The organism is Bacteroidota bacterium (genome assembly GCA_030017895.1).
Taxonomy (GTDB): Bacteria; Bacteroidota; Ignavibacteria; order UBA10030; family BY39; genus JASEGV01.
Map to the genome: position 1 here is coordinate 1 of JASEGV010000007.1, position 57,671 is coordinate 57,671.

At 36.5% G+C, this 57,671-nt stretch carries 56 protein-coding genes (1 of these 56 running past the window's edge); 44 read left to right on the forward strand and 12 right to left on the reverse strand.

What is annotated here, in order from left to right; all coding sequences use genetic code 11:
* Positions 1-91: 91 nt before the first annotated feature.
* The 16 genes from QME58_02370 to QME58_02445 all read left to right on the forward strand — a co-directional run bounded on the left by QME58_02370 (position 92) and on the right by QME58_02445 (position 14,190).
* Positions 92-2,353 carry a hypothetical protein gene (locus QME58_02370; GenBank protein MDI6802676.1) on the forward strand — a complete coding sequence of 754 codons (2,262 nt, stop codon included), beginning with the start codon at positions 92-94 and terminating at the stop codon, positions 2,351-2,353.
* A 54-nt stretch (positions 2,354-2,407) separates the two neighbouring features.
* A complete protein-coding gene (locus tag QME58_02375; GenBank protein ID MDI6802677.1) occupies positions 2,408-2,629 on the forward strand; it encodes a hypothetical protein in 222 nt (73 codons plus the stop codon).
* A 34-nt stretch (positions 2,630-2,663) separates the two neighbouring features.
* Entirely contained in the window at positions 2,664-3,026 is a 363-nt protein-coding gene (locus QME58_02380) for a thermonuclease family protein (GenBank protein MDI6802678.1), read from the forward strand.
* Positions 3,027-3,099: 73 nt separating this feature from the next.
* Positions 3,100-3,819 carry a (Fe-S)-binding protein gene (locus QME58_02385; protein MDI6802679.1) on the forward strand — a complete coding sequence of 240 codons (720 nt, stop codon included), beginning with the start codon at positions 3,100-3,102 and terminating at the stop codon, positions 3,817-3,819.
* Between the two features lie 18 nt (positions 3,820-3,837).
* Positions 3,838-5,232: a LutB/LldF family L-lactate oxidation iron-sulfur protein gene (locus QME58_02390; protein MDI6802680.1), complete on the forward strand. Its 1,395-nt coding sequence runs from the start codon at positions 3,838-3,840 to the stop codon at positions 5,230-5,232.
* Between the two features lie 6 nt (positions 5,233-5,238).
* The gene (locus tag QME58_02395; protein MDI6802681.1) at positions 5,239-5,811 is read left to right on the forward strand and encodes an LUD domain-containing protein; all 573 of its coding nucleotides are present in this window, start codon (positions 5,239-5,241) and stop codon (positions 5,809-5,811) included.
* A 68-nt stretch (positions 5,812-5,879) separates the two neighbouring features.
* Entirely contained in the window at positions 5,880-7,196 is a 1,317-nt protein-coding gene (locus tag QME58_02400; GenBank protein MDI6802682.1) for a UDP-glucose/GDP-mannose dehydrogenase family protein, read from the forward strand.
* Positions 7,186-8,145: an SDR family oxidoreductase gene (locus QME58_02405; GenBank protein ID MDI6802683.1), complete on the forward strand. Its 960-nt coding sequence runs from the start codon at positions 7,186-7,188 to the stop codon at positions 8,143-8,145. Before QME58_02400 ends, QME58_02405 begins: the two co-directional genes overlap by 11 nt.
* A 139-nt stretch (positions 8,146-8,284) precedes the next feature.
* Positions 8,285-9,043 (forward strand): hypothetical protein, encoded by a 759-nt coding sequence (locus QME58_02410; GenBank protein ID MDI6802684.1) that lies wholly within the window; start codon positions 8,285-8,287, stop codon positions 9,041-9,043.
* A gap of 5 nt (positions 9,044-9,048) precedes the next feature.
* Entirely contained in the window at positions 9,049-10,746 is a 1,698-nt protein-coding gene (locus QME58_02415; protein ID MDI6802685.1) for a capsule assembly Wzi family protein, read from the forward strand.
* Positions 10,747-10,796: 50 nt separating this feature from the next.
* Positions 10,797-11,264, forward strand: a complete 468-nt coding sequence (locus QME58_02420; protein ID MDI6802686.1) for a peroxiredoxin — start codon at positions 10,797-10,799, stop codon at positions 11,262-11,264.
* Between the two features lie 12 nt (positions 11,265-11,276).
* Positions 11,277-11,750 carry a thioredoxin-dependent thiol peroxidase gene (bcp, locus tag QME58_02425; GenBank protein MDI6802687.1) on the forward strand — a complete coding sequence of 158 codons (474 nt, stop codon included), beginning with the start codon at positions 11,277-11,279 and terminating at the stop codon, positions 11,748-11,750.
* 10 nt (positions 11,751-11,760) lie between these two features.
* Positions 11,761-12,168, forward strand: coding sequence for a 6-carboxytetrahydropterin synthase (locus QME58_02430; GenBank protein MDI6802688.1), 408 nt, complete (start codon positions 11,761-11,763; stop codon positions 12,166-12,168).
* A 1-nt stretch (position 12,169) separates the two neighbouring features.
* Positions 12,170-12,751, forward strand: a complete 582-nt coding sequence (gene folE / locus QME58_02435; protein ID MDI6802689.1) for a GTP cyclohydrolase I FolE — start codon at positions 12,170-12,172, stop codon at positions 12,749-12,751.
* 6 nt (positions 12,752-12,757) lie between these two features.
* A complete protein-coding gene (locus QME58_02440; protein MDI6802690.1) occupies positions 12,758-13,483 on the forward strand; it encodes an SDR family oxidoreductase in 726 nt (241 codons plus the stop codon).
* Entirely contained in the window at positions 13,480-14,190 is a 711-nt protein-coding gene (locus QME58_02445; protein ID MDI6802691.1) for an SDR family NAD(P)-dependent oxidoreductase, read from the forward strand. The genes QME58_02440 and QME58_02445 overlap by 4 nt, the downstream gene beginning before the upstream one ends.
* A 47-nt stretch (positions 14,191-14,237) precedes the next feature.
* On the opposite strand, the gene QME58_02450 is transcribed toward QME58_02445, so the two are convergent.
* On the reverse strand, positions 14,238-14,807 hold the full coding sequence (locus QME58_02450) for a periplasmic heavy metal sensor (protein ID MDI6802692.1): 570 nt from the start codon (positions 14,805-14,807) through the stop codon (positions 14,238-14,240).
* 94 nt (positions 14,808-14,901) lie between these two features.
* Between QME58_02450 and QME58_02455 the strand changes: the two genes are divergently transcribed.
* The 28 genes from QME58_02455 (at position 14,902) to QME58_02590 (ending at position 49,396) form a co-directional block, all read left to right on the forward strand.
* On the forward strand, positions 14,902-15,279 hold the full coding sequence (locus QME58_02455; GenBank protein MDI6802693.1) for a hypothetical protein: 378 nt from the start codon (positions 14,902-14,904) through the stop codon (positions 15,277-15,279).
* Between the two features lie 50 nt (positions 15,280-15,329).
* A complete protein-coding gene (locus QME58_02460; protein ID MDI6802694.1) occupies positions 15,330-17,576 on the forward strand; it encodes a tetratricopeptide repeat protein in 2,247 nt (748 codons plus the stop codon).
* Between the two features lie 16 nt (positions 17,577-17,592).
* The gene (locus QME58_02465; GenBank protein MDI6802695.1) at positions 17,593-18,357 is read left to right on the forward strand and encodes a dihydroorotate dehydrogenase electron transfer subunit; all 765 of its coding nucleotides are present in this window, start codon (positions 17,593-17,595) and stop codon (positions 18,355-18,357) included.
* Positions 18,358-19,302, forward strand: a complete 945-nt coding sequence (locus QME58_02470) for a dihydroorotate dehydrogenase (protein ID MDI6802696.1) — start codon at positions 18,358-18,360, stop codon at positions 19,300-19,302.
* An 84-nt stretch (positions 19,303-19,386) separates the two neighbouring features.
* Complete coding sequence (locus tag QME58_02475; GenBank protein MDI6802697.1) at positions 19,387-20,607, forward strand: folylpolyglutamate synthase/dihydrofolate synthase family protein; 1,221 nt, start codon at positions 19,387-19,389, stop codon at positions 20,605-20,607.
* A gap of 144 nt (positions 20,608-20,751) precedes the next feature.
* Positions 20,752-21,999, forward strand: coding sequence for a transcription termination factor Rho (gene rho, locus QME58_02480; GenBank protein ID MDI6802698.1), 1,248 nt, complete (start codon positions 20,752-20,754; stop codon positions 21,997-21,999).
* A gap of 126 nt (positions 22,000-22,125) precedes the next feature.
* Positions 22,126-23,649 carry an OmpA family protein gene (locus tag QME58_02485; GenBank protein MDI6802699.1) on the forward strand — a complete coding sequence of 508 codons (1,524 nt, stop codon included), beginning with the start codon at positions 22,126-22,128 and terminating at the stop codon, positions 23,647-23,649.
* Between the two features lie 27 nt (positions 23,650-23,676).
* The gene (locus tag QME58_02490; GenBank protein ID MDI6802700.1) at positions 23,677-24,852 is read left to right on the forward strand and encodes a thiolase family protein; all 1,176 of its coding nucleotides are present in this window, start codon (positions 23,677-23,679) and stop codon (positions 24,850-24,852) included.
* Between the two features lie 15 nt (positions 24,853-24,867).
* Positions 24,868-25,725: a 3-hydroxybutyryl-CoA dehydrogenase gene (locus tag QME58_02495; protein MDI6802701.1), complete on the forward strand. Its 858-nt coding sequence runs from the start codon at positions 24,868-24,870 to the stop codon at positions 25,723-25,725.
* On the forward strand, positions 25,722-26,603 hold the full coding sequence (locus tag QME58_02500) for a site-specific DNA-methyltransferase (GenBank protein MDI6802702.1): 882 nt from the start codon (positions 25,722-25,724) through the stop codon (positions 26,601-26,603). Before QME58_02495 ends, QME58_02500 begins: the two co-directional genes overlap by 4 nt.
* A 2-nt stretch (positions 26,604-26,605) precedes the next feature.
* Positions 26,606-27,439 carry a hypothetical protein gene (locus QME58_02505; protein ID MDI6802703.1) on the forward strand — a complete coding sequence of 278 codons (834 nt, stop codon included), beginning with the start codon at positions 26,606-26,608 and terminating at the stop codon, positions 27,437-27,439.
* A gap of 40 nt (positions 27,440-27,479) precedes the next feature.
* Positions 27,480-28,622 carry an acyl-CoA dehydrogenase gene (locus QME58_02510; protein ID MDI6802704.1) on the forward strand — a complete coding sequence of 381 codons (1,143 nt, stop codon included), beginning with the start codon at positions 27,480-27,482 and terminating at the stop codon, positions 28,620-28,622.
* Positions 28,623-28,626: 4 nt separating this feature from the next.
* Positions 28,627-29,256, forward strand: a complete 630-nt coding sequence (locus tag QME58_02515; protein MDI6802705.1) for a hypothetical protein — start codon at positions 28,627-28,629, stop codon at positions 29,254-29,256.
* A gap of 18 nt (positions 29,257-29,274) precedes the next feature.
* Positions 29,275-29,565, forward strand: coding sequence for a hypothetical protein (locus QME58_02520; GenBank protein ID MDI6802706.1), 291 nt, complete (start codon positions 29,275-29,277; stop codon positions 29,563-29,565).
* A 212-nt stretch (positions 29,566-29,777) separates the two neighbouring features.
* On the forward strand, positions 29,778-30,473 hold the full coding sequence (locus QME58_02525; protein MDI6802707.1) for an outer membrane beta-barrel protein: 696 nt from the start codon (positions 29,778-29,780) through the stop codon (positions 30,471-30,473).
* A gap of 101 nt (positions 30,474-30,574) precedes the next feature.
* A complete protein-coding gene (locus QME58_02530) occupies positions 30,575-36,568 on the forward strand; it encodes a PAS domain S-box protein (GenBank protein MDI6802708.1) in 5,994 nt (1,997 codons plus the stop codon).
* A gap of 16 nt (positions 36,569-36,584) precedes the next feature.
* A complete protein-coding gene (locus QME58_02535) occupies positions 36,585-37,262 on the forward strand; it encodes a response regulator (protein ID MDI6802709.1) in 678 nt (225 codons plus the stop codon).
* A 166-nt stretch (positions 37,263-37,428) separates the two neighbouring features.
* Positions 37,429-37,947: a hypothetical protein gene (locus tag QME58_02540; protein ID MDI6802710.1), complete on the forward strand. Its 519-nt coding sequence runs from the start codon at positions 37,429-37,431 to the stop codon at positions 37,945-37,947.
* A gap of 6 nt (positions 37,948-37,953) precedes the next feature.
* Positions 37,954-38,709 (forward strand): outer membrane protein assembly factor BamD, encoded by a 756-nt coding sequence (gene bamD / locus QME58_02545; protein MDI6802711.1) that lies wholly within the window; start codon positions 37,954-37,956, stop codon positions 38,707-38,709.
* Positions 38,706-39,188, forward strand: coding sequence for an acyl-CoA thioesterase (locus QME58_02550; protein ID MDI6802712.1), 483 nt, complete (start codon positions 38,706-38,708; stop codon positions 39,186-39,188). Before bamD ends, QME58_02550 begins: the two co-directional genes overlap by 4 nt.
* A gap of 106 nt (positions 39,189-39,294) precedes the next feature.
* Positions 39,295-41,415, forward strand: a complete 2,121-nt coding sequence (locus tag QME58_02555; protein ID MDI6802713.1) for a VCBS repeat-containing protein — start codon at positions 39,295-39,297, stop codon at positions 41,413-41,415.
* Entirely contained in the window at positions 41,415-43,151 is a 1,737-nt protein-coding gene (locus QME58_02560) for a hypothetical protein (GenBank protein MDI6802714.1), read from the forward strand. The genes QME58_02555 and QME58_02560 overlap by 1 nt, the downstream gene beginning before the upstream one ends.
* The gene (locus QME58_02565) at positions 43,151-43,789 is read left to right on the forward strand and encodes an ABC transporter ATP-binding protein (protein ID MDI6802715.1); all 639 of its coding nucleotides are present in this window, start codon (positions 43,151-43,153) and stop codon (positions 43,787-43,789) included. The genes QME58_02560 and QME58_02565 overlap by 1 nt, the downstream gene beginning before the upstream one ends.
* Complete coding sequence (locus QME58_02570; protein MDI6802716.1) at positions 43,786-44,466, forward strand: heme exporter protein CcmB; 681 nt, start codon at positions 43,786-43,788, stop codon at positions 44,464-44,466. Before QME58_02565 ends, QME58_02570 begins: the two co-directional genes overlap by 4 nt.
* A 57-nt stretch (positions 44,467-44,523) precedes the next feature.
* Positions 44,524-45,213, forward strand: a complete 690-nt coding sequence (ccsA, locus tag QME58_02575) for a cytochrome c biogenesis protein CcsA (protein ID MDI6802717.1) — start codon at positions 44,524-44,526, stop codon at positions 45,211-45,213.
* Positions 45,213-45,347, forward strand: a complete 135-nt coding sequence (locus QME58_02580) for a CcmD family protein (protein ID MDI6802718.1) — start codon at positions 45,213-45,215, stop codon at positions 45,345-45,347. Before ccsA ends, QME58_02580 begins: the two co-directional genes overlap by 1 nt.
* An 11-nt stretch (positions 45,348-45,358) precedes the next feature.
* Positions 45,359-45,748: a cytochrome c maturation protein CcmE gene (locus QME58_02585; GenBank protein ID MDI6802719.1), complete on the forward strand. Its 390-nt coding sequence runs from the start codon at positions 45,359-45,361 to the stop codon at positions 45,746-45,748.
* Between the two features lie 228 nt (positions 45,749-45,976).
* Positions 45,977-49,396 carry a T9SS type A sorting domain-containing protein gene (locus QME58_02590; protein MDI6802720.1) on the forward strand — a complete coding sequence of 1,140 codons (3,420 nt, stop codon included), beginning with the start codon at positions 45,977-45,979 and terminating at the stop codon, positions 49,394-49,396.
* On the opposite strand, the gene ispE is transcribed toward QME58_02590, so the two are convergent.
* The 11 genes from ispE to QME58_02645 all read right to left on the reverse strand — a co-directional run.
* Positions 49,389-50,237 carry a 4-(cytidine 5'-diphospho)-2-C-methyl-D-erythritol kinase gene (gene ispE, locus QME58_02595; protein ID MDI6802721.1) on the reverse strand — a complete coding sequence of 283 codons (849 nt, stop codon included), beginning with the start codon at positions 50,235-50,237 and terminating at the stop codon, positions 49,389-49,391. The genes QME58_02590 and ispE overlap by 8 nt on opposite strands.
* 47 nt (positions 50,238-50,284) lie before the next feature.
* Complete coding sequence (locus QME58_02600; GenBank protein ID MDI6802722.1) at positions 50,285-52,726, reverse strand: heavy metal translocating P-type ATPase; 2,442 nt, start codon at positions 52,724-52,726, stop codon at positions 50,285-50,287.
* A gap of 85 nt (positions 52,727-52,811) precedes the next feature.
* Positions 52,812-53,168 (reverse strand): heavy metal-associated domain-containing protein, encoded by a 357-nt coding sequence (locus tag QME58_02605; GenBank protein MDI6802723.1) that lies wholly within the window; start codon positions 53,166-53,168, stop codon positions 52,812-52,814.
* Between the two features lie 12 nt (positions 53,169-53,180).
* The gene (locus QME58_02610) at positions 53,181-53,648 is read right to left on the reverse strand and encodes a hypothetical protein (protein MDI6802724.1); all 468 of its coding nucleotides are present in this window, start codon (positions 53,646-53,648) and stop codon (positions 53,181-53,183) included.
* Positions 53,649-53,860: 212 nt separating this feature from the next.
* Positions 53,861-54,418, reverse strand: a complete 558-nt coding sequence (locus QME58_02615) for a hypothetical protein (protein ID MDI6802725.1) — start codon at positions 54,416-54,418, stop codon at positions 53,861-53,863.
* Positions 54,419-54,467: 49 nt separating this feature from the next.
* The gene (locus QME58_02620) at positions 54,468-55,133 is read right to left on the reverse strand and encodes a hypothetical protein (protein ID MDI6802726.1); all 666 of its coding nucleotides are present in this window, start codon (positions 55,131-55,133) and stop codon (positions 54,468-54,470) included.
* Positions 55,094-55,561, reverse strand: coding sequence for a heavy metal-binding domain-containing protein (locus tag QME58_02625; GenBank protein ID MDI6802727.1), 468 nt, complete (start codon positions 55,559-55,561; stop codon positions 55,094-55,096). The genes QME58_02620 and QME58_02625 overlap by 40 nt, the downstream gene beginning before the upstream one ends.
* Before the next feature lie 62 nt (positions 55,562-55,623).
* Positions 55,624-56,205: a hypothetical protein gene (locus QME58_02630; protein ID MDI6802728.1), complete on the reverse strand. Its 582-nt coding sequence runs from the start codon at positions 56,203-56,205 to the stop codon at positions 55,624-55,626.
* Positions 56,206-56,246: 41 nt separating this feature from the next.
* Entirely contained in the window at positions 56,247-56,720 is a 474-nt protein-coding gene (locus tag QME58_02635; protein ID MDI6802729.1) for a heavy metal-binding domain-containing protein, read from the reverse strand.
* Positions 56,721-56,768: 48 nt separating this feature from the next.
* Positions 56,769-57,392, reverse strand: coding sequence for a hypothetical protein (locus QME58_02640; protein ID MDI6802730.1), 624 nt, complete (start codon positions 57,390-57,392; stop codon positions 56,769-56,771).
* A gap of 2 nt (positions 57,393-57,394) precedes the next feature.
* On the reverse strand, positions 57,395-57,671 hold the 3' portion of the coding sequence (locus tag QME58_02645; GenBank protein ID MDI6802731.1) for a cupredoxin domain-containing protein. Its footprint extends 170 nt past the window's final position; 277 of the gene's 447 nt are visible here — the last part of the coding sequence; the start codon falls outside the window, past its right edge; it ends in the stop codon at positions 57,395-57,397.

Sequence of the window (57,671 nt, forward strand, 5' to 3'; positions counted from 1 at the left end):
GCATATTCATATTATTTTCTGTTGATTCATTCATTTTCTTAAATATACAAAAAAAAGTATTCAATAAGTCAATTTTTGGAACCGCCCTTATATGATTATCAGTATCGCACTTTTAGGATTCGGGGCAAGTGGAACATTTTTGCATTTCATCAGGGATAAAATTTTCAAGAATTTCGAGACAGCTATTTTTTGGGCTTGTTTAGCCTGCTCATCTTGGATGGTTTTGTCAATTTTCGTTTTACATTTCATTCATTTCGATCCATTTCTTCTTATTTGGGACTTAACTAAACTATGGACACTTGTAATTTTTTATTTGATGATTATGCTGCCTTTCTTTTTTGGGGCAATAGTCATCTGTTCTTCTTTTATAAAATATTCGGAACAGATTAACAAAATATATTTTTTCAATTTATTCGGTTCGGCTTTCGGAGGTATTGGTGTTTTGGTTTTAATGTTTTATTTTGAACCATTTCACATACCCGAAATTGTTGCCCTAGTAGCTTTTATAGCAACTGTATTAAGTTTTTCGATGCTGAAGATGGAGAAAAAATTTGTTACTCCGCTCGTGCTAAATTCAGGTATAATTTTTTTAGGATGGGTGCTTCCTTTTGAAATTCAAACATCGGAATACAAAAGTTTAGCGAAAACAAAGCATCTGATGGATGCTAAAATAGTAGATGAAAAGTTTAGTCCATTCGGACAGCTAACAACAATTAGCAGCACGGTTTTGCGTTTTGCGCCTGGATTGAGTCTGAATTACACGGGCGAAATTCCTGTGCAAACAGGATTGTTCAGCGATGGCGATTGGGTTGGTGGAATTATTCAATCTGATTCAAACAAGGATTTTTCGTTTCTAAAATATACGACATCTGCTTTGCCTTATCAGCTTGTTAAAAGTGGCGATGTATTAGTAATCGGAGTAGGAACAGGAACCGAAATCAGGACAGCTTTGCAAAACGGAAATTTTAATGTTGATGGTGTTGAACTCAATTCTCAGGTAACAGAAATATCAAAAGTAAATTTCCCAAAAGAAAAAGTGAACATAATTATCGGAGAAGGGAGAGGTTATCTTAATCAGACAAAAATGAGGTATAGTGTGATCGCGATTCCGATACTCGAAGGATTTTCTTCTTCAGCCGCGGGTATCCAATCCATTTTCGAAAATTATCTCCTCACAATTGAATCGTTTAAATTGATGTTGAGTAAGCTATCAGAAGAGGGGATTTTGGCAATTAGTGTTTGGACGAACTATCCGCCGCGGCATTCTATAAAAATGTTTGCAGCGTTAGTTGAAAGTTTAGAAGAGTCGGGTATAAAAAATCCCTCTTTGCACATTGCCGGTATTCGCAGTTGGTCAACCGCAACTTTAATCGTACGAAAAACTCCCTTTACATCAAACGATATAGATAATATTAAAATATTTTGTGAAAAGAATTCTTTCGACCCGATTTACTATCCTACAATTACCGATAAGGAAATTAACAGATATAATCAGGTCGAGGAAGATTTATATTACAAATCTGCTCTTAAAATATTATCTGCTGAGCAAAGAAAATTTTTTGATGAATATAATTTTTATATCGAACCTCCGAATGATGACAAGCCATACTTTTCGCATTTTATCAAATTCAAAAGTTTACCTTATCTTAGAGAAATACTTGGTAACGAATCGGTTGCTTTTATGGAACTCGGATTTTTCATTTTGCTTCTCACTTTGATACAAATTGTGCTAATTAGTTTTATCCTTATCATTATACCCCTTATCTTCTTATTGAAAGAAGAGAATACAAGGAATTCTAAGTTCGCAACACTAATCTATTTTGGCGGGCTGGGCAGTGGGTTTATGCTTATCGAAATTGTTTTTATACAAAAATTTATTCTTTTTCTATCCCATCCGATTTATTCGGTTTCGGTAGTAATAACTTCGCTGTTGTTGTTTTCCGGGATTGGAAGTTATTACTCAACAATTTTTTTAAAAAATGTTAGTAAAAAGTTGCAATTCATACTTATATTAATTATAATTACAGCGGCAGGGTATAGTATATTGATACCAGGAATATTTAACTATTTAGTTCATTTACCTGTAGTCATAAAATATTTAATATCGTTTTTAATAATAGCGCCAATTGCTTTTTTAATGGGGATGCCATTTCCAATTGGAATGAGTTTGTTAGCACGGCGTTGTTCTAATTTAGTTCCATGGGCTTGGGGAATAAATGGTTATTTATCGGTTGTAAGTGCAATCGCAGCCCCGTTGCTGGCGATGGAGTTTGGATTTCAAGTAGTAATTGTGATTGCATCAATTATGTATTTAGTTGCTTTGATTAGTAATCAAGAACGTAGAACGTTCTAAAGAACGTTTAGGTTTTTAAAAGAAAGGAAATACTTTAGTAAGAGGAAATATAGAATGAAATTTGTAAAACGAAAAACTAAACAAAATACAAGACACAAAAAAGTTCACCATCACACTCAAAAAGATGTAGAGATCAACTATCAGTTGTTAGAATATAAGAAGCTACAGAAAGAAGGTTTCGATGCTCAACCGACTTTATCTATACGTGAGTATCAGAAGAAGAAGGCAAAGCAAAATATTGCAAGGCATAATAATAAATTCAGGAGCAAGTATTAAACTATTTTGCAAGTGAGATTATAAAGGAGGTAATATGAAAACGGTGGGAAAACTTTATCATTACAATGCAGTAGTAACTGGTGTTTATGATGGCGACACCTGCACCGTCGATATCGATTTAGGGATGAATACCTGGCTACGTGGAGAAAAAATACGTTTGTATCGGATAAATTCTCCTGAAATTGTTGGAAAAACAAAGTCTGATGGAATTATATCACGCGACTATTTAATAAAGTTAGTGCTGGATAAAGCAATCATAATTCAAACCATCAAAGACCGTAAAGAAAAATATGGCAGGTATTTGGGGGAGATTTGGATAACAGGCAAAAATGGATTGCAAAAAAATATTAATGATGAGATGGTAAAAGCTAAAATGGCTGTATATATGAAGGGATAATAGTAAGTAAATTAACAGCTTCTTTGAAATTCTCGCCTCTGTTTTATATATTAAATCAAAAATTAAATCGTAGATGAAAATCAGCCTTTTCATTCCTTGCCTTGTTGACCAATTTGCACCACAAGTTGGAGTTGCCACAGTAAAAATTTTGAAAAAATTAGGTTGTTCAATTGAATATCCTTTCGAACAGACTTGCTGTGGACAACCTGCATTCAATACCGGCTATCGGAATGATGCAAAAATACTCGCAGAACGATTCATAAATATATTTGCTAATTCCGAATACATAGTTGCACCTTCCGGCTCGTGTGTAAGTATGGTAAAAATATACTACGACCAATTAGATTTGAACCAAGAAGCACGTAATAAATTAGAACATATAAAAATAAATATATTTGAGCTGTCTGAATTCATTGTAAATGTTTTAAAGGTTACAGATGTAGGTGCTTCATTTAAGGGACGAGTAACTTATCACGAATCGTGTCATTTGTTGAGGGAATTACATATCTCGAAAGAACCAAGGGAATTAATAAAAAATGTTCACGGTGTTGAATTTATCGAAATGAAAGAGAGCGTTCGCTGCTGTGGATTCGGTGGGACTTTTTCGTTTAAATTTCCTGAGTTATCGACAACAATCACTGAAGATAAAGTAATGAATATCATAAACAGCGGAGCTGAGTATGTAGTTGCAAACGATACAAGTTGTTTGATGAATATCGATGCTGTATTAAAGCGAAAAGGAAGTAAAATAAAAACGCTCCATATTGCAGAGTTGTTGGCTGCAGGATTGTGAATTAGCACTATCTAAACTATGGAAAATATTTCAACAAAATATTTCAGAGAAAATATACAACGAAGTCTTCTTGATGAGAAACTTCGTTGGAATGTTAAAAAAGCAACCGACTTAACATTATCGAAACGAAAATCTGTAATCGAAGATATCGAAACTTGGGAGTTATTACGCGAAAAGGCTTATCGAATACGTAAAAACGCAATCGATAATTTGGATTACTATCTAGAATTGTTTGAAAATAAGTGTCGGGGCAATGATGTGCAAGTAATTCGTGCAACCGATGGTGAAGACGCTTGCACAATAGTGAACACCATATTGAAGAGCGTTGATGCAAAGTTAGTAGTGAAATCAAAATCAATGGTTACTGAAGAGATTCATCTGAATGAACATCTTGAAGAAAGCGGAGTTGAAGTAGTTGAAACTGATTTAGGTGAGTATATCATACAACTTGCCGGTGAAACACCATCACACATCACAGCACCAGCCCTCCACAAGTCGAGGGAAGAAATTGGCAAGCTTTTTTCTGAAAAATTAGAACTTCCTTATTCAAGCGATCCGACAGTTTTAACCGGTTATGCACGAAATATTTTACGTGAAAAATTCTTGAATGCAGATGCGGGAATATCTGGGGCTAATTTTCTTATCGCTGAAACAGGAACTATAGTTCTCGTCGAAAACGAGGGGAATGCCCGTCTCTCCACAACTCTCCCGAAAATCCATATCATAATTACAGGAATCGAAAAAATAATTCCTTCGGTAGATGAAGCGCTTTTACTTTTAAAACTACTTCCCACAAGTGCAACGGGCCAAAAAATTACGAGCTACGTATCATTTATTAACAAACCAAAACAACCAGACGATATTGATGGTCCTAAAAAAATATTTGTGATTTTATTGGATAATGGTAGAAGAAATCTTCTTAAATATCCTGAAACAAGTTCAGCCTTGTATTGCATAAAATGTGGTGCCTGTATGAATATTTGCCCCGTTTATCAAACGGTAGGTGGTCATGCTTACAATTCAGTTTATCCCGGTCCCATCGGTTCAATTCTTACACCTACGATGTCATCTTTTTGTAACGGTAAAGATTTAGCTTACGGTTCATCACTTTGTGGGGCTTGCACTGAAATTTGTCCCGTCAAAATTAATATTCATCACACATTACTCTGGATACGAAGTCAAGCGGTCGAAAATAGTTATACACCGTTTATCGAAAAATTACTTTTCAGAGTATGGCGTAGTGTAATGCAAAATGTAATTTTGTATAATATATTATCAAAGATAATGCAATTTCTGCAACCGCTGATGTTACAAGATGGTTTAAAAATCCGCGAAGCTTCGGCATCCAAAAATATACCGGAACTGGCTGATAAATCATTTCACGAAATTTGGAAAAGTGAATTCTCAAAATAATCTTTAATGATGAATCGAACCGCATCAATAGCACAATTCAAGTCAGAACTCGAAAAAATTAATGGAAAATGTTTCGTTGCTTCGGATTTTGAAGATGCCGCAAAAATAATCTCCTCAATCATTATTAAAAATCTATACAAGTCGGTAGTTGTTAATAATAGTTTACCGATAAAAGAAAGTATGAGCTTGAACAGTTCGATGAATATAAAAACTGTCGAGGAGTTATCCTCCTATGGAGATATTAAAAAAGCACTTGCGGCAACTGATGTAGGTATTAGTTATGCGGAATATCTCGTAGCACAAACAGGTAGTGCGATTCTTGTGTCTAATAGAGATGAACCCCGTTTACTTTCGCTACTACCAGAAGCAAGTATTATTGTATCAAGAGCAACCAATCTCGTTTCTGATTACAGTGTAGCTATGCAATTGTTGAAGGATCGGAATCTATTTGTCGAATCGAATTGCATTACAATAATTTCCGGACCGAGCCGTACTGCGGATATCGAGAAAGTTTTGGTTACGGGTGTTCACGGTCCGAAAAAATTGTATGTTATTATCGTGAATCTTGAAAAAGACTAAAATATTTGATATACTTATGCAACATTTTTTTAAATAATTTAAGAATAGAAAATAGAAAGGACACAAAATTGAAAATTAGTGTGGTCGGAAGCGGATATGTCGGGTTGGTAGCTGGAACCTGCTTTGCTGAAAGTGGCAATGACGTAATTTGCGTTGATAACGATATCAACAAGATTAAAACAATGAAAAAAGGGAAAACACCCATTTACGAACCGGGTTTAGAGGAGTTTTTGAAAAAAAACATACATGAAAAGCGGTTAAAATTTTCTACCGATTTAGAATCAGCGGTTAAAAAAACTGATATCATATTCTTGGCATTGCCAACGCCACAATCGGAAGACGGGTCAGCCGATTTGAAGCACGTGTTAGCAGTAGCAAAAGAAATCGGCAAATACATGAACGACTATAAAGTAATTGTAAACAAAAGCACAGTGCCTGTAGGGACTGCATTCAAAGTCCGGGATATAATTCGGAAGGAAACCGAACATCCATTTGATGTTGTCTCAAATCCGGAATTTTTAAAAGAAGGGGCAGCGATAAATGATTTTTTTAAACCCGACCGTGTTGTAATCGGAACGCTCAGCGAAAAAGCCCGTAAAATTATGGGCGATTTGTACGCTCCATTTGTCCGAACGGGCAAACCGATTATTTTTATGGATGAGTTAAGTTCAGAATTGACTAAATATGCTGCTAATGCTCTGTTAGCTACAAAGGTTACATTCATGAACGAAATTGCAAATATATGCGAGCGTGTTGGCGCCGATGTGAAGAATGTTCGCCTCGGTGTGGGAAGCGACGAGAGGATTGGATATCAGTTCCTTTTTCCCGGAGTTGGCTACGGCGGTTCTTGTTTCCCGAAAGATATTGCTGCACTTGTGAAAACATCTTCCGACTACGGTTATCGTTTTCAAATCCTGAAATCGGTCGAAGGTGTAAATCGCGAGCAGAAAAAACTCATCGTGAAAAAGCTCTTGAAATATTTTAACAATAATATTAAAGGAAAAACAATCGCAGTTTGGGGGCTCTCATTTAAACCGAATACCGACGATATGCGTGAGGCGCCTTCGATTACAATAATTAACGAGTTATTAAAACGGGGTGTGAAAGTTCAAGCCCACGACCCCGTAGCTTTGCACGAAGCTAAACGTATTTTTGGAAACAAAATTAAATATTTTGAAAACAATTACGATGCTCTTAAAAATGCTGAAGCGTTGGTTATCGTTACAGAATGGAACGAATTCCGCAGGCCCGATTTTGATAAAATGAAAAAATTGATGAAACATAATGCGATTTTTGATGGAAGGAATATATACGATCCCGAAGCGATGGTAGAAACAGGTTTCGCATATTATTCAATTGGAAGAAGAGTCATAAATGGCAGATAAAATTGTTTCTGTAGTAACAGGCGGCGCAGGTTTTCTCGGTTCACATTTGTGCGATAAATTACTTTCAGAAGGTCATAAAGTTGTTTGCATTGATAATTTAATTACTGGCGATGTAGCAAATATTTCGCATCTATTCGGTAACGAAAACTTTAATTTCATCAAACACGATGTTACCGAATATATTTTTATTGAGGGAAAGGTCGATAACATACTCCACTTTGCATCTCCCGCAAGCCCAATCGATTATTTGAAACTTCCTATTCAAACTTTGAAAGTAGGTTCACTTGGAACTCATAAAGCCCTCGGACTCGCAAAAGCGAAGAAGGCAAAGTTTTTATTAGCATCCACATCCGAGGTTTATGGCGATCCTTTGATACATCCGCAGACTGAAGAATACTGGGGCAACGTGAATCCAATCGGATTTCGTGGAGTGTATGACGAAGCCAAGCGGTTTGCTGAAGCTTTAACTATGGCTTACCACCGTTATCATGGAGTTGATACTCGCATCGTTCGAATTTTTAATACTTATGGTCCACGCATGCGAATTGAAGATGGCAGGGCAATCCCAGCTTTTATGTCGCAGGCATTGAGAGGGGATGATGTTACCGTCTTTGGCGACGGCTCTCAAACCCGTAGCGTTTGTTATGTGGACGATTTAATTGATGGAATTTATCGCTTGCTTTGTTCTAACGAAATTAATCCGGTAAATATTGGCAATCCCGATGAAGTTACAATGCTTCAACTAGCGCAGGAAATTATCGGAATAACAGAGAGTAAAAGTAAATTAGTTTTTCGAGAGCTGCCTGAAGATGACCCGAAAGTAAGACAACCCGATATCACTAATGCAAAAGTTCTTCTAAACTGGGAACCTAAGGTAAACAGAAGTACGGGTCTGTTGAAAACTCTGGATTACTTCAGGGAAAAAATATTTCCCGGGCAGAAAGGATAACGATATCTTCATAATGAAGAAATTGTTCCTTATATTATTTTTATCTTTTGGTATAAACTCCGAAAATTGTTTGGGTTCTTCAATTTCGGCTATGAATGATTCAACCCCTTCCTCCACCATTAACATGTCTTCACAAAAAATGAATTATAATAGGGTGGCGTTAGTCAGTGGATGTGTATTAGGTGCCGGCACTGCAGTCTATCATTATCAGCTTAATGCCTGGTGGAAGCATTGGAGAAAACCTTTTCATTTTCAAGAAGATTTGGTTTATGGTAAGTCGGTTGACAAAATCGGGCATGCTTGGGATGGCGCCTTTAGTAATTTTATTTTAACGAAATCGTACCGCTGGGCGGGCTTGAGCGAGGAAACTTCACATTGGATAGGAGCAATCGGTGGAAGTTTGTTTTTATCGTTCGTTGAAGTTCAAGACGGTTATTCCCAATGGGGATTCGATAGGGTTGATGCGGCAGCGAATATCGCCGGCAGTTTTTATCCGTTGCTGCAATACTACGTTCCGGAATTGAAAAATCTGGGATTCAAGGCAAGTTATTTTCCACGTCAGTATGGGAAAGCCGGAAATATTCCCGGACAAACACACACCCCAATCGATGACTATGAAGGTCAAACTTTTTGGTTGAGTATAAAAGCAGGAAAAATATTCCCAAAAATATATCCGGAATTTCTTAATTTGTCAGTTGGTTACAGTGTCAGAAATCTAAACGATCAATCAAAGCAATACGGTGTGTTATTACTTGCACCCGATTTGGATTTTTCAGTTATAATTCCCCAACATAGCGAGTTTCTAAAAACAATTGGTGAAGGGTTAAACTATTTTAAATTTCCAACACCCGCAATTCAAATTTCCCCCAAAGTAATTTGGTTCGGTTTGTATTATTAAATCTTATGGATAACAAATCAAACATACTATTTCAATTTGCTTTACTTCTTTTTTTGTGGAGCATTTCATACTCACAAACGGAAAATGTTCCGGCAAACCATCCGATTTACAGTTTTTTGAAACGGATGGAATTAAAAAATATCATCAGTAATTATCACGATGCAGTACTCCCACTTTCGCGACAGGATGTTGCCCACTTCATTGTGCAGGTTCAAGAAAATAAAACCCAACTTACAAACACAGAAAATAATTTTTTAAATGATTACTTAATTGAATTTGAATTTGACATCAAGAAGTCATTGGATAATTCGTTCTCTTTGTTCGGTGGAAGTAATGATGTAGTTTCCGGAATGGTGCGCGGAACTTTCCACGATCAAGAGAAACATATTTATACTTATTCAGATAGTATTCTCTCAGTTTTCGTAAATGGGTTGATAAACATAGACTTCAGGCGTTCAACCGGTGATGGTTTGCACGCGAAAGCTTCTTTCGTTGAAGTCGGTCCAAGATTGCGAGGTACTATTTACGACAAATTAGGTTACTACTTCCAACTTACAAATGCACAGTTCTGGGGAAATCGCGAAGTACTGCAGCGCGATAAACGCATCAGTCAAAGTTATGCATTGTCAACACCTGAAGCAAAAAATTTTGATTTCGTTGAAGGGTATTTGAGATATGATGCGGGAATAATTTCTGCGCAAGTGGGACGAGAGCGGGTTTTATGGGGAAACAGTTATGGCGACAAGCTCTTTATTTCCGATTATCATCGTGTTTTCGATGCTGTGCGGATGGATGCTGAATACAAAAATTTCAAATACACCTTTTTACACGGTTGGCTTCTTGGCAAGCCAGGTAAGTATTTGCCGCTAAATAACGGCGATAGCGAACCGATCGTGGCTGATAAATACATCGCTGCTCACCGGTTTGAATTTGCTATCAATAATTATTTAGATTTAGGTATTCAGGAATTATCAATATACAGCAACCGGTCTGTCGATTTGGGCTACTTGAATCCACTCACATTTTTCGAATCGGTTCAGAGGTCGCGTCAGGAAAGAGACAACGGTTTTCTTGCTTTTGATATTCAGGTTCGACCCTTCCAAGGTTACGAAATTCAAAGCACGCTTTTTTTTGATGATATCGAAATTCCAAAATTAGGGAAGGACAGATGGGAAAATAAATACGCCTTACAATTTGGATTGATGGCTGTTGACCCGTTGAATATTCCTAACACAAATTTGATGATCGAATACACACGCGTTGATCCTTATATGTTCTCGCACAACCGTTCACGGGAGAATGAGTATTCGAGCAACAATGTATTATTGGGGACTCAAATCGGTCCGAATGCTGAAAGTTGGTTCTTCAAGTTAGACCATTTTTTCTCCAATCGCTTAACATTAACTACTCAATTCGAAATCCAATGGTCGGGCGAAAACTCGTACGATTCATCTGGCATTTTATTTACAAACGTCGGAGGCAATTTTTTGCAACCGTTTCGTGATGGTTTAGATAAACCACCTACAAAGTTTTTAGATGGAATATTAAATAAAAAATATATAGGACAATTTTATGTATCATACGAAATCATAAACGACGTTTGGTTCGATCTGAAATACGAGTGGAATTTAACTCATAAAAAAAATCCCATACCTGATATTGAGCGTCATAATTTTGGTGGAGCCATTAGAATTGATTTTTAGTAATTAATTGGATAAATTCTTTAAAAATTGAATCAAAAAAGGAGAAAGATATGATAGATATAGAAGTTAAAGCCCCCAATTTTAGTTTATTCGATACCGACCGTAAAGAAAGGTCGCTCGACGAATTTAAGGGTAAAAAAGTTGTGCTTGCTTTTTTTCCCGGTGCATTTACTGGTGCTTGTACAAAAGAAATGTGTGCTCTAAGAGATGCGATGGCAAATTTTAATGAAATGAATGCACAAGTAGTAGGTGTAAGTGTCGATTCACCTTTTGCGAATAAAGCCTTTGCAGATGCAAACAAACTAAGTTTCCCGCTGTTGAGCGATTATAAACGGGAAGTCTCGCAAACTTATTGCGGCTTGTACAATGATTTTGCCGGACTAAAAGATTATCGGGCAGCGAAGAGATCAGTATTTGTGCTTGATCAAAGCGGAGTTGTGAAGTACAAGTGGATAACTGAAGAACCTGGAAAAGAACCACCGTATGATGAAATAACAAATATTCTGAATACATTCTAACGGGATAAAAATATGTCAGCAAAAGCTGAAAAGGAATTGAGTGTTGGAGATTCCGCTCCCAACTTTACGCTTTTCTCTAACGAAGGAAAAAAAGTTTATCTGTCCGATTATTTAGGAAAGAAAGTAGTTTTATATTTCTATCCGAAAGATATGACCCCTGGTTGCACAACGGAGTCATGTTCGTTTCGTGATAATTATTCTAAAATAAAAAAACGAGGAGCAGTTATTTTAGGTATCAGTGCCGATTCAATACAGTCGCATCAAAAATTCATCGACAAATATGATTTACCGTTTCTACTGTTGAGCGATGAAAACAAGGAAGTCTCGAAAGCATACGGTGTTTGGAAACAGAAATCATTTTTAGGTAAGAAATATTTGGGTATCGAGCGATCAACTTTTATTATCGATGAAGAAGGAAAAATAAAAGCCATTCTCAGAAAAGTAAAAGTTTCAGGGCATACCGAAGAAGTATTACAAAACATATAAACAAAAAAATATGGTATATATAACAAGAAAAGAATATTTTTGTGCATCGCATCGTCTTTACAACGAATCGTTCACTGACGAGGAGAATTACGAAACTTTTGGAAAGTGCTCAAATCCTGCAGGACATGGTCATAATTACGAGTTATCCGTAACCGTAGCCGGTGAGCCTGACCCGAAAACGGGAATGATCATAGATTTGAAAAAACTTTCCGACTTAATCAAAGAAGAAATAATCGATAAAGTTGATCACAAAAATTTAAATGTAGATGTAGATTTTTTACAAGGAGTAATTCCGACTACAGAGAATCTTGCGAGAATATTTTGGAAGATATTAAATCCTAAAATCAAACTTGGAAAATTGTATTCCATCCAAATTTCAGAAACGACAAAAAACTTTACCGAATATCGGGGAGAATAGTATGGCAGAAAAGAAAATCGACTCTTCAGCTTTCCAGAATCATATCAAAGGAATATTAGAATTAGTAGGTGAAAATCCGAACCGAGAAGGTTTGCAGCGGACACCCGCTCGCGTCGCAAAAGCGTGGGAATATTTTACAAGCGGCTACGATAAAGACGCCAAACAAATTTTGGTGAGTGCAGTTTTTCGTGAAAAATATAACGAGATGGTTATAGTAAAGGATATAGATTTTTTCAGTATGTGCGAGCATCATCTTTTGCCTTTTTACGGGAAAGTACACATTGCGTACATTCCTGATGGAAAAATTTTAGGATTGAGTAAAATACCACGTATCGTAGAAGTTTATAGTCGTAGGCTTCAAGTTCAGGAACGGATGACTCAAGAAATCGCCGATACACTTTATGAAACACTTGAACCTGACGGAGTGGGCGTTGTAATCGAAGCCCGTCATTTGTGTATGATGATGCGCGGCGTTGAGAAACAGAATTCGCTTGCAACTACGAGTGCAATGTTGGGCTCGTTCCGCGAAGACGAAAAAACAAGGAATGAATTCCTGAAACTGATTTCAACTAAATTAGTGTAAAGCAAAATGGTTCAAGAATTTCGACAGCCGGTTGTCTGGATAACGGGAGCCGGAAGAGGCATCGGAAGGGAAATTGCAATTCAGTTTTCATTGATTGGCTGTAAGGTTGTACTTACATCACGAACAGTACGAGAGCTTACCTCAGTTCAAAAAGAGATTACTAAACTTGGCGGCGAAGCTTTTGTTATTCGATGCGATATCGGAAAGGCTTCTGAAATTTCAAGAGCACATAAATCAATCGTAAATAAATTAGGCAGCGTGGATGTTCTTATCGATAATGCAGGAATCACATCCTTCAAAAAGTTCGAGGAGACCTCATTGGAAGATTTCGACTCGATCGTTAGAACAAATTTAAGGGGTGCGTTTTTATGTATAAAAGAAGTTCTTCCTGATATGATTAAACGAAAAGATGGTTGGATAATAAACATCGCATCGGTGGTTGCGGTAAAAACTTTCAAAAATTCCTCCGCTTACAGTGCTGCAAAAGCTGGTTTGGTTGCGATGCTTCGGGTACTGCGTGAAGAAGTACGACAGCACAATGTGAAAGTATTAACAATTTTCCCTGGTGCAACCTCTACCAAAATTTGGGGGACTAAACTTCAAAAACTTTCTAAAAAGATGATGGATGCAAAAAGTGTAGCTGAAACTGTATTATCGCTGTATCGTTTAAAATTAAAAGATGCTTTTGTAGAAGAATTGATCATACGACCAACATTAGGAGACTTGGAATGAATGAATTACAGAACAAGGTAGCAATTGTAACAGGTGCCGGCAGAGGAATTGGAAAATCGATCGCGATTGCTTTAGCTGAAAAGGGAGCCGATGTTGCACTTGTCTCGAGGACATTAACAGAATTAAAATCGAACGCAGCTATTATCGAAAAAATCGGAAGGAAAGCACTACCCATCTTCGCTGATATTTCAAACGAACAACACGTTGATATTATGGTCAAAGAGGTAGTCAATAAATTCGGGAAAATTGATGTGCTTGTGAATAATGCTGGAGTAGGTTACTTTTCAAAAGTAGCGGAAATGAAATTGGAAGAGTTCGACCAAATGTTCTCGGTAAATATGCGTGGATTGTTTTTAGCAACAAAATCGGTGTTGCCTTATATGATAGAACAGAATAGCGGAGATATAATAAATATTTCCTCGTTAGCAGGGAGAAATGCTTTTGTAGGCGGCGCCGGTTATTCAGCAACAAAGTGGGCGGTAATTGGCTTTGCTCGCAGTTTAATGTTAGAAGTCCGGCAACACAATATTCGTGTAATAACTATATGCCCGGGATCTGTTAACACTTCATTCTCTGATAAAGTAAAAAACCCCTCTCAAATGCCGCAGCCGGAAGATATTGCAAAAGTTGTTGTAGAGGCTTTAGCGATGCCTCGCAATGTTATGGTCAGCGAAATTGACGTAAGACCTACAAACCCCGATTGGTAAAATAAAACCCGTTAATGGACTTCACTAACGGGATATTGAAATCGTGTTTATTCTTTATCGCAACAAGGCTTGTCGCAATCGCCCATTCTAAATTGCATCATTTTTTTACCTCTGCCCCCAAATTCTTTCATCATACCTTTCATACCTGGACCGCCCCGCATCTCAAGTTTTTCTTTCCAAAATATTTGTTGTTTATCATCTAATATCTTGTTCACAGCAAACCAATGATCGAGATGATTTAGACGAAGCCTTACACGCAAATCTGCAATCTCTCTCATCTTTTTTTCAATTGCCGTCCGATCTAACTTATCAGCACTGAACAGTTCTTTCAGCTCGATTCCGGCAGTTTTAACTTTTGCCTGTGCATCGGTTTGTTTCTTCTGAATTTCAAATCGCAGTTTGTCGAATTGCTTTTTTTGTTCATCAGTCAGATTCAACTTTTTCATCTTATGCATCATCGGTGGAAGATCAAAATCTATATCATCGTTCTCAATGATTTCAACCTTCGATCCTTGCTTCTTGATGATCTTGATATCCTTTTCCATTTGAGCATAAACAGCCGTAAAACCTATGGCTATTAATATTAAAATGGCGATAAGAACATTTTTGTGTTTCATAAATTATCCTTTCAAATTATTGTTTATTTTATTAGATTAACTACACCGATTTGACAATATTCTGACTACGAGGTTTAATTGGTAGTAAAAACCAATGAATAAAGAAGAAATAAGGTTAATTTTAATCGTATTTTTAGTATGTTCTACTATAATTACGGTGAAGGAAATATTTACGGTGTATTCAGTAGATGTTGAAACAAATCCACATTTTCTGTTTCCCGATGGAAACTCTACTACAACAATCAGTGTTGTAAGTTTGAATCGCTTCGGTTTTGGTGTTCCTTTCAGAGCAATCAAAACTGAATTTGTAATTATAGAAGGTTATAAAAATATAGAAATCTTATCAAAGGAAGCCAATAAATTAACAATCAAATCTCGGTACGAAGTCGGAAAAGTAATAGTCCTAATTAAAAACGAATACACGTTAATTCCGATAAAGGTTGAAATACCCATCATAAAACCTACTGCATAGTATTATGGCTTTGCATTTTTATTAAATATTCACTAATATTAAACAAATATATGACTAACCGATTTATTTCTATCTCGAAAATTTTATTCCTCGGCTCCATATTTATTTTTGGCAGCGGATGCTCGGGTCCTATCGGAGAATATTTTTCTACTCGGTACGAAAATACGATGGGATATTTCAATTCATACTATAATGCAAAAAAACATTTTGACGATGCACTTTTAGAACTATACAAAAATCCTCCAAAATCGTTAGACACAAATTATTTTGCTCCTTACATCCCAAATCAGACTGTTCGCACCAAATTCAATATCGTAATTGAAAAAGCATCGAAGGTTATTCAGTTTTACCCTCGTAGCAAATGGGTTGACGATGCAATTATGATGATTGGTGAAATTTACTACTACGAAGACGACAACGATCTGGCTCTAACAAAATTCAATGAATTAATTGAAAATTTCCCCGCAAGCAGTCATTTCTGGAAAGCTCGTTTATTGTATGCCCGCACCTTGTATAACATGGAAGCGTTCGACGAAGCTCTAAACTATACAGCAAAATATTCTTCACAAGCTTTCGACGCTGAAGAAGAAAGCATTGCTGCAGAGTTATACTTGTTAGCAGGGCAAATATATTTAGAGCGGGGCGAATATGTTAAAGCCGAAAAATCATATTCACATGCTCTCAAAATAGATGCAGATGGAAAATTGTTGGCTATTGCGGCGTTTCAACAAGGAAGAATAAATGAACTGCTTCAAGAATATGATAAAGCAAGAATAGCATACAGTAATGTTGCTGATTACAAGCCAAATGAAAGTTTAAGATTCCGTGCCGAATTAAATTCTGCTCGAATGTTAAGGGAATCAGGAAAACCCCAAAATGCGATTCAGCGTCTGTTTGAAATGAAGGATCAGGATTTAACAACAGAATATTTTTCATACGTTGATTTAGAAATAGCGAATACTTATAACGTTATGGGAAAATATGAAAAAGCTTTAGACCAATATGAGATGGTTGATACCGTTTATAAAAAGACGGCCGCTTCGGCAAAGAGTTTTTATGCTCGCGGAGTGTTGTACGAATCAACGTTTCATGATTTTGGTGAAGCAAAATTTTATTACGAAAAAGCAAAAGTTGAAAATCCGCAGTCAGAAATTACACCGCTTGCAGTCAAAAAAGTTGATGCGTTAAATAAATATTTTTTATATCACAATAATATAAATATTTATGATAGTTTGTTTTACTTGGCAATCAGAAGTGATTCCATAAAACGAGCGAACATCGGGATGGATACTACCTCTTTAACTGGAGTAGCAGTCGATTCTGTTAAACAAATTTCTATAACACAGAAAACAGATACATTATTACAACCTACGGCTGATTTGCCACAGGATACACTCACGGTTGATAGAAATGAAGAAGTTGTAGAATTTGATGACGATGTTATATTAGAGGATCCTTCGAGATTGAGACAAAAAATGAAGGAGGAGGTAGCAGCACCAAAGCCGGCAGTATTACCTCAGGTTTCGATAAGTGCAGACAGCGCCTTATACATAATTACAAAAAATCAATTCGAACTTGCAACATTGTTCATGTTAGAATTATCGCTTCCGGACTCGGCTGAGTTTTGGTTCGACATAGTTTCTAATAGTAATTTCAAACCTGTATTTTCACCTCGTGCTTACTATGCCTTAGCTGAAATTCATAGGCTGCGCGGAAATCAGCAGGCAGTCGATTCGTTGTACGGTTTACTTATAAAAGATTTCGGTAAATCAGATTATGCTATTCAGGCAAAGAAAATTAAGGGGATAACAGTAGAGATTGAAAAACCTCAGTTGGAAATATTGTACGAGAGAGCTTTAAAGTTAACGTATGAAAATAAACCTAAAGAGGCTCTCAAAATTTTTAGCAATATCGTTGCGACCGATTCGAGTTCCGAACTCGCGACAAAATCATTTTATACATCAGGGTGGATTTTTGAAAACATTCTGAACAATAACGATAGTGCAAAGTTTTACTACCAAACATTGCTTGATAAATATCCGAAATCTGTTTATGCGGAAAATGTAACAGGAAAAGTTGCAGTAGCTCAGGATACTTCAAAACTGTCGCAGTATGTGAAAATTAAAGAAATAATTCCTCCACCTCCGCCACAACCCAAATTTACGCAAGGAGAGACCGCTAAAACCAAGACTGTTCAACCACAGAGGCAACGAGGTGAAAGAGATGCTCGAGAAGAAGATCAGGATGAATTTGACCCAACAGATTTCGAACAGGAAGACCCGCCGGATGGCGATTAAATTTTTGGAATCAAAAATGATTCAAAAAAATTTCGAGCTTACTAAAATTACACCCATAAATTCTTCCATCACAAAACTTGCTTTTCATGCTCCTGAAATAGCGAATTCCGTATTGCCGGGGCAATTCATAAATATTAAAGTAGATGAAACTACCGTCCCTCTATTACGGCGGCCCTTCAGTGTTTATTATGTTCAAGAAAATTCTGTCGAAATTGTTTTCGGTGTAATGGGGATGGGAACAAAAAAACTGACACTTAAAAAAATAGGAGATATGCTGGATGTTTTAGGTCCTCTCGGTAAACCGTTCAATGTTTCGGATAATGAAGAACTTTCCATTTTAGTCGGAGGTGGTTTGGGTACTGCTTCGTTACCTCTTCTTCAAAAACATTTGATTCAAAAAGGGAAAAAAGTTGTCACTTTTTTAGGCGCACGGACAAAAGAATATTTGCTGAGTTCATATCTGACTGATGTTCGAACCGCAACAGATGATGGGTCGTCGGGTTATCACGGAACTGTTATTGAACTGCTGAAACATTTTTTATTCGAAAATAAAAAAAAGAATTGTAAAATTTATGCTTGTGGCCCCACACCGATGCTTGTTACCTTAACTAATGTAACCGAAGAATATAACATCCGTTGCGAAATATCATTAGAAACCGCAATGGCATGCGGTTTTGGAATTTGCCAGGGATGTGCAGTGGAATTAAAAAATAAAGAGGTGGGTTTTGCACTATCCTGCAAGGATGGTCCTGTTTTTAAATCAAATGAGATAATTCTGTAGATGGTAAAAACTTCATTTAAAATCGGGAATGTAGAATTTAAAAACCGTGTGTTTGTTGCATCCGGAACCTTCGGATACGGAGATGAAGCGAGGGAGCTTTTCGATGCAACAAAAATTGGTGGAATATTTACAAAATCGCTCACACTAAAACCACGTAAAGGAAATCCTCCACCAAGAATAGTAGAAACTGCCAGCGGGCTTATTAACTCGATTGGATTAGCAAATATAGGTGTCGAAAAATTTATATCCGAAAAATTACCACTCTTAAAACAATCGGAAGTAGTAATCATAGCAAACATAGCGGGCGGAACAATTGATGAATACTGTAAGGTATTGGAAAAATTAGAATCGGCAAATGGGATAACTGCATACGAAATTAACATATCCTGCCCGAATGTCAAAGAGGGGGGACTAAACTTTGGTACCGATTTAAAAGCGACTGCTGAGATAACTAAAATCGTTCGTCGCTTAACTTCGAAACCGATTATTTTAAAACTAACTCCAAATGTTACGCGTGTTTCCGAGTTTGCAAAAGTCGCTGAATCGGAAGGAGCTGATGCAGTTTCGTTGATTAACACATTAGTAGGAATGGCTGTTAACGTTAAAACCCGCAAACCCAAAATATCAACCGTAACCGGTGGCCTTTCGGGTCCGGCTATTAAACCAGTTGCATTAGCTAAAGTTTATGAAGTTGTGAATGCAGTAAAAATTCCTGTTTTCGGAATCGGTGGGATTGCTAACACAAACGATGCGCTGGAGTTTTTAATTGTTGGAGCTAAAGCTGTGCAGATTGGGACTGCCAATTTCATAAACCCGAATATAAGTGTTTCGATAGCTAATGGAATCGAAAAATTTTGCCTCGATAATGGTATCGCTGATGTTGGTATGATAGTCGGTACACTCGACACAACGGGGAATGAATCGGTTTTAAAAAGTTGGTTGTAAAAATTAAAAAATTGATAATTGCATTCCTTTAACTCGACAATTAAATTTTTATACGGACTTCAAAAATTTGGTATGAAGTTCGGTTTGGATAATATCAAAAAGCTATGTGAATATTTTGGAAATCCTCATCAACACTATCCAACAATTCATATTGCTGGTACAAATGGGAAGGGATCAACAGCAGCTATGATTGCTTCAGTGCTTACTGCTTCAGGATATCGAACCGGACTCTACACATCACCTCATTTGCTAAAGTTTAACGAACGAATACGAATTGATGGAAAACCAATAAGCGATAAAGAACTTGTATTTTACACAAAACTGATTCGAGATGAGGTTGAAAAAACAAACGCTACTTTTTTCGAGGCGACTACCGCGATAGCTTTTAAATATTTTAGCGACCAAAAAATTGATATAGCTGTAATCGAAACCGGATTAGGCGGGCGTCTCGATGCAACGAACATTATTCAACCTTTAATCAGCGTCATAACAAATATCGGACTCGAGCATACAGAGTTTTTAGGCTCAACAACCTCTAAAATTGCACGCGAAAAAGCTGGTATCATTAAACGTCATGCACCTTGTTTGACTGCGGTTAGGGATGAAGATGCTTTAAAGGTTATCCAAGCGATTTCCAGGAAAAACAAATCAACATTAACTCACATCGACGATACAACAAAACTTGTTTTAGTAAAAAACGATTTACATGCTCAGTATTTGAACCTGCAAATCGGAAAAACTAAATTCAACAAGCTAAAAATAACATTGCCTGGAAAATTTCAAGAAGACAATATTAGGTTATCGACTCAGGCAGTTAAACTACTACGGGAAAAATATTCATATAAAATTCCAGAAAAAAGCATGCGCCTCGGCTTGGCGAATGTGAAAAAGTTTTCAGGTCTTCGTGGACGTTTCGATGTCTTATCTAACAATCCTTTAATTATCGGGGACGTTGCTCACAATACACAAGCATTCACTAATCTCAAAACCACGTTTTTCCGTTTGGGAATTTATAAAGTTATTGTCGTGTTTGGACTGATGAAAGATAAAGATTTAGATACCATCGTTCAGGAAATAGGCGATTTCGCACGGGTAGTGATTACTTGTAACCCCAAAACTGATAGAGCAATTCCAAGCGGTAGGATAGCATCAAAATTCAAATTATTCAATATCCCTTGTATTAGTGGAAAAACAGCAAAAAACAGCTTAAAAATTGCTAAAAATTATGCAAGTACTAAAGAGATAATTTTGATTACCGGATCTCATTATGTATTAGGTGAAGCGATGAATTATGTCGATTCTTGACTTTCTTTGTTTTTCAACGTATATTTGCATAGAAATTTTAGAAGCAAAATACAAATCCAGTTTATATCCAACATCCAACGTTTTAAACATATCATTGATAATTACCAAACCATCTAAATTATAAGAGAGAATTAACTTATGCCAATGGACATCATAGAACTAAAATCAAAGAAGATAGCTGAACTCACTAAAATTGCCAGAGAGTTAGATGTTACCGGTTATTCTGATATGCGAAAACAAGATTTAATTTTTAAAATCTTGGAAGTTCAATCGGCGAAGGACGGTATCGGTTTCAGCAAAGGCGTTTTAGAAGTTTTACCCGACGGTTACGGATTTTTGAGATCCGCTGATTATAACTATCTTCCTTCTCCTGATGATATCTACGTATCACCTTCGCAGATTAAAAAATTCGGGTTACGAACCGGTGATACTGTTAGCGGACAAGTTCGACCTCCTAAAGAAGGCGAACGATTCTTTGCACTGTTAAAGGTGGAAGGTGTTAACGAAGAAAATCCGGAGGCTATTCGCGACCGTGTTTTATTCGATAACCTCACGCCACTCTATCCTCACGAAAAATTAAAGTTAGAAACATCACCCGGCGAACATGCAATGCGTATTATGGATTTATTAGCTCCCATCGGAAAAGGGCAACGCGGAATGATTGTATCTCCTCCAAAAGCCGGCAAAACAGTTTTACTGCAAAAAATTGCAAACAGCATCAAACGAAATCATCCCGAAGTTCATCTAATCGTTTTATTAATCGATGAACGTCCTGAAGAAGTTACCGATATGGAACGTTCAGTTCAAGCCGAAGTTATCAGTTCAACTTTCGATGAACCTGCCGACCGGCACGTACAGGTTTCCGATATGGTTTTGGAAAAAGCAAAACGATTGGTGGAAGCTAAAAAAGATGTAGTTATTCTACTCGATAGTATCACCCGTTTAGCACGTGCACATAATACAGTTGTTCCTCATAGTGGAAAAATACTCTCAGGTGGTGTTGATGCAAATGCACTGCAACGTCCGAAACGCTTTTTTGGAGCCGCTCGTAATATCGAGGAAGGCGGAAGTTTAACAATTATTGCAACAGCCCTTGTAGAAACCGGAAGCAGAATGGACGAAGTTATCTTCGAAGAATTCAAGGGTACAGGTAATATGGAAATTATACTTGACCGCAAACTTTCCGATAGAAGGGTATATCCATCTTATGATGTTAATCGATCCGGTACACGTAAAGAAGAAATTTTGCTCGAACCTGATGATTTGAATAGAATTTGGATACTCAGGAAGCTTTTAAGCGATTTTTCGACTGTGGAAGCAATGGAGTTTTTACTCGATAAAATGCGAGGAACTAAAACGAACAAAGAGTTCTTACGGGTTATGAACAGTTAACAAGGTTTATCTCATCGAGTTTAGCCCCCTTGAAACGGGGGCTTTTTTTTTAAAATATCAAAAAAGGCTTGACTTTCTCGTTGACAAGACTTAAATTAACAGAGCCATCAAAAACTTTAACATTGAATGAAAAATCTCAAGTATTTGTTATTCTTTGCCGTATCAACTTATCTAATCCATAATATAACATTCTCTCAAAGGCTTGAAGAAGGGTTAGGACTTGGATTAAGTTTTGGAACTGCTATGGCGAAAACCGATGTCGGTGGATATATACCCAAACCGATTACTCGGATTTTTTCTCGTTACCACACTTCCGACATTTTAGCTTTCGAGGCGGGCTTTGGTTTCGGTATGGTAGAAGGAAAAAAAATTGGTTTCTTTTCTTCTAAAATCATCCCAATAGATATCCGATTCAATTTATCTGCATTCCCCAATTCTCGAATCAGGCCTTACTTTTTTAGTGGTATTAGTTTAATGAATTTCAATCCTGTTGATGAAAACGAAAGGAAACTTCCTCGTAATGCTCGGGGTGATTATTCTAAATGGATGGGTGTGATACCCTCAGGTGCTGGTATTCAATATTTTATTACAAACAATTCCATAATCGAATTGACCGGTATGTATGCTTTAGGAACAAAAGACTATTTGGACGATAGAAAAATAAATAACAATAACGACGGATATTTTTTATTCGGTCTGAATGTTTATGCTTTCTTCGAATCTGGAAATGCTGATTCGGATGGTGATCAGTTAAAAAATAAAGACGAAAAGCAATTCGGCACCGACCCCAATAATCCTGATACTGACGGTGATCGTCTGAAAGATGGAGAAGAAGTTTTTACTTATCTAACAAATCCTCTTAAAAGAGATACCGACGACGATGGCTTGTCGGATTATGACGAAATTTTTTTATATCGAACAAATCCGAATAATGCTGATACAGACGGAGATGGTCTTATCGATGGAGATGAAATCAAAATCTATAAAACAGATCCACTGATTGCTGACACAGATAAAGATGGATTAAATGATGGCGAAGAAGTTTTAACATACAAAACAGATCCACTAAATGCTGATACCGATGAAGATGGGTTAACGGACGGTGAAGAAGTTTTACAACACAAGACAGACCCCTTAAAAAAGGACTCCGACGAAGATGGTTTAACAGATTATGATGAGGTAAGAATCCATGTTACAGATCCATTGAATAAAGATACCGATAATGGCGGAATCCCCGATGGAAAAGAAGTCGAAAAAGGAAAAAATCCTAACGATCCGACTGATGATGTAGTCTTTATTCCTGATGTTGGACAGAAACTTAGTTTGAGAGGAATTAACTTCGAATTCAACAGTGCACGGTTACTGCCGAGTTCAGAGGATACATTAAAATTTGTTGCTGCCGGCTTATTAGCAAACCCTGAGATTCATGTTGAAATAAGTGGACATACCGATAATATCGGATCTGCAAAATCTAATGAATTACTCTCGTTACGACGTTCCGAGGCAGTAAAAAGCTTTATTGTTAGCAGAGGTGTTGCAGCAGATCGGATAACCACTGTTGGTTATGGATTTTCTCGTCCAATCTCTGATAACGTAACTGAAGGTGGCAGAGCGAAAAATAGAAGAGTTGAGTTTTTAAGAATTAAATAAATTGAAATAAATAATTAGGAGGGAAAAATGAGAGAAGCTGTTATTGTTAGTGCAGTACGAACTCCAATCGGTTCGTTTGGTGGTACTTTAAGTGGAATATCCGCACCACGACTTGGTGCTATAGTAATTGTTGAGGCGCTCAAAAGAGGCAACGTTCCAAAAGAGCAAGTGAATGAAGTTATAATGGGTTCCGTTTTAACAGCAGGTATGGGACAGGCGCCTGCTCGGCAAGCATCTATATACGCAGGTTTACCAGAAAGCGTCGAGTGCATGACGATTAACAAAGTATGCGGTTCAGGTTTGAAATCTGTAATGCTGGCTGCTCAATCAATAATGTTAGGCGATGCTGATGTGATTGTTGCGGGTGGTATGGAAAGTATGTCGAATGTTCCTTATATGCTCGATAAGGCACGCACAGGTTATCGGATGGGACACGGACAGCTAACCGACTTGATGGTTTCCGACGGTTTGTGGGATGTGTACAATAATTTTCACATGGGGAATGCAGCCGAAATTTGTGCCAAAGAATTTCAAATTTCCCGTGAAATGCAGGATGAGTTTGCTACGCAGAGTTATAAACGCGCAATTGAAGCACAGAAGAATTATTGGTTCAAAGATGAAATTGTTCCGGTAACAATCGAACAAAAAGGAAGCGATCCGTTAATCGTTAGCGAGGATGAGGAACCCAAGAAAGTTAAATTCGAAAAAATTCCAACATTAAAAGCCGCATTCCTAAAAGAGGGGACAGTTACGGCTGCTAATGCTTCAAAAATTAATGATGGCGCTGCGGCAGTTGTGGTAATGTCGAAAGAAAAAGCCGATGAACTTGGCATCAAGCCGCTTGTAAAACTTGTTTCTTACGCATCGTTTGCTAAAAAACCAGAATGGTTCACAACAGCACCAGCCGATGCAATAACTAAAGTTTTGAAAAAAGCAGGTTTGTCGTTAAATGATATTGATTTATTCGAAGTAAACGAAGCATTTTCGGTCGTTAATTTAGCTGTGAATAAAATTCTAAATTTAGATTCCAACAAAATTAACGTCCACGGTGGAGCCGTCGCACTCGGTCATCCTATCGGTGCAAGTGGGACAAGATTACTTGTTACTTTAATTAATGCAATGAAGTTAAAAAATTTAAAGCGAGGCTTGGCTACTGCCTGTATAGGTGGCGGCGAGGCAAGCGCCATAATTATAGAACAATAAACGAAAGGAAAGTTTATGAAAAATATTACAATTATTGGCGCAGGAACTATGGGCAACGGCATTGCCCATGTTTTTGCTCAGTTCGGTTTTTCTGTAACCATCAACGATGTAAAACAGGAATTTATCGACCGGGCATTTAAAACAATAACCGGTAATTTAGATAGGCAAATTAAAAAAGGAACTTTAACTGAAGAACAAAAATCTGCTACCCTTGCCAATATAAAGGGTGAATTATCAACAGTCGAGGCAGTCAAGAATGCTAATTTGATTATTGAAGCGGCAACTGAGGATAAACAATTAAAATTTAATATTTTTAAAACAATCGATGCGAACGCACCGGTCGATGCCATTTTAGCTACTAACACATCGTCGATTTCTATTACTGAAATTGCGGCGGTTACTAAACGGCCAGATAAAGTTATAGGAATGCACTTTATGAATCCGGTTCCCGTTATGAAATTGATCGAAGTGATACGCGGTTTAGCTACCTCGAACGAAACATATAACTCAATAAAAACACTCGCTGAAAAAATAGAAAAAACTCCTGTCGAAGTAAACGACTACCCCGGATTTGTTGCTAACCGAATATTGATGCCGATGATTAACGAAGCCATTTATTCTGTAATGGAAGGTGTTGCTACTGCTGAATCGGTGGATACTGTGATGAAGCTTGGTGCGAATCATCCTATGGGACCATTGCAGCTTGCCGATTTTATCGGGTTGGATGTTTGTTTAGCAATTATGGATGTAATGCACACCGGTATTGGCGATCCAAAATATAGACCTTGTCCGTTGCTTAAAAAAATGGTGGCATCAGGAAATTTGGGTAGAAAAACCGGTAAAGGCTTTTACGATTATACACAAAACAAATGAACAATAAAATATTAAATACCGATTCAATCAAGCTGTTATCAAATTCTAAATTGGATGAGATAGTTGATTTAACTTTTCTCGATCCTCCATTTAATCAAAATAAGGATTACAATTATTTTGATGACAACTTACCCGATGAAGAGTATTGGCAGTTGATGTTAAAGACGTGCAGGGGTATTTATAATGCAACTTCTCCTGGCGGTGCCATTTACTTTATGCAGCGAGAAAAAAACACTGAACAAGTATTAAAATGTTTACGCGACTCTGACTGGACTTTTCAAAATTTGATTATTTGGAAAAAGAAAACATCAGCAGTACCAAGTAATTACAAATACGGCAAGCAGTATCAAATTATTGCTTTTGCTACAAAAGGGAATTCTCCGAGAGTTTTTAACAAACTTCGTATCTCGCCGCCACTTCCGGGGAATTATAAGTTTGAACGAGAAAATGGTATTTACGTGACTGACGTTTGGGATGATATTCGAGAATTAACTTCAGGGTATTATGCCGGTGATGAAGCTATACGGACCAATGAAGGAGGACGTTTTCATAAACAGCAATCTCCGATTTCACTTCTGCTTCGGATTCTTCTTTCATCAACAGGAATCGGTGATACAGTTTTTGATCCGTTTGCAGGAACAGGTACAACATGCGTCGTTGCAGAACAGCTATCAAGAAAATCTATCGGTATAGAAATAGACCCGGCAAATATAGAGTGTATCACTAAACGATTAACATCAATACGAGAGGCAGATTCTATCGCAAAATATTATAAAGATTATTCCTACACAGAAAATCTTAAAAATATTTGGAATTCATCAATCGATGTAACTCCGAAGAAAAAAGACACAGCAACCCTTAATCTTTTCGCAGAATAAAAATGTATTCAATCTTTCATTTTTTTGATTCGTTATTACACAATCGTGAAAAATTTTATAAGGTAAAGAAGCTGGAAAATTTTATTTATGATGAAAAACTTTTGTCGTGTAAAAATTCCGGGATTTTTCCTGATATGGCGATTCGATTAAATGCTTATCCACAAGAATTAACAGGCGGTGAACTGATTGAACTGAAGGATAGTGGTAGTTATACTGTTTCATCTTTTAACTCGACAATTCCATCTAGTAAGAAAAAAATATCGAGAATAATTCAAGGCGAAAAAAGTGTTATTAAAGAACAAATGGAGAAAGTGGGAGACGATATTTATTCTCTACCGATAAGAGATGTTTATTATTTAGTTCGTGGCAAGAAAAATAAAACAATAAAAGTATGTCTGGTTCATGGTAGTTTTTTTGAAACGACCCCGATAGAAAATCTTATAAGCCAATCATTCGCTCAAGTTCTTGATGAACGATTACTGCATAGCGATATTCAACTTTCCGATGAAACAAGAAAAAGCCTTCTTTCTATCTTCTCGCAGCAAGAAAACTTCAGTAAAGTAAGAAATGTAGATAACGCGTCAGTTAAACTACGTTTTAGAATAATGACGGAAGTGAAGAAAGAGGGGAATATTCTTAATCCTAAATTATATCCCGAAATAAAGGATAACTCCATCAACCTTATATTGCCTTGCTATACTGAAACTGAAAGAGAGGATTCGATTCGCAAGGTTAAAAATTCAACTAAACCAACAAACTATAAATTACTTAGGTCGTTCTTGATTAAGCATCCGTTGAATGGACCATTTTTAGTATTTCAAACTGATCTAAAATGAAACGACAATACACCCAATAATTTTAAAAAATAGGTACACTATGAACTTCGATTTTACAGAAACACAATTAATGATTAAAGACATGGCGAAGAAATTCGCTGAAGATGTTCTCGCACCGTCTGCTGCCGAGCGAGACGAAAAAGAAGTGTTCCCTTATGAAGCAGTTAAACAAATGGGCGAACTTGGATTGATGGGAATGATGGTCCCCGAGCAATACAACGGTGCCGGACTTGATACAATCAGTTATGTTTTAGCGATGGAAGAAATCTCGAAGGTCGATGCCTCTGCCGGCGTGATAATGTCGGTAAATAATTCGCTGGTTTGTTACGGCATCACAGAATGGGGGAGCGAGTTTCAAAAAGAAAAATACTTAAAAGAATTGGCGACCGGAAAAAAATTAGGTGCGTTCGCTCTTTCGGAACCCGAAGCCGGAAGCGATGCTTCGAATCAAAAAACCACAGCTCTTCGAGATGGTGATTTTTATTTGTTGAATGGGACTAAAAATTTTATTACAAACGGCGCCAATGCAGATGCCGTTTTAGTTATGGCGACTACTGATAAGTCGAAGGGTGCTCACGGGGTTAGTGCATTTATAGTTGATAAAGGTATCCCGGGTTTTGAGGTAGCTAAAAAGGAAAGAAAATTAGGTATCCGAAGTTCGGATACTGTCTCGTTATCTTTTACCGATTGCAAAGTTCCTGTCGAAAACCGTATCGGCGACGAGGGTTTTGGTTTTAAATTTGCGATGAAAACACTTGACGGCGGTCGCATTGGAATTGCTTCGCAAGCATTAGGTATCGCACAAGCGTCTCTTGAAGCCGCTCTGAAGTATTCGAAGGAAAGGAAAGCTTTTGGACAGTATATTTCCGAATTTCAGGGGATACAATTCAAGCTTGCCGATATGGCTACAAAAATCGAGGCAGCACGGCTTTTAACTTTAAAATCGGCAGCCCTCAAAGATGCTAACAAACCTTATGGCTCTGCATCGGCAATGGCGAAGCTGTTTGCTTCGAAAGTATCCGTAGATGCTGCACTTGAGGCAATCCAAATTCACGGTGGATATGGATATGTGAAAGATTATCCTGTCGAACGTTATCTACGCGATGCCAAAATTACTGAAATTTATGAAGGAACCTCGGAAGTTCAACGCATAGTAATTGCAAGGAGCTTGCTGAGAGATTAAAAGAATGAAATTCAATTTCCTAATACTAATTTTGCTAATATCGAGTTTTATGCTCTTTTCGAGTTGTAGAAAGAAAGAAACGAACACGCAGCAAAACCCTTTACAAAGTTTAATATTTAATGTTGATGAATCAGTTATCGATAAAAAAATAACTAATAAAGAGCATAATATCTCATATCGCATTCCGAAAAATTGGAATAGGATTTCACTATCTGATATTGAGGAAAAACTAAAAGTGATTCTGAAAAATCCGACCTCTAATGAAAAAAGTAATATTATTTTATTAGACGCTTATAATGACACCGACCGAAACAGCTATTTGATTCTATCAGAGATAGAGGGAATTGATTTTGGCACTGATAATTTTAGGTATAAATTTGAGAACGCACTCAGAAATTCTATTGTTCAGGTTAATTCTATAAACTCAGCCGAATTTTTATTTTTACCATGGCATATCTATCAATTCCAAATAGTACACAATCAATTTATTTTTGTAAAAATGATTTTGAGTAAGTACCGGTCGGTCTCAAAAGTATATCAAATCGATTTTCTAACAAATGTTGAAAAATACCCATCTATGGCTCGGGTTTTAGAGTCGTTTGTGGGTTCGTTACAATTAATCAATCATAACTAATAAATTAAAGGAGTATTTATGTTAAAAAAAATAATTTGTTTAATTCTCGTCGTAGCAGTAATATTCCCTGGATGTTATAGTATCTCACATACTGTAGGCGAAGGGCACAAAGGTGCAGCTGTAGAAACTGCTCGTCAATGGTATGTGTTATGGGGTTTAGTCCCTCTCAACAAAGTGGATTCTAAAGAAATGGCTAAAGGTACTACCGATTATACTATTAAAACAGAAATCACACCTTTAGATTTTTTGATTTCTATATTTACAGGTTGGGTAACAATATATCCAATGACTGTTGAAGTCAAAAAATAGATTCCTTTTACGAGGACTTTCAAAAGCCGTAATTTTATCTGGAAAAAATTTCAAGGTGATTTACGGCTTTTTTATTAAAAAATAGGGGATTTAGCTGTTCATTTAAAGAATAACATAAGAAACACTTGACTATTCCCTTATATTTTGTTATAATACGGTTGCCTGATTTTAAGGGCATAATTAACATATTTCAAAATAACAAAGGAGAGTGTATGAAAAAGTTACTAACAATTTTAGCTGTTATCGCAGTATTTACTAATTTTAGTTTCGCAGGCGGCGATGCTTTAGCTTCAGCGGGCGATAAAGCATTAGTTTTTCAGTTTAATGGGCTTGCCAATTTGGGTGCAGGATCGTTTATGTCTTCCCCAAATGTATCGGTTGGTGTGTTGGATATTCCTCAATTCAACGCCATTGGTGTAAAATATTATTTTTCAGATGGCTTTGCCGGGCGCGCAGCTTTGTTACTTGGCTACAATTCAGAAACTGAAAAAGCCGGTGCTGGTGGTTTTTCTGACAGGAAAGAGAGTAGCATGGGACTCGGTCTCGAATTCGGTATCCAATCAAATATAATTAAAAGTGGTTCGTTCGTCGGTTTCATTGGAGCGACCGCTGGTTTTGCTATGGTCAGTGGCACTTTAGAGCCAACAACTGTATCACCGCCCCCAACCGGAGTAGTTACAAAATATGATGCAAGTGCAACTATGTTCGGTTTAGGTGGTATTGCCGGTTTCGAATATTTTATTTACGATAGAATTAGTTTAGCAGCCGAGTACCAATTTGGATTAGTATTAGGAGGCGGAACTTATGAAGTTACACGACAAGCTCAACCTACAACGACATTCGATTTACCTTCTATGATGTCTTTGGGTTTCAACACCGTTTCTTTTAAACTTGCCGCATATTTCTAATTTTTCTATTCTTTTAAATTTCAATTTATTGGCGTCTTAAAAACAATTTAAGACGCCTTTTTTTTATTTGAAATCAGAACTTTTTTTCTTACATTAAAACGATGAAAAAACAGAGCATTACAGTTAATTTACTTGAATTCGATGTGTATATTGGTGGTTTGCACCAGGATGATTCTATCTTATTTATTGCTTCATCAGATTCCGACACCAAACCTGTGGTTATTAAATTGGTTGCAGATTTTATAAAAAATGGCTATCGTATAATACACATTCATCATCTTAAGAAATATTTCGAACTCGACATATCGAAAAATAAAGTTAACACGTTCGATTTATCAGAATTTCCGATTGGGAAGATTAAAAAAGCGTTTGGGCGTTTCCTCACAAAAATGAACGGGAAATACTTTTTGCTTTTAGACTCGCTTTCGGGTTTACAGAAAGATATTAAAAATGAAGAAGATATCGTTTTTCTTTATAATTCCTTCATCCAAGAAGCAAAAAAGAAAAATATCCCGCTTCTTGCAACTTTAGGAAGGTCATTTTTTTCAATTGAATCGATTGCAAAAATCAAAGATAGTGCCTCGGTCGTTTTGGATGTCTGTAAACATCAAAATGAATTGTACTTCAATCTGATAAACAGCAAAGAGAGATATCTTCCGTTAAGGATGAGTCCCTTAAAATTTGATTTAAAATCTGATAAATTTTCTTCTCATGAGGCAGAGCTTTCCGTAGAACCGATGGGAGATTTTATCCCTTCCACTTTTACACCCAAAGATATATTTCAAAACTCATTTCGAAATGCTTCCGATGCGATGATGGTGTTTGAATGGGGAGGTAACTTCAGAGAAGTAAATTCTAAGTTAATTGAAATAATGGGTTATTCTGCTGATGAACTAAAAATTCTTAATCTGTTTGAAATACTTGCGCCCGGTTATAAATATGCCGCATTAAAATTTTATAAGAGTTTAAAGAATAGGAAAATACAATCTTTAAATACTATTGTTCGAAAAAAGAATAATAAATTATTGCCGGTAGAAATTACCTTTTCAAATTTACACGATGGTTATTTCCTGGCTATCATTCGTGATCGCTCTCAACAAATCGCACTCGAAAATGAATTGAGATATGATAATTTAAAATATCAACGGATATTGGAGGAGTCAAATTTAGCAGTAGCAGTTTACGAGAAAGAAAATTGTTTTTACTTCAATTCTCAATTCAAAAAGATGTTTGGAAATGAGAGTGATGAAGTTTGGCAGGATTCTAAACTAAAGGATATATTTACTCAAAATAATTTAAAAACAGTACGGCAGATAATTAAAAAATCTGAAACAACCAATGCAGCAGTTACTGCGGAACTGAAATTAGCTAAATCTGATAGTACGGTGTTCGAATGTGAGGTAGCATTTACTCCAATCCAAATTGCTAATAAAAAATTAATTCAAATCGGTTTTTTCGATATCACTTTGCATAAAAATATTGTTGAAGAACTTCAGATATCTGAGCAAAAATTTAAAAACTTCTTTGAATCATCTCCTATCCCTTTGGCAGTAGTGCGTGATAATGTTTTCCGGTTTTGTAATCAAGCGTTTATGAATTTATTTTTATTTAATACTCTTGAACAGGTAATTGGAAAAGAAAAGACCCTCATCGGAATAAAATTAGAAGAACCTGAAACAAAAAAACAAAAACGGGGAAAGAAAAATATTGTCAACTCCTTTACTTTTAATGCACTTAAAGCAGATGGTACTGTTTTTAATGCTGAAATGGTTAGCTCGGCGATAACTTATAACGGAGAAATCGCATTGTTAGAATTTTATCAGGACATTACACAACGCGTAGCCGTAGGTAACGATCTGAAGCTCAGAACCCGTGAGTTCAAACTACTCGATAGTATTCTTGATGATGTTCACACGACTCTCGAAATTGAAAGTATTTCTGAGAAAACCTTAAAAACAATAACCGAGCATCTCAATTGGAATATTGCCGGTTTTTATATAAAAGACGAGAAGAACGATTTCACACTCAGCAGCCATAAAGGGATGTCGGAAAATTTATTAGCATTAATGAATAAATTCAATTCTGAAGAGGGAATTGGTGGCTTTATCAGTAAGACACAGGAGCCAAAAATAATTTCGATGGATTCGTATCCGAGTTATTTGCCTCACAGTTCAACATTTACAAAAGAAAAAATTTCCACTGTTTGTTTTATTCCGTTAATCTCGGATTATAAAGTTAATGGTTTTATATTGCTCGCATCACGTAAACCGCTTGAACTTGATACGTATTCTCTTAATCTTTTGCGCTCGCTTTGTGGGCATATAGGTTCTGCGGTTGCAAATGCTATTAGTTATAATAACTTAATGCAGATAAAAGACCGCTACGAGAACTTAATCGGCTCTATATCTGATGTGCTTTATTTCGGAACAGGAAATGAAATGTTCTTATATATCAGTCCTAATATCGAAAATTTTATCGGCTATAAACCTAAAGATTATGCACGCAATAAAACTTTGTGGCTAAGTACAATTCATCCGGACGATAAAAAAATAATATTTCTGAGAAATGCGAACTTGAATGATTACAAAGATTCGGTTGGTATCGAGTACAGGGTTTTACCAAAAGGTAAAGCCGAATATGTTTGGATACATGATTCAATAACAATTTCCAAAAACGACGCAGGTGAAATTGAAAGTGTTTACGGGATATTAAGTAATATCAACGAGAGGAAAAATTTAGAAGAAATTTTACGTAAGACTGAACAATTTAAATCAGGAATATTATCAGGGATACGCGAAGGTGTAGTCGTTCTCGATAGCAATTTTAATTTTATCGAGTGGAACGAGGCAATGGTAAATATTACAGGTTTAACCCGAATTGATATACTCGGGAAAAACATAAACGAGTTGTCATCGAATTATTTCGGATATGATATCGAAAAATATCTGAAATTGGCGATTGAAGGTCAAGTGGTTAGTTCAGATGATATTCCTTACAAAATTACTGAAACCCAAAAGGAAGGTTACTTATGGGGAAGATATGCTCCATTAGAATCTAATGATGGAAACATCGTCGGCGTAGTTGCAATTATAACAGATATCACAAGGAGAAAAAAATTAGAAGAGGATATCAAAAATTCCGAACAGCTTTTACGTAACGTTATCGATACGATGGGCGATTTGTTCGTTCTGACTGATTTGCGAGGACGGGTGCTTCAGGTAAACAAGGAGTTTACCAATGCGCTTGGATTTACAAAATCGGAGGCTGCCGGGAAAGAATTCCCTTACCCCTGGCTGCTTGATGAAGAAATGAACCGGTTCGTGATTTGGATTTCGAGCTTAAGGTCGAAGAATTATCTACACGATTTCGATATGACCTGGCAAACTAATAATGGTGAAAAAATTCCGATAAGTTTGAATACCACACTGCTTCGTAATGCTTACGGTGAACCGATAGCGATGCTGAATCTTGCACGTAACATATCCGAGCGTTACAGGATGGCATTAGAGTTAGCAGATCGCAATAAACAGATAGAAGCGATTAATCAAATAATCCAAACTGCTAACCAAACTATGGATTATGAAAAGATATTTCAGGTTTTTGCAAACAAAGTTTATGAAATAATTCTGTACGACCGTATCGAAACCTGTTTACTGAACGACAATCAGGTAATAACATTAGGCGAAATTGTAAAACCGGCTGGTGTATTCAGTTCCGGTTCTATAAAGGATTTGAATAGCAGCATCTCAAAAATTGCCTTGCATAGCAAAAAGCCCATCGTTTCATTCGATGTGAATGTTGATGAAAGATTCATCATACATAATGTTGTTGAAACGGAATATAACTCTTTGATATCTGCTCCATTTTTATCGAAAGGTGAAATTCTCGGCACAATCAATCTATATTCACAGGAAGTAAATGCATTCAGTGAGAATGTGCTCGATAGAATTAAACCTTTTGTTGAACAGATTGGAGCGATTATTGACCGTATTTTGTTATTCAGGAAAGTCAGCGACGATGCGGCATACATATACAATCTCTTAAACTCCATCGATAAAGTTATTTTCACAGTCGATACCGATTTACGAATCAATGAGGTTAACAAAGCATGGTTCGACTTCATCACCAAAGTACGCGGCGAATCGAAGAAGTCTTATACCGGCGCATTTTTGCTTGATGAAATTCCTGATAATATATTTACCGACGAATACGTTCAGCTATCAAAAAGAATTCTTGATGGTTCCTTAAAATATGTCAACAAGGAATTCGAATTCAAAACAGATTCCGAGCGTTATAATTACTATCTTACTATTCATCCGATGATTATCGGCGGAAGAATTACAGGAGCTGTTTTTACACAGACAGATATTACTGATCTGAAACGAACTGAAGAAGAACTTAAAAAACGTAATGACCAACTGCTTGACTTGAATGTAATTTCCGCTAACATTTCGTCCTCTTTTAATCTCGAAACAATTTTCAATACAGCTTTACCTCATATCATACGTTTTAACAAAGCTGATTATATTTTATTATATCTTGCCGATGTGCAGAATAATTTTTTAACTCTTAGAAAACAAATTGGGTTACCTGAATCTTTCAACAATCTACCGTTGAAGATTGAAGGATTGCCATTTGGAAATATAGGAAATCGGACACATTTGTTTATTAATAACGATGTTAAATATGATTCTCGAGTATCTGAAATAATTAAAAATTATCTCAAAGATATTCAAGTTTCTGCCCTTGCCGAAATTTCCTTGAAATCAGGAGACAAAACTGTCGGTATTATACAAATTTTCTTCAAAGAACCATACGAATTTACAACACAGGAAACACAACTGTTTTCTTTAATCGGCAACCAACTTGGAACATCAATCGAGAATGCGTTATTATACTCTGAATTGCAATCACAATTCGAGAGACTGAATATTTTATACGAATTAAGCCAGCACTTGACCGCTACTTTGGATATTGACCAAGTCTTAAATAATGTTTACGAACAACTCGCAAAGATAATTGATTTTGAAGAATTCTTTATTCATTTAATTGATGAATCGAGGATGGCTCAGTCAACTGTAATGCATATTGCGACTGTCGCCGGCGATAAAATATACTTCCCTAAAATCAATCAACAGATAAGCATCAAAGTTGGCTCTCCGGTTTGGAAAGTCATTACTTCCAAACAATCATTATCGGAAATTAACGAAAAGGGAGAAATACTGACTTACATTCCGATGGTTTCTAAAAATAATGTTACAGGATTACTCTCGTTGAAATCGAAAACACATACTTATTCTGATACTGAACTTCGTTTGTTAGAAAATGTATGCAGTTTAACGGCAATGGCTATCGAGAAATCAAAATTATACGATGAAACCGTTCAGAAATCATTAGAAATCCAGCGTCGAAATCGGGAACTCGATGACTTTACCTATGTCGTTTCGCACGATTTGAAAGAGCCACTTATCAGTATCGAAGGGTATAGTCAAATTTTGAATGAAGAATATAAATCTATTCTGCAGGGAGACCCGGCTGAGTTTTTACACTCAATTGTTCAGGCATCTTCAAGAATGAAAAATTTAATTGATGACCTTTTAATGCTTTCGAGAATCGGACGTGTATCAGAGTCGTTTAAAGAAGTTAAGCTTTCAAGCGTTATAGATGATGTGGAAATTGATTTGTTGTATGCTATTCAATCAAAGGGAGTAAAGATAATAAAACCAAACTTTCTACCTGAAGTATTCGGCAATGCAACGCAGCTAAAAATTGTTTTTAGAAATCTGTTATCTAACGCAATCAAATTTCTGAATACTGATTTACCTGAAGTAGAAATAGGTTGCAGCGATTACAATGATGATAAATATCTTTGCTTCGTTAAAGATAATGGAATAGGAATCGAAGAGAAGTATTTTGAAAAAATATTTGTAATATTTCAGCGGCTGCATAGTAAAGAAGAATACGAAGGCACCGGCGCCGGATTAGCTATTGTGAAAATAATTATCGAAATGCACAGATGTAAAATATGGGTAGAGTCAAAAATTGGCAAAGGTACTACCTTCTATTTTACACTGCCAAAAGTTCTTAACCAATAAGAAATGAGAAATCTATATGCAAGAAAATAAAATTGTTATATTGCTCGTTGAAGATAACAAAGATTTTGCGAGATTGGTAGAGATTTATTTAAAAAAATTTGAAAAAGATAAGTTCATAATAATATGGCGTGAAAACGGTACAGCGGCTTTGCAAGAAGCAGAGAACAACAAAGAAATCGACATTGTGCTGATGGATTATTTTTTACCGGGAATGAACGGGCTGGAAATCACTAAAGTGATGCAAGAAAAGCATATTAATTTACCGATAATATTTTTAACAGTAAATAAAGATTTTGAACTGGCTCTCGAAGTACTACGGTACAAGGTCGATGACTATCTGGTCAAAGAGGAAATTACTTCACCGGTGCTTCCAAAAACTATCATCGAAATTTTAGAAAAACAGAAATTAAAAAACCAATTGATGGAATTGGAAGTAAAACAAAAACGCGTCGAAGTATTGCAAAATATTGTAGCGCAAGTGGTGAAAAATATTTCTGAACCACTACAGACAATCGGCCAACAAGTTCAACATCTCAATTCTAATCCTGATAATGAGGAGGTAAAACCCTATTTGAAAATAATAAGCGATAACTTTCAGAGGGTTATTAGTAAATTCGAAAAGATAAAAAATCTGAAGCAGGACAAAACTATTACATACATCAAAGGGATAAAAATGATAGATTTAACAGAATAACGCAAATTGTAATTAGATTCATATTTTTGTAAATTAGAAGCCAGGAATGCAAAAACTTTTGAAAAATATTATCAGTGTAATAGTAAATATCATAGTCCTATCTTCGATTAGTTTCTCTCAAAATTTTGTAGTACATACTCATAAATCAAATTATGAGATATTTCAAATGTTATCTTCAAATCTCGCGGATTCCTTGATAAACCAAAATGGGCTAAAACAGGGAGATTCGATAACATTTGGGATGATTTCAACACCGAACGATTGGTTTGTTGAAAACCAAATAATTAGAACATTGCAAGGTAAAAGTATTATTGATGTGCCACTTATAGCTTCCGGTGAAGGTTCACAAATGCAAATCGAGTGTGCAGTATCAAAGATATTTGTGAATTATTCAGATATTTACAGAGATGGTTTTTTAGGAAACAAGAAAGTAACCCGCTCAATCGGAATAGAATTATCGGGTAAGATTTTGGATAAAAATAAAATAAAAATTATACAACCAATTTATACTACATATAAAGACACTGTTTTATTCAGTTCGATAAACAGTTTAGAAGAACAATATATACCAGCAACCAAGGGAATAATTCCCGACGACAATATAATCGAAAAATTGATTATTCCTTCCGTCGTTGTTTCATCTGTTGCAATAATAACTTATTTATTTTTCACTTTAAGGAATTAATTAAAAATGAAATTATTTTATTCGATAATGAAAGCTGTTTTAACAATTACAACTTTAACATTATTCATATCGTGCAGTTCATCGAAAGTAGAAAAGAGTTTAACTGCCGAAGAGCATTTTGATTTGGGAATGAACGAGTTTAATGATGCAAATTATCTCGAAGCAATCAACGAGTTCACTGTTATAACTTTGCAGTTTCCCGGTAGTGCAGTATCCGATGATGCACAGTTTTATTTGGGTGAATGTCGTTTCATGCGAGAAGAGTATTTGCTTGCTTCTTATGAGTATGAAGTTCTAAAAAAAAATATGCCCGCCAGTCCGTTAGTGTCGCAAGCCCAATATAAAATCGCACTGTGTAATTATCAGCTATCACCAAAATATTCTCTTGATCAATCGTTTGCTTTAAAAGCCATCGATGAGTTTCAGGCATTCATCGAATATTTTCCTGCCGATACGTTAGTTACGAACGCTGAAACCAAAATTTATGAATTGCGTGATAGGTTAGCGGAAAAGGAATATCAAACAGCCGTTCTCTACATGAAAATGGAATATTACAAAGCGGCGACAATATATTTCGATAATGTTTTAGAGAATTATCACGATAGCCAATATGCTGAAAAATCTTATGTCGGCAAAATCGAAACATTGATGAAACGTAAAAAACGCGAAGAAGCTTTTGCTGAAGCTGAAAAATTATTTTCACGTTATCCAAATACAACCTATCGAGGGAAAATAGATTCGTTACTCAAAGGTTCGTTATGAAAAAAGCTTGTAAAAATGTGAAGGAATCTCAGATAGAAATGACCGAGCTTGTCCTTCCGAACGACACTAATCAATTAGGAAATTTATTAGGCGGACGATTAATGCATTGGATGGATATTGCTGCTGCAATCGCCGCACAACGGCATACAAACCGAGTTTGTGTAACTGCCGCTGTCGATCAAATGGAATTTCATCATCCAATCAGATTGGGAGAAATTGTGAACTTAAAAGCTTCTGTGAATCGGGCTTTTAATACATCTTTGGAAGTAGGCGTTAAGGTGATTGCTGAAAATCAACTTACCGGAGGGTCGAAAATTGCTAACTCCGCTTATTTTACTTTTGTTGCACTTGACGAACTTAAAAACCGGGTAAAGGTCTGCGCCATAAAACCCCAATCCAGAGAAGAGAAACGGCGTTATAAAGAGGCAGCTATCAGACGAAAGCATAGATTAGCGGGTATCCGAACTGGAGGATCGTAATTACAAAATAATGGTTGTTGCTCTCGATATATTCTATACTACTTTCCTTAATCCTCGAAAATTATTAGTGAGTTTGTTCATTATCAATTTCCTTGAATTATCGGTAATGTATTCTCAACGACATCCCTCCACTTTTTCTACCGTCATCGGTTTGAATGTTAGCAGGGGAAACGAATATTTACTCAAAGGCGATTTTAACGGCGACGGTGTTACTGATATTGCTTCTTATGGTTCTAAATTTATTTCAATCTCTTTTGCTATTAACGATTCTACCGAATGGGACACAAAATCGTTCTTAACTGATTTTAAAATTATGAGTGCTGTAACCGCCGATTTTAACAAAGATGGTCACGATGATATTGCTGCCTTATCTGCTGATAAGCGTTTATTGAAAATTTACCTCTCACGCAAGCCCGATTCTCTAGTTTATAAATGGAAAACTGAGTTTGCACAGAGTTACGATTTCATCAAAACTGCGGATATAAATTATGATGGCAAAGCAGATATTTTACTCTACGGTAAAAATGTTCTCGGCTTAACTGTTTTATTGGGCCGCGGTGATGGTACATTCAGACCACCTCAGGTCATTTTATCCGATTATTCTTTCAGTTCAGTCGGTGTGCATGATTTTAACGGTGATGACCTGCCTGATCTATTTTGTGTTAATTGGGTTTCGAATGAAGTTCAATTATTTTCATCCTATGCACAGTTGAGATATCTCTTACCATCGACTATAACTTTCAGCGATGAACCTCATGAAGTAACGCCGGCATTTATCAACCCCGATGATTTGATCGATTTGATTGTAACTTTTAAAGATAAACCTATTTTGAAAACTTATTTAGGTAATGGTTTCGGAAATTTTGAACTCTATCAAAATTTAGAACTCCTCTATCCCGTCGATAAAATTTTGGGAGATGATATTAATAACACGGGCTCTATCGATTTACTCCTCTTTAACAAAACTTTTAAATATCTTTCGCTTTGGCAAAAAGATACAACAGGTTTGTTTGCCGTAAGAACCATTTATAGTGCGGGTAAAAATCCTAATGATGTATTCTTGTTTACTAATCGGACATCAGATTATCTAAGTCTTGCGATTGCATCACCTCTTGAAAAAAAAATATTTCTAGTTGATAATTCAAATTCAAATTCCCAACTTAATAGCGAAGCTAATTACATTACCGGATTGCTTCCAACCGGTTTACGTGCATACGATGTAACAAAAAACGGAAATATAGATATAATTCTCGCAAATCAAGGTTCCAAATCTGTTTCTTATTTTGAGAACAAAGGCGGGGGTGTTTTTACAGGACAGGTAAGTTTCCCGATCGCAAGTGAAAAACCAAACTCTCTCACAGTCCTTCATAAAAATTCTGATCGGATGTATGCAATTACTTCGCATTCATCAACTTCACAGATAGCTGTTACAGAAATTGATTTTACAGATTACACCAGTTCGACTTATGCGATATCAACAAGTCCGTTTCCGACAGTTATGGATGTTACAGTATCAAAATCAACAGGATTTTTAAATATTTTTGTTAATACAACTGAACCCGAACAAAAATACTTTCAATTCTTCAATTTCGAACAGATTGGTAAAACAAAATATCTTGAAAAGGAGCTGTTAAATTTAGAGACTCCCAAAATACGGGGCGGTTTTATTTTAAATGCTGCACAATCTGTCGGAAATAATTTTATTTACATTAAAGAAATATCTAATAATAATCTGAACTTATGCTCGAAAAATACAAACGGTACGCAGAAACCTACCAAAGGCAAATGTTACTATTCAATTAAAGATACCACGATCCAAAAAGTTCTGTTCAGCAAAGGTGATTTGAATAATGACAAGTATCAAGATTTGATTATTTATTCACCAAGTTCAAAAGAATTGTTACTATCACTCAACAACAACGATACTTCCTTTTATCAACCGCATCAAAGATTAAAAAACATAAAGCTGAATAGCGTTTCCGATGTACAGGTTTGTGATTTTGATGGTGATAATAAAAACGATTTGATAGTTGCAAATTACCACACCCGGACGTTACAGCTTTATTCAGGAAAAGGTGATGGTAGTTTCTCGCCACCTAAACGTTTGTTAGGTATCGAAGCTGTCAGCAGTTTTGTAGTAAGCGATTTCAACAACGATATGATTCCTGATTTGGCATTAAGTTACTCTGAAGACGGTTTTATTAAAATTATTTACGGACAAAAATAGTGTTTAAAAGAATATCAAATATATTATTAATTATTGTATTACTTGCGGCAAACACTCCTTCAGGATTTGTTTATGCTCAACAATCTCTATCAATTACAGAGCAACAGTCCTTCGTTGAAAAAATTAAAGAGTGGCGGCAAACAAATTCAATCAAAATATTAGATGATGAACATCAACCGAAATGCGGACTTAGTTTAGCGTTTGAAATTTTACATGCTTATCCTAATATGTCTTTAAATTATCAAAAAACAATTAGCCAGTTATTAGAGCCTCCATACAGGCAAACAAACAAGAGTTTAGGTTTCTTTACAGTATATTACGATACAATAGGTTACCACGTTCCCTCATTATTGACGCCGTCAACACCACCCCGACGAATGCTCAGTGATACAAATTACGTTAAGAATCATTCCGACTCGATGCGTGTAATTACGGAGTATGTTGATTCGACACTTCATATCTTTAATTCGGTCTGGAAATCATTTGTGGATGTAATGGGATATATGCGCCCACCATTTGAATCAGGTTATGATAAATATAATATTGTTTTGACTGAACTTGGCGGCGGATTGTATGGACAGACAGTTCCGAACGGTAATCCGATTAATCCCGGTGAATTTCCTCCAAGATATTCTTCATACATCGAAATCGATAACGATTTTATTGCAGTATATCCATCAAGTCGTGGATTGCCAGGATTGCGAGTTACAGCGGCACACGAGTTTCATCACGCAATTCAGCTCGGAAGCTACGGTTATCGTGAAGCCGACCGCTACTTTTATGAAATAACAAGTACGTGGATGGAAGATGTTTTGTACAACGGTGTGAACGATTATTATCAATACATTAAAAATTCGTCGGGTGCACCGCGTGGACATTTTGCAGAACCTAACAAATCTTTTTTGGCAACTGATGGGTTGATTGAATACAGTCGTGCGATTTGGGGAAAATTTGTTGAAGAAAAATATTCCGCTTCAATTATGCGTCGCGCTTGGGAGGGTATGCGTAGTTTTAACAGCATTAAGTCGCTCGATAATGCTCTTATTGAAGTAAATTCCACTCTCCGAATTGCGTTTGTTGAGTTCGCAAAATGGAATTACTTTACTGCAGGCCGCTCGCTTTCCGGAAAATATTATTCAGAAGCTTCAGGTTATCCATTAATTAAAGAAAGAGCTGAAATCGAAATGACCGGTACCTCACGCACATACAATGACAGCACCGAAACGTTTTCTTCTATATATCTCTCTGTATTATTTAATGAAACTCCGGTTCAAATAATTACTACAAATATTAATCAAGATGCTGCCGAAGCTGGAAATAAGGATAACAAAAAATATTCTCTCCTACTTCGCACAAGTCAGCTAGATGGTTATCGTGAATTAGTTTCCGGTCTGTTTGCAAAAATTAATGTTGGTGATCCTCAAAACTGGACTTTTACATCGGTGGGGCAGGCGCCTGTTATCTCCTCGTTAACAGTCTATCCAAATCCTTATGTAATCGATGGTGGCGGAAAAATTCACATCGAGCTTCCTCCGGCAGGTGCAAAATTATACATTTATAGCTCTGATATGTCGTTAGTTTTCTCAAAAGATTTCCCATCAGACGATAAAGAACAAACAATACAATGGGATGCAAAAGATGATAATGGAATAAGAATAACATCCGGTATTTATTTCTATGTTGCCGTGTCTAACAATAAAGAATATGTCGGTAAAATTGCAGTAGTACGAAAGTAATGGATATAAAATTAGAGATTCAAAATATAAAAAAGATATTTAACGGCAGGAAAGTATTTTCCGATATTAATTTTAAGTTAGAGAATAAATCCGCTTTAGCAATTACCGGACGAAATGGTTCCGGGAAATCGACGCTTGTGAAAATACTTGCCGGTGTCCTTTCGCCGACAAACGGGCAGGTGGACTTTTATCTGAACGGCAAGTCGATTGATGTACAGAACCGCTTTCAATATTTTGGATTTGTCGCCCCCTATCTTCAGATGTATGACGAGTTTACTGCTATGGAAAACCTTGAACTGTTTGCACGTATCCGGAGTATCGAAGTGGACAAAGATTATATCGACTTACTTCTGAAACGAGTAAATCTTTACGAACGGAAGGATAGCTATGTTCGCGAGTATTCTTCAGGGATGAAACAGCGTTTAAAATATGCTTTTGCTTTATTACACAAGCCGCCACTTCTTATACTCGATGAACCTCGCTCAAATTTAGATGCCGAAGGAATAGCGGTGGTCTATCAGATTATACAGGAACAGAAACAAAGCGGCTGCGTGATTGTTGCAACGAACGATTCTGAAGATATTCAATTCTGCAATCAAGAAATTGATCTTAACCAATTCAGAAATAAAGCGAAATGAATAAAATCTTCAACATAAATTCTGCACTCACGATATTTATCAAAGACTTCCGTTCGGAATTACGCACCCGTTACGCTTTGAACGCTTTGATTATGTTCGTAATTACTACTCTTGCAATAATCTTATTTGCCGTCGCAAACGAAACTCCTTCAATCGAAATATCTGCAGGAATTCTATGGATAGTAATTTTCTTCTCTGCGATGTCGGGAATGGCACGCACTTTCGTAAGCGAAGAGGAGAGGGGAACTGTGATGACACTTCATCTCATTGCTAAACCATCCACTGTATTTTTCGGTAAATTGTTGTTCAACTTAATACTGTTATTTCTGATGAATATATTTACGGTGGTGTTGTATCTTATTTTAATTCCGAGTTTTATAATAAAAAGCTATGATATTTTCCTGCTAACAATATTTTTGGGAACTATTGGCTTATCTGCCGCATCAACAATAATTGCTGCCATAATTGCAAAATCGAACACAAAGGGGACACTTTATCCTGTGCTTTCATTCCCAATTCTGTTACCATTACTAATGATTGTAATAAAATCTACTAAATCGGCACTCGAAGGTATTGAGATTGCCAAAGCAATGGGCGATTTTCAGGTTATGATAGCTTATTTTGTAGTAATTATTGCTGTATCGTATTTGTTATTCGATTATGTTTGGAAAGATTAACTTTGTTACTAAAGAAACTTTTTCGTATTTTTAAACAGAAATTTATCAAGTAAGTTTATGATATTTAAAATAATATTAGGCATTGGACTGACGTTAGTGATAATCGCAGGGATCGCATTACCGATGGTTCCCAATCCAAGTTCATTTTTTGAATTACCAATTGTTCCGGGACTCGAGGACAAAGCGAGAATCATATTCTTTCACGTCCCGACAGCGTGGGTTTGCGTAATTGCATTCATAACATCTCTCATTTATGGGATTCAATATTTGAGGACTAAAGAAATATTATATGATATCAAGTCGGTTACGGCTGCCGGATTAGGATTTTTGTTTTGTATATTAGCAACTGTAACGGGTGCAATTTGGTCGAAGTTTAGTTGGGGTGCTTTCTGGAATTGGGATCCACGCCAAACTTCTATATTTGTATTGCTGCTTATTTACGGTGCCTACTTCGCACTTCGGTCTTCGATTGAAGTTGAGGAAAAGCGTGCCTCTCTTTCGGCGGTCTATTCAATTATTGCAGGACTAACAGTTCCTTTCTTTATTTTTATAATACCTCGTATCGTCTCGAGTTTACATCCCGACCCCATCATAAATCCACAAGGGAAGATTCACATGAATCCTACGATGCTCGTAATCTTCATCGCATCGCTTACGGGTTTCACGGCTGTTTATTATTGGATGTTTAATTTGAGAGTACGTTTTGCAAAATTACAGTATCAACAACAATCGAAGGAACAGGACTAATGGAATTTTTAAATCAGAACTCATTATACATTGTATTGATTATAACTTTGATTTGCTGGTTTGGCATTTTTGGATACCTTCTATCGTTGAATAAGAAAATAAATAAATTAGAAGAAAAAATTAATAAAGAATAAAAGGCAGTAAAATGAAAATAAAAGTAATTGTAGCCAGCGTAATAATCGTTGGTGCTTTGATATTTGGTGCATCTTCGTTTTTGGAGAGTAATGTTGAGTATGGAACTTTTTCGGACGCAATGGCTACCACCAAAAAGATACAAGTTAACGGGGAGTGGGTAAAAGATATTCCAACTTCGTTCGATATTGATAAGGGGCAGTTTATTTTTTATATGAAGGATATCGACGGAAAGGCGATGAAGGTAGTGTACGACGGTGCGAAACCGAACAATTTCGAGATTGCCACAAGTGTTGTAATAAAAGGAAAATATAACAAGGATTATTTCCACGCTTCCGAAATATTGACCAAGTGTCCGTCGAAGTACGAAGCCGACCCGAACGCAGCAAAGCAAACAATGTAAGATTAATCAAGGTCTGGTGGTGTTATAGTAATTCCCGGTTTTCTGTATTAGAAAATCGATACATTAAATATTAACTGAAGTTACGCAGAATTGACTTTTTGTCATGTTGAGCGAAGCGAAACATCTAAAAATAGCCTGAATTTGAGGTTTCAGATTCTTCACTTCGTTCAGAATGACTCTTTTGCGTAACTTCAGATATTAATTTAAATAAATTATTTTGGAGGTATTATGAGGAAAATATTTTCGCGATGGCTTATGATTGCCGGTATTACAGCTACTAACAACATTCCTGTTTTTTCACAACCTTACAAACAGTTGGAGGGAATTAATCTACAAAAAACCCAAGGGATAAAAGTAATCGATCGGAAATTGTTAGACGTAAACAATATTTCATCATATTTCAGAAATAATGGAGAATTTTATTCCGATCATGCTACTTGGGGACCTGGGTTTGAATGGCCTAAAGGGAGTGGGATTAATGCTATATTTTCTTCTGCTTTGTGGATTGGAGCAAAGTATAAAGATTCTGATACGACTAAAGACATACGAGTAGCAACTGCAGGACATTTTGGAAGCGAATATAGACCAGGAAGAATTGATTCAAAGACAGGTTTCCCCGATGATTATACAAAACCAGAATATAAAATTTATAAAGTCCAACCGAATTTTGATTCTCCTAACTCAAATCCAGATTATCTAAATTGGCCTATCGAACAGGGTGCACCCTGGATTGATCTGGACAGTGATGGTAAATGGAATCCCCTCAAAGATAAGCCAGGAATACAATTTCCATTTGGTTACACAATTCCCGATATGATTTTGTTTTATGTGTACAACGATGCAGACCCAGCGGCTCATAATTGGGTTTGGGGAAGGTCGAAGCCATTAGGTGCTGAGGTAAGAAAAACCGCTTGGGCTTATACATCTTTGCCTAGTGTTCAGTTTTTAAGATTTCAGATTTATAACAAAAGTTCACGGTCATGGGATAGTACATATTTAAGTTTGTGGTCGGACCCAGATTTGGGAATTTATACCGATGATTATGCTGGATGTGATATAGGATTAGATTCAAGAGGTAAAAGACACGATTTGGGTTATTGCTATAATGGTAACGACGATGATAGTCCGAATGGATATGGGGAGAATCCGCCAGCAGTCGGTTTTAAGTTGCTTAAAGGACCTATTGCATTAAATATAATTACTGCATTTAGTGTTTCCTGTAATCCAGGTCAGGGGGGATGTATAAATTATGGTCCGCACGTTCCAGCCTCTTTTATTCAAACATATAATCAAATGATGGGGTTAACACCGGGTGGCAAACCAGTGATATCCCCCTACGGGGATACTACTAAATTTATGTTCAGTGGAGATCCGGTTACGGGTTCTGGTTGGCTTAATCAACAATCTTGGGGACCAACTGATATCAGATTTTTAATGTCAACAGGTCCATTCAATATGGCATCGGGAGATTCACAAGACGTAATATTCGCATCTTTGATTGCGCAAGGTTCAGACCGTTTAAACTCAATTACAAAATTGCGTGAACTTTCGACTAATATCCGTTATATATACGAAAATAGTTTCCAAAGCTTACCGATTGTAAAATGGAACTCAAGATATTTATCGAGTGATTCAACCTCCATCGCAGTAACCGTGAAAGCACAAGATGCAAAAGCTGTAAAGGCTATATTATACCGAGATCACGATGGATTCCAAAAAGTATTTAATCTATACGACGATGGACTGCATAACGATGGTACAGCAAACGATGGTGTATTTGGTAATAATATCAATATCTATCAATTTAAAATCCCTTGTAAATTATCTCTTGAAGTTGAGCAGATAAACGGAGAAAAAATAATATGGCAGGATGTAGCAACTCATATTACAACTGCTGGTCCGATGCAAATAGTAGATTTTAAAATTATATCAGATAACCTCAATGCAGATGGAAATGCAAACCCGGGTGAAAATATAAGATGCACATTCGGAATTAAAAATTTATCAAGAGATACACTTGCTAACTTTTCGGTGAGTTATTTTCCTTTAACTAAAAATATACAGTTCTATAAGGACTCGTTGCCAGTGATTTTTAGTGGTAATTTAATCCAAAACAGCGGTATCTTTTTGGATGCGGCAAAATTTATATCATTTAATATTACAAAAAACGCAATGGTCGATGGCACAGAAAAGATATTATTTCGAATTGTAGATAAATTTTTAAACGTGTGGTATGATACAGTCAAAATCATAATTCATAAACCTCACTTCCCACCTCAGGAAATATTTTCAACTCAACAAACCGGAGAAGCTGAAGGTGCATTCGGTTTGCGTATAATCAATCCTGAATTACTAAAAAACCATAATTACCTGATAACCATAGAAAATTTTCAAAATTCAACTCTGTTTAATTTGGTCAACAGTACCACAAATGAATCTTTGTTACTTAAACACCCATTACCAGACGAATTTGGGCATAATATACCTGTTACTGAGGGTTTTAAAATAACGCGCGGTACAACAACAACGAATAAAGGACTCAAAAATTGGAAATATACTCCATCATCTAATATTTGGTTTACAGGGATTAGAGGGCGAACGATGGATTTAAATATTGATCGCAAAGGATTTATTACTTATCCTCGTATCGGCACATATACAAACATAACAAGCGGGTTAAGTATTGATAGTTTGAGATATGTAGAAATTCATTTCGATAAAAAATATACACAAAAAGCTTATAGATACATATCAGGATTTCAAATAAGGCCGCCTCGTAAAATAATCAATTCGGATTTTAGACCATTCGTAATTGACTCAATCGGTTTTGGATATCTATATCAAGATTATCAGCAATTTCGACTCGGTATAACCGATAGCGGATTTGTTGTCCCCTTCACTGTATGGGAGGTTGACGCAAAAGAAAAGAAGCTGAGACAATTAGATGTGGGTATTGTAGAGAGGAACGATACGCTTTATAGATGGAAGAAAATTTCTCCGTCGGATTCTGTAAAAGAATATATTTACACAGGGAATGTGGATGGTAGATGGAATCCGTCACCCGACCTGAAAATCGGAAATACTTTTTATCAGCATTACGACGGCGACGAAGTAATACTAATTTATTCATCTAATTATAGCGATACTACCAAGCCTCAATATAGTTTCCGAAAAAGTGATATGAGGGAAAAGTTTCCTCAACTACCCTTAATGTATTTGGTAGCGATGAGGCGAACGAATTTGGAAAAAGATTTTAACGATGGTGATTTCTTAAGAATAAACCCATATTATCCATTACGTGAAGGAGATATTTTCTCATTCAATCCCGTTGACTTAAAAGAAGTGGTAGTTCCCTCCAATTATCGGCTCACACAAAACTATCCCAATCCATTCAACGCAGGGACAGTAATCGAATACGGTTTACCGGTTAGCGGTAAAGTTACACTCGAAGTTTACAACATACTCGGACAAATAATTGCAATACTGATTGATGTGGAAGAGAAGGTAGAAGGAAATTACTCGGTTAACTGGGATGGGAAAACTGTACGCGGAACATTTGTATCGACAGGTGTTTATTTTTACCGCATCTCAGTTTTGGGGGAGAATAGCAGCTTCGCTCAAACAAAGAAGATGATAGTAATCAGATGACTGGCTTGAAAAATGGCTCTGTAATAAATATTTTATGTTTGGAACCAAATTTTTGTGAGGCTTCGTTCATATCGGGTTTGGTTTTAAAAAATCCATAACCCGAAGCGCCACTTCCGGACATCAGAGCAAAGGCGGCTCCAAGTTCTTTTAGATGAGTTTTGATGTTTTTGATTTGTTCGTAATGTTTGAACACCACTTCTTCAAAATCATTCGTAATCAGATCGCGTAACTTTTCAGGATATTTGATATTTCCGATTAAATCGTTTTTTAAATTTGTGGTTTCCTTTTTAGGATTGATATTCACGTTCTTATATGCCCAAGCCGTTGAAACATGAATTTGAGGATTGACTAAAATTATCCAATAGGGAATATCGAGTTTAATATATTCTAATTTTTCACCTCTGCCGGTTGCATAGGCAGTTCCATCTTTGACAAAATAAGGAACATCAGAACCTAAACTTAATGCAATATCCATCAGGTTACTTATACTAATTTCCAATCCCCAAAATTTAGGTAAATGGACTAAAACCGCGGCTGCATCCGAGCTGCCACCACCCAGTCCTGCTCCGACAGGTATATTCTTCTGCAAACTTATGTGGACTCCTTTGTTTATATCATATTTCAGTTTGAGTAGCCCAGCGGCACGAAGACATAAATTATTCTCATCAACAGGGATTTCAGGATTATCACAATCCATCGATATTATATCTGAAGCAGAAAATTCTAACTCATCAAATAGGTTAATCCGATGGAATACCGTTTCAATATCATGATATCCATCCTCACGCTTTCTCAGAATCCTTAAACCTAAATTTATTTTGGCGAATGCTTTTATCTTCATTTTTTTTTGTTTAAAATACGAATCAGTTTCTGAATAAGCAAGCGTTTCTATAATTTTATCCTCTTTAACCTTAACGAATTACTTACTACCGACACCGAACTCAACGCCATCGCTCCGGCTGCCAACATGGGGTCGAGGAATCCAGAAGCAGCTAATGGTATTAATATGATGTTGTAAATAAAAGCCCAAAACAGGTTTTGATATATAGTGGTTACAGTTTTCTTTGAAAGCTTTATTGCCTTAACAACTCCGTTCAAGTCACCCTTTATTAGTGTAATATCTCCCGCTTCGATTGCGATGTCGGTTCCGGTTCCCATAGCAATTCCGACATCGGCCTGTGCTAACGCTGGGGCGTCGTTTATTCCATCTCCAATCATCGTTACAAGTTTTCCATTTGTTTGAAGTTCTTTAATTTTATCGACCTTATCTTTAGGGAGCATTTTGGCATAGTATTGCTCTATTCCAGCAGATTTGCTCATAATTTCAGCAGAACGCTCGTTGTCGCCTGTGAGCAATATCGTTTTAAATCCTAAACTCTTTAATTCGCTTACAGCTTTCTTCGAATCGTGCTTGAGTATGTCGCTTAACGCAATTATGCCCACAAGGTTGGTATCAACTGAAACAAACACAACCATTTCTGTCTGATGATCTGCTATATCAAACGATGTTTGTTCAAAATTTAAACCTCTTTGCTTCATCAACTCTCTATTTCCTATGTAAATCAGTTTATTATCCATATAACCTTCTGAGCCAAATCCGGTAATAGATTTAAAATTTTCTACTCTGGATGGCTTAATGTTCTTATTATTCGAAAAATGAATAATTGCTTTGGCAATTGGATGTTCGGAAAGTAACTCTATTGAAGTAGCATATTGGAGCAGTTCTTCTTCTGTAAATGGACTTATAGGGATTACGCGTGTAACATTCAGCTTTCCTGTTGTAATTGTACCCGTTTTATCGAAAACTATTGTGTCAGTTTTACGAAGTCTTTCTAAAATTTCGGCATTTTTAATTAATATTCCTTTTTCAGCAGCCAAACCGGTTCCAACGATAATAGCAGTTGGTGTAGCCAACCCTAATGCACACGGGCAAGCCACAATCATAACAGAAACAAAATTAATTAATGCTGGTGTATATGACCCTATTGCAAAATACCAGACTATAAAAGTAATGCTCGCAATCCCGATTACGGTTGGAACAAAAACTGCTGCTATGCGGTCAACTAAATTTTGTATAGGTGCTTTAGAGCCTTGCGCATCAGTTACCAATTTTACAATTTGAGCTAGCATAGTGTCTTTGCCAATCTTCTTTGCTAGAAACTTGAAACTCCCTGTCATATTTATAGTTGCACCGATTACTTCATCATCTTTTTGTTTATCAACAGGGAGGCTTTCGCCGGTTATCATACTTTCATCAACGGACGAATTTCCTTCGCTTACTATTCCATCAACTGGTATTTTTTCGCCCGGACGCACAATTACCATTTCATCCAAGACTACATTTTCTATCGGAATTTGAATTTCTAACCCATTCCTTATTACCGATGCCATTTTGGGTTGTAGTCCAAGTAACTTTCGTATTGCTTCGGAGGTTTTACCCTTTGCACGAATCTCCAATAATTTGCCTAACAAAATTAATGTGATGATAACTGCAGATGTATCGTAATAAACATTTAACTCATGTCCTCTTGAAGTAAAGTAAGATGGAAAAAAAGTTATTGCTGAGCTATAAATAAAAGCAGTTGATGTACCTATTGCTATCAAAGTATTCATATCGGCTCTGAAATGTCTCAAGGTTGCCCAAAAACCCTTGAAGAAACGATCGCCAGCCCAAAATAGAACAGGGATCGTTAGAACGAAAAATATATAATTCCACGTTTGATTACTTAAAAAAGAAAAAGGAGTATGATCCAGCATCATCCACATACTGATAATAGTGATCGGTATTGTTAAAAGTAAGCTGAAAATAAAACGTATTCTAAGTTGAACGGAAATTTTACGATGCTCCTTTTCCTCAAACTCCCAGATATTTTCCTCAGGAACTTCGCTTAAATTGTAACCTATAGATTCGACTGCGTGTTTAAAATGGCTTGTGTTCACTTTGGATTCATCGAATTGAATTGAGGCTGTCTCGGTTGCAAGATTGACTGTGGCTGATGCAACACCTGGCAGTTTACTTAAAGTATCTTGTACTCTCGATACGCAACTGGCGCAGCTCATACCCAAAATTGGGAGCTGAATCTTTTTTAAGTTTTCTTTTTTGGTGGAAGAATTTAAATTTTGAGGGATTGAAATGTTGATAACCGGTTGCATATTCATTTGGATTGGCATTCCGGTAGGTTTGTTGGTCAGGTAGAAATCAGGATTATCATCGAATCGTTTTTTGCAGCCAACTGCACAGAAGTAGTAATCGTTATTTTTGTATTTGCTTTTTCCTGCTGCTTTATTGGGTTCAACTTCCATTCCACAAACCGGATCGATATATCGCATTTATCTTCCTCCTAATTAAAAACGCCAATGTCGGTTAAACGTTGGCGTAGTTTTTCGGTTAAGTTTTGGATTTCGTATTTCGAAATTATTTACCATCTTTGCAACAACCGGGTAATGCGTCGTATGTTTCACGGTTGCGCGGTATTTCATTTGCATCATAACCCGCATCAGAAATCGATTTTTCGAGTGCTGCAATTTCTAATTTTGCTTTATCGAATTTTACAGTAGTCGATTTCTCCTGCAGATTAACTTCAACGCTTTCAACACCATCAACAGCCGAAACAGCCTTCTCGATAGTAGTAACACACATCCCACACATAATTGAAGATGTGGTTATGGTTGCCGATTCGAGATTTAGTTCTGTTTGCTGTTCAGCTTGTTTCTGCCCGCAGCCAGCCAACAAGCTGATCAACAATACCGAAAGAACAATATATTGATACATTTATTAATTTCCTTAGCTCTTCTTTACTTCTTTTTTCTCGGTTTTATCTGGGCATTCGTGTTTGTTATCTTTCGTTTTTGAGCAATCATCATCGTGCTTCACACCTGTTTTCTGACAGCAGTCGTCGCCTTTGTCGCATTCTTTTTTGCTATCTTTGGCTTCCTTGCTTGTGCAATCCGCTTTGCCTTCGTGTTTTTGTGATGCGTCTTTTGATGAGCAATCCGATTTTTTCCCATCTACTTTAGCTTCTTTGCTCATACAATCTGAGCCGGCTTCATGTTTGTGTGTTGCATCTTTTAATGTGCAATCTGATTTTTTGGCTTCTGCTTTAGCTTCAGACTTTGCAGCTTTATCACTCGGGCAGCAGGATTTTTGTTTTTCTTTTGCTGCATCGGTTTTCTTGGTTTCGGTCTGTGCAAATAGTATAGAAATTGATACTAATACTACTACTAACAAGGCGAACAGATTACGTAATTTCATTTGTTACTCCTTTTGTTTTGTTGTTGTTTGAGTTATTTTATTATTTATATTATTTAGTTCTTTGTTATCGGTTTTTAGTTATAGTTAGAAGTTCATAGTTTTAGTTGATGGTTGGTGAAACTATTAAACTATAACCAAGAACCAGAAACTAATAACTATATTTGTCTGTCACGAAACAGCTATAAATTAATCTTTTCTTTGCTTAATTCCAATCAGAACACTCTGCCAATCATAAAAACCATCATAGTCAGCATAATCACACCACTAACTACAGCATACGTTCCTATATCGTGCATCCACATTCCACTCGATTTATGTGTAGTGTGAACACTTCGCTCGGCTTCAATTTCTATGGGCTTTTTTAGCACAATATCTTCTAATTCCGAAATAATGTAAGATATCTTTAAATCCTTTTTAGTCTTAACAAGGTAAGTAGTGGAATAATTCCCGTTTGAATCTTTATCGAGCTGAACCGCCTCAAAATGCCCATCGTGTCCAAATTCAGAAATCAACAAACGTACAGTGGCTGTTGATGGTATGCTGTCATTCAGCGAATAAATTTTTATCTGGAAAACGGATTCGGTGTTGTAAAACAGAGGCGGAAATTCGGCTGTAATTCTATAGTCGCTAATCTCCACTTCTTTTATTAATTTTTCAGTTGTTTCTGTATGATTGTTGTGTCCGGTCTTGTGCATCATTCCACCCATCATCATACAACCTGTAAATGAACTAACGAATAGAATGATTATAGTGAACAATATATATTTCATAAAGTACCTTTTATTAAAAATTTAAATAATTATTACGTCTGGGTTTATCTTAGTGGTGACCGTCGTGGCCACTTCCGGTATTGGTTGTATCCATTGTACGGAAATGGTAAACCATGTCATCCTTCATGGATGTACTTCCATGTCCACCCATCATGCCCATATCATCACCCATCCGATTTGCCATCATGCGCATCATTTCTCCACTCATATGAATCATGTACTCCATGTTCGAGTACATCATTGAATCGGGTTGTAAGGTGCATTGGGTGTTGTCTGCATTCCACCGGAATTTACCGGAACTACGATGCTGTTGCACGAGATGATTCATCTTCACCGAGTCCATCATTGCATAAACCATCATTCCATGTCCCATCGAATCGCTAATAGGGCAGAGAGAATCAGTCATAGCAAGCTCACTTATGAGATGAAGATTCTTCTCTACAACAGCTCGATCAACTGACTTGGCAAAGCTGAGTGTAATTCCAGCATCTATACGTACTCCTGCTGCACCGTCTTTGGGATCAATAGTGAAATTTACTGTCTGTGAATTACCCAACATTGAAGTAGAATCTTTAGAACAGCCGGTTATGCCAACTACCACAACCATTATTGTGAATAATATTTTCGCATTCATGTTTTTTCTTTCTTGTTGTTTATATGAAAACTGATTTATCGTTATTTTATTTTCTTTAAATTCGTTCCGCATTTCGAGCATTTACTCGGTTTATCCGACTTTTCTTCGGGGTGCATTGGACACACATACATTTCTGCATGGGTTTCAGATTTAGTCACTGCTTTAGGCATTGCCTTTTTCGTCAGTGCCATTCCGCACTTCGAACATTTGCCTTCTTTGTCAGATGTAATCTCGGGGTGCATTGGACAACTATACATCGAAATATTCTTAGTAGTTTCCTTTTTCATGCAATCAGAGTTGCCATCGTGTTTGTGTGTTGCATCTTTCGATGTGCAGTCAGAAGTCTTACCTTCTGATTTAGCCTTAGTCTTTGCAGCTTTGTCACTTGGGCAGCATGCTTTTTGTTTTTCTATAGCGGCATCGGTTTTCTTGGTTTCGGTTTGTGCGAATAGTATAGAAACTGATACTAATACTACTACTAACAGGGCGAACAGATTACGTATTTTCATTTGTTACTCCTTATTATTAATTTTTGTTGATTATGATATTTAATTAAATTCTTACGTTTACCTTAATGATGGCTATCATGTCCTGTTCCAACTTGGGTTGTGTCGATAGTAGTAAAGTGGAAGAACATATCACTTGCAGTCATTCCGGTTCCATGATTGCCCATCATATTCATATTGCCCATTTGTGATTCCATCATCTTTACCATCTCACTGCCCATATGTATCATGTATCGCATGTTCGGCATCATCATCGAATCAGGCTGCAAGATACATTGAGTGTTATTTCCATTCCATTGAAATTGACCGGAACTACGATGTTGTGACATCAGGTGATTCATTTTCATAGAATCCATCATTACATTATCCATCATTCCATGTCCCATTGAATCGCTGATTGGGCAGAGCGAATCAGCCATAGCAAACTGACTAATGAGATGTAGATTATTTTCGACAACTGCGCGATCAATAGATTTAGCAAAGCTGATTGTGATTCCTGCGTCTAATCGAACTCCTGCTGTTCCATCTTTGGGTTCAACAATGATATTTGCATTCTGCAAACTACCCATCATAGATGTAGAATCTTTAGAGCAGGCGCTGATTCCGACTGCAACAACGATTAAGGTGAATAATATTTTCGTGTTCATGTTTTCTTCTTTCTTATTGTTTAATAGAAATCGATTTATTGTTATTTAACTTTTTCTAATTTCATTCCACACTTGGAACAGTTGCCCGGCTTGTCAGATTTTTCGTCTGGGTGCATCGGGCAAGTATACATTTCTGCTTTCATTTCAGATTTCTTTTCGGCTTTCTTCAGTGAAGCTTTTTCCAAATTCATACCACACTTCGAGCATCTGCCGGATTTATCAGAAGTTATTTCAGGATGCATCGGACATGTGTAAACATCTTTTTGAATTTTTGGTTGTGTATCCATCTTAACTACCTTCTTTTCTAAATTCATTTTACACTTTAGACATTTACCGGGTTTATCAGAATGGACTTCAGGATGCATCGGGCAAGTATAAATAATATTTTCTTTATGAATTTGCTTCTGCACCTTCGCGGATTTCTTTTGTTGAGTTTTATCCTGAGCATTGTTCGATGTTCCTAATAGAAATATGCTAACCGCGAAAGTCGTCATATAAAATGTGAATCGTTTCATTGTGTTACTCCTTATGTTGTTATTTTTTGTTTTACATTTTCGTTGTTCTTAAAATGGTTTTATCATGATCATTATTATCATCATCGTTACCATTACAATGCCTCCAACGATAATCGGTGTTGATAATTTGAAACCGCCGCTCACAGCGGCGCTAGAATTCAGCGGTAGTGATTTAACAAAAACATCAAAAACGATCGGTTTTGGAAGTGTATTATTGTTTATAGTTTCGATCTCGAATATGATTCGATATTCACTCGGTTGATTCACCGAGAATTTGTAAACATATTTTTGATCTTTCAATATTCCAAAGAGTTGGGTAGAAATTGTATTGTTGTTACCGACATCTTTCAATGTCACTCGACCTTGAACTGGTAGGAGAGTTGAATCATTCAACAAATATGTTCCCAGATGGATTGATGATTCCTGTTGAACGATCTCTGATGAATATTCGGCAACAATTCTGTAATCATCTGCGATGATTTCTTTAACAATCTTTCCCTGTGCACTTCGATTATGATCTTCATTCTGCTGATCGGCAGGGCTGTGCGTCATCATACCCGGCATCATGCAGCCATTCAACAGCATCATGGAAGAAATTATTAATAGAATGGGTATGTATATCATTCTGTTTTGATTCAAATAGCTTTCCATAATTTTCTCTATACCTATCATAATTATTCCTTCACTACAAGCGTTCCTTCAATCATGTTCATTGGACATGCGAAAGTGAACGACCCGGAACTAGTTGGTGTGAATTCCAACGTTGTTACTTCAAATGGTGTAAGCAATTTCTTTACATCGAAATCTTTGATAGAAACTGTGGCTGTGCATCCTTCTTCTTGAAGATCGAAGTTGAGATTCAAGGGGATTCCCTTTTTTACAACGATTGTGTTAGGATGATAACCATCTTTTATTGTTATGTTTGCTTCCTGTATGCCATCATCATTGATG

Excerpts from the sequence above, each read along its gene's own strand:
- QME58_02370 (MDI6802676.1), top strand. The coding sequence starts at position 92 with ATGATTATCAGTATCGCACTTTTAGGATTCGGGGCAAGTGGAACATTT.
- QME58_02375 (MDI6802677.1), top strand. The coding sequence starts at position 2,408 with ATGAAATTTGTAAAACGAAAAACTAAACAAAATACAAGACACAAAAAA.
- QME58_02380 (MDI6802678.1), top strand. The coding sequence starts at position 2,664 with ATGAAAACGGTGGGAAAACTTTATCATTACAATGCAGTAGTAACTGGT.
- QME58_02385 (MDI6802679.1), top strand. The coding sequence starts at position 3,100 with ATGAAAATCAGCCTTTTCATTCCTTGCCTTGTTGACCAATTTGCACCA.
- QME58_02390 (MDI6802680.1), top strand. The coding sequence starts at position 3,838 with ATGGAAAATATTTCAACAAAATATTTCAGAGAAAATATACAACGAAGT.
- QME58_02395 (MDI6802681.1), top strand. The coding sequence starts at position 5,239 with ATGATGAATCGAACCGCATCAATAGCACAATTCAAGTCAGAACTCGAA.
- QME58_02405 (MDI6802683.1), top strand. The coding sequence starts at position 7,186 with ATGGCAGATAAAATTGTTTCTGTAGTAACAGGCGGCGCAGGTTTTCTC.
- QME58_02410 (MDI6802684.1), top strand. The coding sequence starts at position 8,285 with ATGAATTATAATAGGGTGGCGTTAGTCAGTGGATGTGTATTAGGTGCC.
- QME58_02415 (MDI6802685.1), top strand. The coding sequence starts at position 9,049 with ATGGATAACAAATCAAACATACTATTTCAATTTGCTTTACTTCTTTTT.
- QME58_02420 (MDI6802686.1), top strand. The coding sequence starts at position 10,797 with ATGATAGATATAGAAGTTAAAGCCCCCAATTTTAGTTTATTCGATACC.
- bcp (MDI6802687.1), top strand. The coding sequence starts at position 11,277 with ATGTCAGCAAAAGCTGAAAAGGAATTGAGTGTTGGAGATTCCGCTCCC.
- QME58_02430 (MDI6802688.1), top strand. The coding sequence starts at position 11,761 with ATGGTATATATAACAAGAAAAGAATATTTTTGTGCATCGCATCGTCTT.
- folE (MDI6802689.1), top strand. The coding sequence starts at position 12,170 with ATGGCAGAAAAGAAAATCGACTCTTCAGCTTTCCAGAATCATATCAAA.
- QME58_02440 (MDI6802690.1), top strand. The coding sequence starts at position 12,758 with ATGGTTCAAGAATTTCGACAGCCGGTTGTCTGGATAACGGGAGCCGGA.
- QME58_02445 (MDI6802691.1), top strand. The coding sequence starts at position 13,480 with ATGAATGAATTACAGAACAAGGTAGCAATTGTAACAGGTGCCGGCAGA.
- QME58_02450 (MDI6802692.1), bottom strand. The coding sequence starts at position 14,807 with ATGAAACACAAAAATGTTCTTATCGCCATTTTAATATTAATAGCCATA.
- QME58_02455 (MDI6802693.1), top strand. The coding sequence starts at position 14,902 with ATGAATAAAGAAGAAATAAGGTTAATTTTAATCGTATTTTTAGTATGT.
- QME58_02460 (MDI6802694.1), top strand. The coding sequence starts at position 15,330 with ATGACTAACCGATTTATTTCTATCTCGAAAATTTTATTCCTCGGCTCC.
- QME58_02465 (MDI6802695.1), top strand. The coding sequence starts at position 17,593 with ATGATTCAAAAAAATTTCGAGCTTACTAAAATTACACCCATAAATTCT.
- QME58_02470 (MDI6802696.1), top strand. The coding sequence starts at position 18,358 with ATGGTAAAAACTTCATTTAAAATCGGGAATGTAGAATTTAAAAACCGT.
- rho (MDI6802698.1), top strand. The coding sequence starts at position 20,752 with ATGGACATCATAGAACTAAAATCAAAGAAGATAGCTGAACTCACTAAA.
- QME58_02485 (MDI6802699.1), top strand. The coding sequence starts at position 22,126 with ATGAAAAATCTCAAGTATTTGTTATTCTTTGCCGTATCAACTTATCTA.
- QME58_02490 (MDI6802700.1), top strand. The coding sequence starts at position 23,677 with ATGAGAGAAGCTGTTATTGTTAGTGCAGTACGAACTCCAATCGGTTCG.
- QME58_02495 (MDI6802701.1), top strand. The coding sequence starts at position 24,868 with ATGAAAAATATTACAATTATTGGCGCAGGAACTATGGGCAACGGCATT.
- QME58_02500 (MDI6802702.1), top strand. The coding sequence starts at position 25,722 with ATGAACAATAAAATATTAAATACCGATTCAATCAAGCTGTTATCAAAT.
- QME58_02505 (MDI6802703.1), top strand. The coding sequence starts at position 26,606 with ATGTATTCAATCTTTCATTTTTTTGATTCGTTATTACACAATCGTGAA.
- QME58_02510 (MDI6802704.1), top strand. The coding sequence starts at position 27,480 with ATGAACTTCGATTTTACAGAAACACAATTAATGATTAAAGACATGGCG.
- QME58_02515 (MDI6802705.1), top strand. The coding sequence starts at position 28,627 with ATGAAATTCAATTTCCTAATACTAATTTTGCTAATATCGAGTTTTATG.
- QME58_02520 (MDI6802706.1), top strand. The coding sequence starts at position 29,275 with ATGTTAAAAAAAATAATTTGTTTAATTCTCGTCGTAGCAGTAATATTC.
- QME58_02525 (MDI6802707.1), top strand. The coding sequence starts at position 29,778 with ATGAAAAAGTTACTAACAATTTTAGCTGTTATCGCAGTATTTACTAAT.
- QME58_02530 (MDI6802708.1), top strand. The coding sequence starts at position 30,575 with ATGAAAAAACAGAGCATTACAGTTAATTTACTTGAATTCGATGTGTAT.
- QME58_02535 (MDI6802709.1), top strand. The coding sequence starts at position 36,585 with ATGCAAGAAAATAAAATTGTTATATTGCTCGTTGAAGATAACAAAGAT.
- QME58_02540 (MDI6802710.1), top strand. The coding sequence starts at position 37,429 with ATGTTATCTTCAAATCTCGCGGATTCCTTGATAAACCAAAATGGGCTA.
- bamD (MDI6802711.1), top strand. The coding sequence starts at position 37,954 with ATGAAATTATTTTATTCGATAATGAAAGCTGTTTTAACAATTACAACT.
- QME58_02550 (MDI6802712.1), top strand. The coding sequence starts at position 38,706 with ATGAAAAAAGCTTGTAAAAATGTGAAGGAATCTCAGATAGAAATGACC.
- QME58_02555 (MDI6802713.1), top strand. The coding sequence starts at position 39,295 with ATGTATTCTCAACGACATCCCTCCACTTTTTCTACCGTCATCGGTTTG.
- QME58_02565 (MDI6802715.1), top strand. The coding sequence starts at position 43,151 with ATGGATATAAAATTAGAGATTCAAAATATAAAAAAGATATTTAACGGC.
- QME58_02570 (MDI6802716.1), top strand. The coding sequence starts at position 43,786 with ATGAATAAAATCTTCAACATAAATTCTGCACTCACGATATTTATCAAA.
- ccsA (MDI6802717.1), top strand. The coding sequence starts at position 44,524 with ATGATATTTAAAATAATATTAGGCATTGGACTGACGTTAGTGATAATC.
- QME58_02580 (MDI6802718.1), top strand. The coding sequence starts at position 45,213 with ATGGAATTTTTAAATCAGAACTCATTATACATTGTATTGATTATAACT.
- QME58_02585 (MDI6802719.1), top strand. The coding sequence starts at position 45,359 with ATGAAAATAAAAGTAATTGTAGCCAGCGTAATAATCGTTGGTGCTTTG.
- QME58_02590 (MDI6802720.1), top strand. The coding sequence starts at position 45,977 with ATGAGGAAAATATTTTCGCGATGGCTTATGATTGCCGGTATTACAGCT.
- ispE (MDI6802721.1), bottom strand. The coding sequence starts at position 50,237 with ATGAAGATAAAAGCATTCGCCAAAATAAATTTAGGTTTAAGGATTCTG.
- QME58_02600 (MDI6802722.1), bottom strand. The coding sequence starts at position 52,726 with ATGCGATATATCGATCCGGTTTGTGGAATGGAAGTTGAACCCAATAAA.
- QME58_02605 (MDI6802723.1), bottom strand. The coding sequence starts at position 53,168 with ATGTATCAATATATTGTTCTTTCGGTATTGTTGATCAGCTTGTTGGCT.
- QME58_02610 (MDI6802724.1), bottom strand. The coding sequence starts at position 53,648 with ATGAAATTACGTAATCTGTTCGCCTTGTTAGTAGTAGTATTAGTATCA.
- QME58_02615 (MDI6802725.1), bottom strand. The coding sequence starts at position 54,418 with ATGAAATATATATTGTTCACTATAATCATTCTATTCGTTAGTTCATTT.
- QME58_02620 (MDI6802726.1), bottom strand. The coding sequence starts at position 55,133 with ATGCTCGAAATGCGGAACGAATTTAAAGAAAATAAAATAACGATAAAT.
- QME58_02625 (MDI6802727.1), bottom strand. The coding sequence starts at position 55,561 with ATGAAAATACGTAATCTGTTCGCCCTGTTAGTAGTAGTATTAGTATCA.
- QME58_02630 (MDI6802728.1), bottom strand. The coding sequence starts at position 56,205 with ATGAACACGAAAATATTATTCACCTTAATCGTTGTTGCAGTCGGAATC.
- QME58_02635 (MDI6802729.1), bottom strand. The coding sequence starts at position 56,720 with ATGAAACGATTCACATTTTATATGACGACTTTCGCGGTTAGCATATTT.
- QME58_02640 (MDI6802730.1), bottom strand. The coding sequence starts at position 57,392 with ATGATAGGTATAGAGAAAATTATGGAAAGCTATTTGAATCAAAACAGA.